Consider the following 56783-nt stretch of genomic DNA (forward strand, 5'->3'; position numbering starts at 1 on the left):
CCGACGTCATCGACCACGGGTTCCTGCGGTCCATCTACTTCAGCGACCCGAACGGGATCGCGATGGAGGCCTCCTGGTGGACCGTCGACCCGACCGGCCGGCCGGTGGACTACTCCGACGAGCGCCTGTTCGCCGACCCCGACCCGGTGCCCGCCGTACGGGAGTTGCGGGAGGAGGGGCGGCTGCGCCGCACGGTCGCCACGCGCCTGGTGGACGGCATCGTCGAGGACCTCCGGCGCGAGGGGATCACGCTGGATCCATGAGCTTCACCAAGGCATCACGTGGGCATCACGTGGGGAAGGTCGACACGTGACCCGCCCCACGTTAGCCTGACCTCAGTTCGCATGTATTGCCACTACATGCGGCGGCCGTTTAGTCGATCATGGCTGTGGTAGCGCCGATCGCTATGACAACGGCAGCAAGTATCACGAGAAACCGTACGGTCCGGGGTGTTGACTTGATCGCATCCCGGACTATGCGTCCGAGCTCTTGCACGATCGTGGTCCCAAAGCCCGATGGATCGCACATCGCAGGTTTCACCTCCTCCCCAAATCGGGCCCCTGACCTGCACCGTCCCTCCTTTCTCAATCTTGGTTCCACGGTGCATGAGGGTCTCTCAATGTGCAAGCAGGCTTCACCTGGTTCTGCGTGAGTGAAAGTAAATTTCAGCCCACGGACGCGACACGACCTGCCGGTCGGAGAACCGGCAGGTCGTGAAGGATTCGGGCCTTTATGCGCAGGTATATCCGGAAGGTGTCTGCGTGTTACCGCTCGGCCGGCTGACCTGGAAGCCGAAGGTCGTGCCGGCGTTCGGGGCCAGGTTGCCGTTGTAGCCGAGGTTCTTGGCGGTGACGGTCTGCCCGCTGACGGTCAGGGTCGCGTTCCACGAGCCGGTCAGCGTGTGCCCGGCGGGCAGGGTGAAGGTGACGGTCCAGCCGGTGATGGCGGAGGTCCCGGTGTTGGTGACGGTCACGGGCTGGACGACGTACCCGGTGGCCCACTGGGTCTGCACGGTCCCGGCGGCCGTGCACCCACCGCCGCCGCCGGGGCCGGCCGTGGTGGTGAAGGTGCCCAGGGCGGAGTTCGCCGAGACGTTCCCGGCTCCGTCACGCGCCCGGACGTACACCTGGTACTGGGTCGAGGGGCTGAGCCCGGTGAGCGAGATCGAGTTGGTCGTGGACTGGCCGAGGAGCTGGTCGGTCGTGCCCTGCTCGCGGTAGACGTCGTACCCGGCCAGCCCGCTCCCGCCGCTGTCGGTGGAGGCGGTCCAGGTGAGCGCGGCCGAGTTCGAGGTGACGTTGCCCGCCGAGGGCGTGCCCGGCGTGGTCGGCGGGGTGGGGTCGGTGGTCGAGCCGCCGGCCAGCGCGTCGTGCACGGCGGTGTACGACGGCTTCTGCTGGTAGCTCTCGTTGTAGATCAGCGCCGCGCCCTGCCCGGAGAAGGTGTCGGGCACCCAGGAGTACTTGTCGGTGAAGCCCCAGATCGTCACGCCGGCGCAGGCGGTCACCGCCAGGCAGGCGTTGACGACGTTGCGGTAGTAGGTGGCCTGCGTGGCGTCCTTGGTGGCGTCTCTCGGCATCACCATGCGCACGTCCAGCTCGGTGATGCGGACCTGGACGCCGAGGGCGGCGAAGCGCTGGAGGTTCTGCTGGAAGTCGCCCGGGAAGCCGTACTGGATCGCGAGGTGCGTCTGGAAGCCCACGCAGTCGACGGGCACGCCCTGCTGGCGCAGCGACGAGACCAGGTTGTAGATCGCGGTGCTCTTGGCGTTGATCCCCTCGGTGTTGTAGTCGTTGATGCACAGCCGCGCGTCGGGGTCGGCGGCGCGGGCGGCCCTGAAGGCGTCGGCGATGTAGCTCTGGCCCAGCGTGTTGTACCAGAACGAGGTACGCAGGTTGCCGCTGTCGTCGAAGACCTCGTTGACCACGTCCCAGGAGACCACGGCCGGGTTGTTCGCGTAGTGGCCGACGACCTGGCTGATGTGGTTCTGCATGGCGCTGCGCATGGCGGTGGCGCTCAGGCCCTGCACCCAGCCCGGGGTCTGGTTGTGCCAGACGAGCGTGTGGCCGTGGACCTGCTGGTTGTTCTGGGTGGCGAAGTTGACGATGGCGTCGGCGCCGGAGAAGTTGAACTGGCCCTGGCTGGGCTCGGTCGAGTCCCACTTCATCGCGTTCTCGGCGGTGACCTGGCTGAACTCGGTGGCGGCGAGGTCGCGGTAGGCGGTCTCGCCGGCGAGCGGGCCGGTGGCGAGCGCCGCCCCGATGAACTTGCCCTTGGCCGCCGCGTGGGTGCGTAACGGCGCGGAGGCGTGGGCCGGGCCGGCCGGCAGGAGGAAGGCTGCGAGCATCCCCACGAGGGCGAGGAGGACTCTGGCGGACGAGGACGAATGCACGGACATCTACCTCCGGAGGCAGGCACTCGATTCCGAAAGCTTTCGATCCCTGACGGATCGCACCGCAGACGGTATTGACATGCGAGATGAGGGTCAATGCCGGCTTGGATCGGGCACTAAACCAGCAGCTAAACGGCAGAAATTATCGGAAGAAAAATGAAACTTTCACGAGCCGGCCACCCCGGCGCCGGGGTCGAATAGGGGCCGTTTCCGCTGCTCTAGCGCAACGTACCTACCGGTCGGTACTGTGATTTATCCAGAATAATCGTCCACCAGCCGGGAGTTCGGCGTATGTCCCCTTCGCATGCCCAGGTCGTGGCCCAGCTCACCGGACCCGGCCAGCTGTTCGAGATCGAGGAGATCGGCGACACCGGGATACGCACCTGGAAACACGCGCCCACCCACTTCCGGGCGTTGCTGGAGATGAGCCGCTACCACGGCGAGAAGGTCTTCCTCGTGTACGAGGACGAGCACATCACGTTCGAGGACCATTTCCGCCGCGCCGCCACCCTCGCCAACCGCCTGGTCGAGGAGTACGGGGTGCGCAAGGGCGACCGGGTGGGCATCGCCATGCGCAACTACCCCGAATGGGTGGTCTCCCTTTCGGCCGCGCTGGCGGCGGGGGCCATCGCCGTGCCGCTCAACGCCTGGTGGACGGAGGCCGAGCTGGCCTACGGCGTGCGGGACTCCGACGCCAAGGTGCTGATCGCGGACGGCGAGCGCGCCGCCCGCCTCGCCTCGACGGGCGTCCCGCTGATCGTCGCCCGGGGCGAGGTCCCCGAGGGCGCGCGCGGCTTCGACGACGTGCTGGGCGAGGTCGCCGCCGACGTCACGCTCCCCGCCGTCGAGCTGGCCCCGGACGATCCCGCCACGATCTTCTACACCTCCGGCACCACCGGCAGCCCGAAGGGGGCGCTGGGCAGCCACCGCAACCTGGGCCAGTCCCCCATGACCGTCGCCTTCGGCCTCATGCGGGCGGTGGCCATGGCGGGCAAGGACGTCGCGGCCGCGGCGGGCACCCGCCGGATCACGCTCCTGACCGTCCCCCTGTTCCACGTCACGGGCTGCTTCTCGGCCCTGACCACCACGATGTTCGCCGGCGGCGGCCTCGTGCTCATGTACAAGTGGGACCCCGAGCAGGCGCTGCGCCTGATCGAGCGGGAGCGCGTGACCGCCATGATCGGGGTGCCCACGAACGCCTGGCAGCTCATGTCCCACCCCGACTTCGGCAAGTACGACCTGTCGTCCCTGACCACCCTCGGGTACGGCGGCGCCCCCGCCCCGCCCAAGCTCCTGGAACGCATCACCCGCAACCTCCCCAACCGCGCCCCCTCCAACGGCTACGGCATGACCGAGACGACGGCCCTGGCCGTCGGCAACGGCGGCGCCGACTACCACGCCAAGCCCGACAGCATCGGCCTGCCCTCGCCCGTCGTGGACGTGCGCGTGGTCGACCCCATGGGCGCCGAGCTGCCGCCCGGCGAGGTGGGCGAGCTGTGCGTACGCGGCCCGAACGTCATCCTGGGCTACTGGAACAAGCCGCAGGCGACGGCGGAGACGTTCGTCAACGGGTGGCTGCACACCGGCGACCTGGCCAAGATCGACGAAGAGGGCTTCGTCTACATCGTGGACCGGGCCAAGGACATGGTGATCAGGGGCGGCGAGAACGTCTACTGCGCGGAGGTCGAGGCGGCCCTGTTCGAGCACCCGGCGGTCGACGACGCGGCGGTGATCGGGGTGCCGCACGACGAGCTCGGGGAGGAGGTCGGCGCGGTCATCCGCCTGGCCCCCGGCACCTCGGTCGCCACCGAGGACCTCCAGTCGTTCCTCAAGGAGCGGATCGCCAAGTTCAAGGTCCCGGCGCACATCTGGTTCCGGGAGGGCGAGCTGCCCCGCAACCCCGGCGGCAAGATCCTCAAGACCCACCTGCGCAGGGAGATCCTGGGCGCGTAACCCCCTTCTTCCCGGCCTCCCCGCGCCCGGCGCCGGGAGGCCTTCGCGTGCCGGGTGACCACCGTCACACAATGAGCATCACCGCAGGTGGAAGCGACTTTCGGCGGTTCCCTTTACGTGCCGGGTAATCGCGGCCCCTACGTCGCGGCTGGCATCTTTCAGGTGTCGAGAAGAAGCCGCCACCAAGGGAGCCCGACAATGAGCACCGCCCTGACCGTCACCGCCGACCGGATGAAGTTCCTGCGCCTCGCGCTGGCCGCCGACGCTGTCGTCACCGGCGGCAACGGGCTGGTCTACCTCGCCTTCGCCGGCCCCGTGAGCGACCTGCTCGGCCCCGGCGCGGGCCTGCTGCGCGGCATCGGCGCCTTCCTGCTGGTGTACGGCGTCGCCGTCGGCCTCCTCGCCGGCCGCCGCGCCGTCAGCCCGGCCGCGACCAGGGCCGTGATCGCCCTGAACATCGTCTGGACCCTCGGCAGCGTCGCCGCCGTCGTCACCGGCGCCGCCGATCTCACCACGATCGGCGCCATCTGGACCATCGCCCAGGCCCTGGTGGTCGGCGTGTTCGCCGAGCTCCAGATCGTCGGCCTCCGCAAGACCCGCAACAACTGACAACCGAAGGAATGACCATGAACCTCATCGAGCGCTACATCGCCGCCTGGAACGAGACCGACGCCGACGCCCGCGCCAAGGCCGTGGCCGAGCTGTGGACCGAGGACGGCACCTACACCGACCCCCTGGCCGACGTGGCGGGCCACGAGGCGATCGCCGCGGTGATCGCGGGCGCCCAGGGCATGTTCGCCGGCCTGGTGTTCACCCCGGGCGAGGTGTACGACGCCCACCACCACATCGCCCGCTTCACCTGGCACCTGGGCCCGGAGGGCGGGGAGCCGGTCGCGATCGGGTTCGACGTGGTGGAGCTGGCAGAAGACGGCCGGATCCGCACGGTCCTCGGCTTCCTGGACAAGGTGCCCGCCGCCTGACCCGCCCCTCGCGCAAGGCCCCTGCCGGTTTCCCGGCGGGGGCCTTCGGCCTGCCGCCACCAGGCGGAAAACGGTTTGCCCCGGTCGTCACCCACAACGGAAAATTGACGCTCGTGCCCACTGGACTGAAGCGCCTCCTGCGTCACATCGCCATCGACGTGAGTCCCCTGCGCGACTCCCGCGACTATCGCCTCCTGTTCGCCTCCGGCGTCATCACGATGTTCGGGACGTTCATCACCATGGTCGCGGTGCCGTACCAGATGAAGGAGCTGACCGACTCCTACCTGGCGGTCGGCCTGGTGAGCCTGGCGGAGTTCGTCCCGATGGTGGTGTGCGGGCTGTGGGGCGGGGCGATCGCCGACGCGCTCGACCGCCGCAAGATCATCGTCCTGAGCGAGCTGGGCCTGCTGGTCACCACGGGCGCGCTCACGGTCAACGCCATGCTCCCCGACCCCCAGATCTGGGTCCTGTACGTGATGGGCGCCGTCTCCACGGGCATCTCCTGCCTGCAGCGGCCCAGCCTGGAGGCCGTGTTCCAGCAGGTGGTCAAGCACGAGCAGCAGGGCGCGGCGGCGGTGCTGTCGAGCATGCGCTGGAACTTCGGCGCCATCGTCGCCCCGGCGCTGGGCGGCCTGCTGGTGACCTCGTTCGGGCCGGCAGCGGCGTACGGCCTCGACACGCTGAGCTTCGTGGTGTCGCTGGTGCTGCTGTGGCGGATCCGGTCGCTGCCGCCGGCCGAGGACGCCGCCCCCGCATCGCTGAAGTCCCTGGTCGAGGGCATGCGGTACGCGATGAGCCGCCCTGACCTGGTGGGCACGTACCTGGTGGACATCGCGGCCATGGTGTTCGCGATGGCCACGTCGCTCTTCCCGTTCCTGGCCGACGAGCTGCGCGCCCCGCAGGCGCTGGGGCTGCTGTACTCGGCGGGGGCGGTGGGCGCGCTGGTCGCCTCGATCACGGGTGGCTGGGCGGCCCGCGTGCAGCGCCAGGGCCTGGGCGTGATCATCGCAGCCACCCTCTGGGGCGTCGCGGTGGCCTCGTCGGCGCTGGCGCCCAACGTCTGGGTGGTGTTCGTCTGCATCGCCTTCGCGGGCGCCGCCGACATGGTCAGCGGCATCTTCCGCATGACGATGTGGAACCAGACGATCCCGCCGGAGCTGCGCGGGCGGCTGGCCGGGATCGAGCTCCTGTCGTACGCGTCCGGCCCGATGCTGGGCAACGCCCGCGCCAGCCTGATGGCCAACTTTGGCGGCACCCGCTATTCCCTCGGGGCGGGCGGCCTGCTGTGCGTGGCCGCCGTGCTCGGCCTGGCCTCCGCACTGCCGAAATTCCGCCGGTACGACGCCAGGACGGACGAGCACGCCCTGGCGGAGAAGGCCCGCAGGGAGGCCACCGCGGTCTAGCTCACCGGTTTTCCGCCTTGGCGAACACCCGCAGCGCCTCGGCGTCGGAGTAGACGTTCGTCACGTAGTCCGCCACCCACTCCTCGATCCCGCCGAACCCGCTCTCCCGCACCAGCCGCTCCCCCACCCGGGCGGCGTCGAGCGGGGTCCTGCGCAGGGTCACGGCCCCGGTGTCACCGTCGAGCAACGCCCAGTCCGCCCCGCTCCGCCCGTACGGCATGCCGACCGACCCCGGGTTCACGACCAGCACCCGGTCGGCCAGCCGCACGAAGGGCATGTGCGTGTTGCCCAGCACCACGGTGGCGGCGTCCTCCCCGGCCAGCACCTCGGCCCACCGCTCCAGCGAGCTGTCCACGAGGATCATCTCCTCGTCGCTGCGCGGCGTCGCGTGCACGAACAACGTGGTCCCCAGCCGCCCCAGCTCGACCACCTGCCGATCGGGCAGCCCGGCCAGCAGCTCGACCTGATCGTCCCGCAACCGCCCGGCCGCCCACTGGGACACGGGATAAGGGCTGGCCTTCCCCCGAACCGCCTCCACCAGCTCCCTGTCGGCGTTCCCGCTGACCCACAGGGCCCGCTCACCGAGCGAGACGAGCACGTCCAGCGTCTGCACCGGCATCGGCCCGGCGGCCATGTCCCCGGTCAACACGATCACCTCGGCCCCGGCCACGCCAGGCTCGGCCAGCACGGCTTCGAGCGCAGGCAACACCCCGTGGATGTCGGACAACACGGCGATACGCATACGCCCACTCTCCCCCACCGAACAGCTCCCCGGGCGCCCGTTCGCGCCCGACGAACGCTCATGCTGCGTATGTGTTCATTCACAGGGCGTGAGCGCATTAGATTGGTAGCGTTGGTCCATGACTGCCGAAGCGGTGATCGTTAAGATGACGCATCCCTCGCTGCCCGACTGGGTGTTTCCTCCGCCTGGAGGGTTCGTCGCCGAGGACCTCGATCACATTCCGGATTTGCCTGCGCACACAGAGTTGATTGATGGAAGCTTGGTCTTCGTGAGCCCTCAGCTTTCCTTCCATGCGCACGTGGTCGATCTCCTCCTCGTCGCCCTACGCCAAGCTGCCCCAGAGGAGCTTCGAGTGCGGCGCGAGATGAGCGTCATCCTCGACCGCAGCCAGCGTCCAGAGCCCGACCTCATGGTCATCAAGGCGGAAGCTGTCGGCACCCTCAAGGACTCTTGCTACAAGGCAGAAGATGTAGTTCTCATCGTCGAGGTCGTCTCTCCCGAGTCCACGGTCCGTGACCGTCACCGAAAGCCGCAGCTCTACGCCGAGGCCGGCATACCTTACTTCTGGCGGATCGAGGAGCACTCCGAGAAAGCCGTCATTTACGTCTATGAGCTGGACCCCGCCACCAGCTCCTACTCCCTCACCGGCATCCACCACGAATGCCTCAAGCTGTCCGTCCCCTTCGACTTGGTCATCGACTTCGCGGAGATCGACCGACTCTGAGCCCGGGCTCAGCCCGCTTCCCACCATCCCCCGTGCCGCTCCACCAGCTCGTCCACCTTGGCCAGCGCGCTCGCGTCCAGCCCCTCGACGACGACCAGCCACTGCGCGTCCGCGGCGTCGTCCTCCCCGGCCAGCGTCTCCCGCACCACCCGCGGCACCCCGAGCGCCGGAAACCACTCCCCGAGGGTCTCCGCGACCCCCTCGGCGTCATCCCGCTCGGCGAACACCAGCAACTGCCTCATGCGACCGCATTCTGCCACCCACGTCATCGAATGCCACACACACGTAAAGTCGCAGGATGATAACTTTGCGTCATGGAAGACGACATCGAAGAGCTACCGTCCTGGGTCAGGCCGCCCCCGGAGGGGTTCGTCGCCGAAGACCTCGACCGCCTGCCCGGGCTGCCCAACCACGCGGAGCTGATCGACGGCAGCCTGGTCTTCTTCGCCTACCAGACCGCCATCCACTCGTGCGCCGTGTATCTCTTCTCGTCCGCTCTCCAGCACTGGGTGCCGGAGGACCTGCGGGTGCGCAGCCGGATGACGATCATCCTGGACGAGGATCAGCGCCCGGAGCCCGACGTCACGATCATCCGTCTCCCCGGCGAAGACGCCCCGGACCGGACCTTCTACTGGGGGAAGGACGTCATCCTCGCCATCGAGGTGGTCTCCCGCGACACCAGGTCCCGTGACAGGAAGCGCAAGCCGCTCCTCTACGCCGAGGCCGGGATCCCGCACTTCTGGCTGGTCGAGACCGAGACCGGCCGGCTGGTCGTCCACGTCCACGAACTGGACCCAGCCGCCGGCGCCTACGTTCTCACCGGTGTCCATCAGGACAGGCTGAAGCTGACCGTCCCCTTCGACCTGGACATCGACCTCACCGACCTAGCATGAAGGGCTGGCACGGTCGCATGCCGTACCAGCCCTGTGAACAGCGGTTCAGGAGCTGCGGAGCTGAGCCCCCACGCGGTCGGTCGCCATCGCCACCGCCGCGTCGCGGGCCGTCGTCGTCTCCTCCACCGTCAGCGTCCGGTCCGCGGCGCGGAAGCGCATCGTGTAGGCGAGCGACTTGTTCCCCTCGCCCACCTGCTCCCCCGCGTACACGTCGAACAGCCGGATCGACTCCAGCAGCTCACCGGCCCCGTCGCGCAGGGCGGCCTCCACGTCGGCCACCGGCGTGAAGTCGGGGACGATCAGCGCGACGTCCTGCGTGGCCACCGGGTAGGCCGACACCGGCGGGGTCTCGACCGGGCCCGGCATGGCGGGCTCCAGGCGCGACAGCTCCAGCTCCATGGCCGCGGTGCGCGGCGGCAGCCCGTACGCCTCGATGACGCGCGGGTGCAGCTCGCCGGCGTGCCCCACCAGCGTGTCGCCCACGTAGAGGGCGGCGCACCGGCCGGGGTGCCAGGGCTCGTGCTGGTCGGCGCTGATGGACAGCTCCAGCCGGGCCTCGGCCGCGACCAGGCGCGCGGCCTGCACCGCGTCGGCCCAGGAGGCGGCTCGACCGCTGCCCCACCAGCCCGACCGCTCGAACTCCCCGGCCAGCACCGCCGCGACCCGCACCGGCTGGTCGGGCAGCGCGGCCTCGATCGAGGCCAGCTCCTCGGCCGTCGGCCGGCGCTCTACGCCGAGCACCGGCGCCACCTCGGGAGCGCCCACGCGCGGCCGGTAGACCGGCCCCATCTCGAACAGCGCCGCGTCCGTGAACCCGCGCCCGGCGTTGCGCACCAGGGTCTTGAGCAGCCCCGGCAGCAGGGTCGTGCGCATCAGCGGCTCGTCCTCCGACAGAGGGTTGGCCAGCCGCATGGCGTTGCGGCGCGCGTCGTCGGCGGGCAGCAGCAGCCGGTCGAAGTCGTCGGCGCTGATGAACGGGTAGCTGAGCACCTCGACGTAGCCGCCCTCGGCCAGCGCCCGGCCGACCCGCCTGCGCAGCCGCTGGCCCTCGGTGAGCCCGGCCCCGGCGGGGGCGGAGGGCAGCTCCGACGGCAGGGTCTCGTAGCCCTCCAGCCGGATGACCTCTTCGGCCAGGTCGTTGGGGTCGGTGAGGTCGGGGCGCCACGACGGCGGCGTCACCGTGATCATGTCGTCGCCGGTGACGGCCAGCCTGGCCGCCAGCGCGCCGCCGGTCACGACCCCGGTCGGGTCGACGCCGCCCTGGCGCACGGCCGGGTCTTCGCCGTCGACCACGACGCAGCCGATCTGCCGCAGCCGGGAGACGACGGTCTCCTTGGAGTAGGTGACACCGGCCACGGTGCTCGGGTAGCCCGACGGGATCGCGATGCGCGCCGGCGACACCTCGACCTCGGCGTGCGTGACCCCGGGCTGGACGGTCGCGCCGCCCAGCTCGGCCAGCAGCTGCACCGCCCGCCACGAGGCGACGAGCGGCAGCTCGCGGTCGACGCCGCGTTCGAACCTCTTGGAGGACTCCGACACCAGCCCGTTCCTGCGCGACTCGCGCGAGATGCCGGTGGCGGAGAAGTGGGCGGCCTCGATGACGATGTCGGTCGAGTCGTCGGAGATCTCGGTCTCCAGCCCGCCCATGGTGCCGGCCATCGAGATCGGCCCCGACTGGTCGGTGATCAGGATGTCGTCGGGGTCGAGCTCGCGTACGACGTGGTCGAGCGTTTCGAGCCGCTCGCCCGAGACGGCGCGGCGCACGACGATCTCGCCGCGCAGCTTGGCGCGGTCGAACGCGTGCAGCGGCTGCCCGAGCTCCAGCATGAGGTAGTTGGTGATGTCGACGGCCAGCGACACGGAGCGCATGCCGGCGCGCGTGAGGCGGATCCGCATCCAGAGCGGGCTCTGGGCGGCGGGGTCGAAGCCGCTGACCTCGCGCAGCACGAACCTGTCGCACGCGGTCGGGTCGCCGATCGACGCCGGCCACGACGGGCTGGTCTCGGCGGGCAGCTCGATGTCGGCCGGGTCGCGGAACTCCACCCCGAACGCGGTCGCCACCTCGCGGGCCACGCCCCTGATCGACAGCGCGTAGCCGATGTCGGGCGTGATCTCCAGCTCGATCACGTCGTCGCGCAGCCCGAGCAGCTCGACCACGTCGGCGCCGATCGGGGTGTCGGGCGGCAGCACCATGATGCCGCCGTGGTCGTCGCTCAGCCCGAGCTCGCGCTCGGAGCAGATCATGCCCTCCGACATGCGTCCGTACGTCTTGCGCGCCCCGACCTCGAACCCGCCGGGCAGCACGCCGCCGGGCAGCACGACGGGGACGCGGTCGCCGACGGCGAAGTTGGTGGCGCCGCAGACGATCTCGCGCGGCGTCGCCTCGCCGGTCTCGACCTTGCAGTGCCGGATCGGCTTCTTGAAGCCGCTCAGCTCCTCGATGGTGAGCACCTCGCCGACGACGACGTTCTTGACGTCGTGGCCGTGCGAGCTGATCGCCTCAAGCTTGAGCCCGGCGGCCGTGAGCTTGTCGGCCACCTCGTGGGCGGTGACCGCCGGGAGATCGACATACTCCCGCAGCCAGGAAAGCGGGACCTTCATCAGATCTCCATTCCGAACGGGAGCGTGAAGCGCACGTCTCCCTCGACCATGTCACGCATGTCCTCGGCGTTGTGGCGGAACATCAGCGTCCGCTCGATGCCCATGCCGAACGCGAACCCGGAGTATCGCGACGGGTCGACGCCGCAGGCGATGAGCACGCGCGGGTTGACCATGCCGCAGCCGCCCCACTCGATCCAGCCCTCCGACTTGCAGGTGCGGCAGGGCGGGTTACCGGGGACGGCCGAGGCGCCGCGACAGACGAAACACTTGAGGTCCATCTCGGCGGACGGCTCGGTGAACGGGAAGTAGTTGGGCCGGAAGCGGGTCGTGATGCCCTTGCCGAACATCACCTCCGCGAACCGGTCGAGCGTGCCCTTGAGGTGGGCCATCGTCAGGCCCTCGTCCACGGCCAGCCCCTCGGTCTGGTGGAAGACCGGGGTGTGGGTGGCGTCGAGCTCGTCGGTGCGGAACGTCTTGCCCGGCGAGATCACGTAGACCGGCAGCTCGCGCTGGAGCAGCGCGCGGACCTGCACCGGCGAGGTCTGCGTGCGCAGCACCATGCCGGAGTCGGTGGACCCGACGAAGAACGTGTCGTGCTCTGAGCGGGCCGGGTGGTCCTTGGCGATGTTGAGCGCGTCGAAGTTGAACCACTCGCCTTCGAGCTCGGGGCCCTCGGCCACTTCGTAGCCCATGGCGATGAACGCGTCGGCGATGCGCTCCTGCAGCGTGGTCAGCGGGTGGCGGGCCCCGCGCGGCCGCCGGTCCCACGGCAGGGTGACGTCGACGCTCTCCTCGACGAGCACCCGCGCGTCGCGTTCGGCCTCGAGCTCGGCCTGGCGGGCGGCGAGCGCTTCGTTGATCGCCTTGCGGGCGGTGCCGACGCGCTTGCCGGCCTCGGCGCGGGCGGCCGGCGGCAGGGCGCCGATCTCGCGGTTGGCCAGGGCGATGGGCGAGCGGTCACCCGCGTGCGCCAGCCTGGCCTGCTTGAGTGCGTCGAGGCCGGTGGCCGCCTTGATCGCCTCGATGGCGTCGGCCTCCATGCGGGACACCTCGTCGGCATGCAACGGTGTCACCTCGACGGGGTCGTAGTCAGACAAGAGTGAGCTCCGTATCCAGGGCTTGAGCGGAAATGAGTCTAGTGGGCCCGCCCACCGGGGCCGACTCGATCGCTAAGGCGTGGCGAAGTCGGGCGTGCCGGTGGGCACGGTAAATCGAAACTCCGCCCCGCCCTCGGGCGCCCGCTGCACGGTGATCGTGCCGCCGTGCGCCTCGACCAGGCCCTTGACGATGAAGAGGCCGAGCCCGGTGCCACCGCGCCTGCGGCTGTTGCCGCCCCGCCAGAACTGCCGGAAGACGCGCGGAGCCAGCTCGGGCTCGATGCCCTCGCCCTCGTCGCGCACCGACACGGCAACTCCCCATCCAACGGACTCGATCTCGATTGTCACAGTGCCGCGCCCGTGGCGCAGCGCGTTTTCCACCAGGTTACCCAGGATCTGGTCGATCTTGTCCTGGTCGAGCCACATCTCCGGCAGGTCGTCGCCGGTGATCAGGCGAAAGCGCTCCTCGGTCTCGCCCGCGGCGACCCGGCCCGCGACGAGCCTGCGCACCCTGGCGGCGACGTCGACGACCTGGCGGCGCACCTCCAGCCGGCCCGACTCGATGCGCGAGACGTCGAGCAGCTCGGTGATGAGCCTGGTGACGCGATCGGCGTCGTTGTTGACCGTCTCGAGCATGACGCGCTTCTGCTCGTCGGTGAAGCGCTCCCATTTGGCCAGCATGGTCGCGGTGAAGCCCTTGACGCTGGTCAGCGGCGAGCGCAGCTCGTGGGCCACGGTCGAGACCAGGTCGGCGCGGCTGCGCTCCAGCCGGGCGCGGGCGCCGCCGTCGCGCAGGGTGATCGTGACGCGGTCGACCTCGCCGCCGCGCTCCGGCTCGCGTACGAACCTGGCCGCGACGTACAGCTCCTGGCCGCCGGGCAGGTGCAGCGGGCGCTCCGGCACCCTGCTCCTGATGCGCAGCCCGCCCTCGGGGTCGAGCGCCTTCCACCAGTCGCGCCCGTCGTGGTCGCGGAACGGGAACACGTCGCTCATGTGCCTGCCGACCGCGCGCTCCATGGGGACCCCGGTGAGCCGGGCGGCCGCCCGGTTGACGGCCAGCACGCAGCCGTCACTGTCGGTCACGATGAGGCCGTCGGGAAGGTCGTCGATGGCTATCGTGCACGCGGCGGCCACTACTCGCCCGTCGGTGTCTGCGCCGTGCACGAACTCGCCTCCTCCGCCTACAACGCCGACAATAGCGGGTTTCCCGCCGCCTAGGGCACTCGCTGAGCCCTAGCCGAGGAGTAAAGGCATACCGCCGCGGCGGTGGCCAGGTTCAGGCTTTCGGCCTGTCCGTAGATAGGCACTCTGACCACATCGTCCGCCTCGGCCAGTACGTCCTCCGGCAGTCCCCAGGCCTCGTTGCCGAAGATCCACGCGGTGGGTCCGGTAAGATCGACATCGTCGAGCGTGTGCTTGCCCGCGCCGTCGGCTGCCAGCACGCGCAGGCCACGCTCCCTGAGTTGACGCACGGCGGCGCTCACCGGTGCACCGATGACGACGGGCAGGTGGAAAAGGCTGCCGGCGCTGGCGCGTACACACTTGCCGTTGTACGGGTCCACGGAGGCGTCGGTGAAGATCACCGCGTCGGCTCCGGCGGCGTCGGCCGCCCGCATGACGGTGCCGGCGTTGCCCGGGTCGCGCACGTGGGCGAGCACGGCGACCAGGCGCGGCTCGGTCAGGGCCGCGTCGAGGGGGACGTGCACGAGCGTGCAGACGGCCACCAGCCCCTGCGGGGTCACCGTCTGTGACAGCTCCGCCATGACCTCGCCGCTGGCCCGGTGCACGGGCACGCCCTTCAGCCGGGCCTCGGTGATCAGCTCGGGGTGGCGCAGCTCGGCCTCGGCGGTGCTGAACAGCTCCAGCGTCACGCCGTCGAGCTTGAGCGCCTCACGGACCGCCTGCGGCCCCTCGGCCAGGAACTTGCGGTCCTGATCCCTGAAGGCCCGCTTGGTGAGCCGCCTGGCCGCCTTCACCCGCGGCGACTTCACGTTGGTCAGCTCGGACCCGGCCATGCTTGTCTCCCTGTCCCCCACGCCCTGTCCGGGACGCCCTGCCTCTGTCTCACAAGCGCTGTCTCACCAGCGCTGTCCCGCTCAACGCCGTCCCGCACAGCAACAAAGGGCCCACCGTCATCGGTGGGCCCCTCGATTAAGACGATCGCCTCAGCTCGCGGTGCTTCAGCTCGCGGCCGGAGCGTTCACGTTCGCCGGCAGCGCCTTCTTGGCAGCCTCGACGAGCGTGGCGAAGGTCTGGCTGTCGTTCACCGCGAGGTCAGCCAGGATCTTGCGGTCGACCTCGACGCCGGCCAGGCGCAGACCCTGGATCAGGCGGTTGTAGGTCATGCCGTTCTGGCGGGCGGCGGCGTTGATCCGCTGGATCCACAGACGGCGGAACGCACCCTTACGGTCCTTGCGGTCCCGGTAGGCGTACGTCATCGAGTGGAGCATCTGCTCCTTGGCCTTGCGGTACAGACGCGACCGCTGGCCACGGTAACCGCTTGCCCTTTCGAGGACGACCCTGCGCTTCTTCTTGGCGTTGAGCGCCCGCTTCACGCGTGCCATGTTTCTTCTCCCCGGGGAATCGCGCTACTTAGCGAGCAGCTTCTTGATCTTCTTGGAATCGGCGTCGGAAAGGACGACCTCGTTCTTGAGACGGCGCGTCAGCGTGGAGGACTTCCACTCGTTGTAGTGCGCGCGGTTGGCACGGCGACGCTTGATCTTGCCGGTGCCGGTGACCCGGAACCGCTTCTTCGCACCGCTGTGCGTCTTCATCTTCGGCATGTCGCCGTCTCTCCTCGTTTCGGTCGTGCCACGGGCCGGGCCGGTGGTGGGCCGACCCGGTCGCGGCGTCTTCGTCTGCTGGTGGTGGCTCAAATCGGGGTGCTCTGTAAGGCTAACCCCAACCGCGGGTCATCCTTCCTGTGGGGAAGTGTCCTCGCTGCCACGCTGCGCCTTGGCTGCGGCCTTTTCGGCCTTGGCCTCGGCCTTCTTCTTGTGCGGACCGATCACCATGATCATGTTACGACCGTCCTGCTTGGCGTGGGACTCCACGAAACCGAGCTCCTGGACGTCGTCCGCGAGCCGCTGCAGGAGCCGGAAACCGAGCTCCGGCCGGGACTGCTCGCGACCACGGAACATGATCGTGACTTTGACCTTGTCTCCCGCCTTGAGGAACCGCACCACGTGACCCTTCTTGGTCTCGTAGTCGTGCGGGTCGATCTTCGGCCGGAGCTTGATCTCCTTGATGATCGTGTGCGCCTGATTCTTGCGCGCTTCGCGCGCCTTCATCGCGGACTCGTACTTGAACTTGCCGTAGTCCATGAGCTTGCACACGGGCGGTCGAGCCGTGGCCGCGACCTCGACGAGGTCGAGGTCGGCCTCCTGGGCGAGCTTCAGGGCGTCGTGAATCGAGACGATGCCTACCTGCTCGCCGTTCGGGCCCACGAGGCGAACCTCGGGAACTCGGATACGCTCGTTGATGCGGGGCTCAGTGCTGATGGGGCCTCCTAGGTTTGCGATCCCTACGTGCTCGTCGTGCCGGGAGCCCCTCGCCCAATGCGAAAAGCCCCGCACGTCGCGCATGCGGGGCCACTGAGCTCTTCGCCTTCGTGGCCTTTGAGCTCCCCGGAGTAGTCCGGCGTGATCCTGGACCCGTCCGCCTTCCGGCGACTCAGGTGGGAGGGAGACCTCCGCTTGCGCGTCCAGCAATGTCATGCCGGACCGATCAGAGAGCTACGTTACCACAACGTCCAGCCTTCCTCGAATCATCCCCGGCGGCCCGGCCCTCCACGCTAGACTTCTGTCCAGACTAGTCAGAAAGGGGTCTTATGACCGCGCTCCAGACAGAAGTGACCAAATGGCAGCTACAGGAGGCCAAGCAGCACTTCAGTGAAGTCGTCAGGAAGGCCCACGACGAGGGGCCGCAGATCGTCACCAAGCACGGCAGGGACGTGGTGGTGATCCTCGACATGGAGGAATACCGCCAGCTCAAGGGCAAGCAACCGGACTTCAAGGAGTTCCTGCTCTCTGGCCCTGACCTGGGCGCGCTCGACCTCACTCGCGACCAGAGCGACGAAACGCGTGACGTCGATCTCGGAGACGGCGCGTGAGCTACATCCTCGACACCAACGTCGTGTCAGAAATGACCAAGCGCACCAGGGACGACAGCGTGCAGGCCTGGCTGGACACCATCACCGGGCCCAGCCTCTACCTGAGCGTCATGGTGTTCGGCGAGATCCGCAAGGGCATCGAGCTCCTACGCCGCCGCGACGCCGTGCAGGCCCACGGCTACGAGGCCTGGCTGGATCGGCTGCAGCACGAGTTCAGGACCAGGGTGCTGCCTGTCACCGCCGCCGTCGCCCAGGAGTGGGGGCGGATGCAAGCCGTGCGTCCGATCCCGATCGTTGACGGCCTCATCGCCGCCACGGCCCGCGCGCATGGCTGCACCCTCGTGACCCGCAACGTCAAGGACTTCGTGGGGCTCGACGTCGAAACGATCAACCCGTTCGACTGGCCGACCGCCTAGCGAGCTCGGCCTCGCCCGCCGTGCGCATGGCCTCCACCGGCACGTCCGTCCGGCCCGTCATCAGCTCCACCTGCCGCACCGCCTGGTGCAGCAGCATCGCGAACCCCCCGACCACGGTGCCGCCCGCAGCCCGGACGGCCGCCGCCGCGCTGGTCGGCCAGGGCGAGTAGACCACGTCGAAGAGCGCGGGCACCCGCGCCAGCCGGTCGGCGAACGCGTCGGCGGCCCCGCCCGGCAGCGCCGAGACCACCAGGTCCACCCGCGTGAAGGCGTCGAGCTTGTCGAACGTCTCCACCGCCAGCGCCACGCCCAGCCGCTCGGCCACCTCCACCGTCTCCCCCGCCCGCGCGGGGTCGCGTACCAGCAGCGTCGCGGAGAACAGCCCGAGGTTGCGCAGCGCCGCCAGCGCCGAGGCCGCCGTGGCGCCACCGCCGAGCACGGTCGCGGAGCGCGGCGCGGGCACCCCGGCCTCGGCCAGCGCCTGCTCGATGCCGTAGACGTCGGTGTTGTGGCCGTGCCGGAGGCCGTCGCGGAACACCACGGTGTTGGCCCCGCCGACCTCGACGGCTGTGTCGGACACGGTGTCGAGCAGGGGCAGCACGGCCCGCTTGAGCGGCATGGTCAGCGACAGCCCCGCCCACGGGTCCGCGTCTTCGGAAACCTGGCCGCGCACGGGCACCAGCTCGCCCAGCAGCCCGGGCAGCCGCGCCTCGTCGCACTCGAACGCCTCGTAGCTCCACCCGTCGAACCCCATCGCCTGGTAGGCGGCCCAATGCAGGTAAGGCGAGAGCGAATGACCGATGGGCGACCCCATCACCGCAGCCCGCATCCACACTCCTTCCGAACATGACGACCTTATCGCCCCGTCGCCCACGCTTCTCCCGCTCGGACGGCCCACGGGGCGCGCGTCACGGCGGGTCGTCCCATCACCTGAGAAGCGTCCCTTGGACGGGGGCGGCGCACGTCGGCGGGAGGTGCCCACCGTGCGCAGCCGTAAAGGATGGGTGTTGCCCGGCTCCCAACGAGACGCCCGCCCACCGTGGGAGGTGGGCGGGCGCGTGGAGCGTCTGAGCGTCGGTCAGCCGCCGTTCCTGCGGTATTCGGCCAGCAGCGCCTGGCGTTCGGCCTCCGTGGTGGCGAACTTGGTGACGTTGCTCTTGGGGTCGGTGGCGACGAAGTAGAGCCAGGGCCCCTTGGCGGGGCTGAGAGCGGCCTCGATCGCGTGGTCCCCGGGGTTCGTGATGGGCCCGGGGGGCAGGCCGAGGTGCAGGTACGTGTTGTACGGGCTCTTGGTCTTCGTCTCCGCGAACGTGGCGGCCGTGCCGTACTTGTTCAGCGCGTACATGACCGTGCTGTCCATCGCCAGCTTCATCTCCGGGTTGTGATCCAGCCGGTTGTAGATGACGCGGGCGATCTTCGGCATGTCCTCCTGCCGACCGGCCTCGGCCTGCACGATGCTCGCGATGACCATGAGCTCGTGCGGCGTGTGGCCGAGCGCCTTGGCGCTGCCCTCGATGTCCAGCTTTTCGGCCGTCTGGTTGTACCGCTTGACCATCGCAGCCAGGATCTGGGTCGCCGTGGTCTTGGGCTGGACCTCGTACGTGGCCGGGAAGGCGTATCCCTCCAGCTTGCCCTTGGCGTAGCCCGGCAGGTCGAGCTGCTCCACGTCCTTGGCCGCGGCGGTGAACTCCTTGAGGGGCTTGCCGGTCTCCTTGGCCAGTGTGTCCAGGGTCTGGGACAGGCGCAGGCCTTCCTTGAGCGTCACCTTGGCGAGCAGCCGGTTGTCCGGGATGAGCCGCGCCACCGCGCTCGCGGCCGACATCTTCTTGCGCAGCTTGTACGAGCCGGGCTGCAGCGAGCCGCTCCTGTTGGCGTTGCCGATGGCGTTGGTGAACGCCCTGGCGCTGGCCACGACCCCCTGCTTCTCCAGCTCCTGCGCCACGTCCGAGGCGCTCTGGCCGTCCTTGATCTCCACGATGACCTCGCCGGTGCCCTGACCGGTGTAGTCGTCGGGGACGAGCGCGTCGCTGAGCCACAGGTAGCCGTAGTAACCGCCACCGCCGATGATGCCCGCCAGCACGACGAAGGCGAGCAGCGGCGCCATGAAGCCGCCGCGGTTGCGGCGTCGGCGCCGGCGGCGCCCGCCGCCGCGTTTGCCGCCGCCGCGGCTGCGCCGGGTGCGACCGCCGTCGTCCTCGGCGCCTAGCAGAGTGTTCAGATCGAGATCGTTCATAGGTGCGCTGGCCAATCTCCCGGTACGACCGGCCGGGCGTCAAGCGAAACCGCCGAACCGGCTTGGGTCACCGAGCGGAACTGGGGGGCCCGCCGGACATGCTCCCACGGCCAGCGGAGATCACTCTGGGTAGCCATGCTAAGGGATGGAAAGAGGGCGCATGACCCGTTTAGGGGCATTTGCGCCGGGACGGAGGGGGTCCCGCCGAACATCAACTCGTCCCGAGGTTCTTATTCAGCTCTTCCCGGTATCTCACGAACTCGCTCTCTTTGTTGGTGAATTTGGTGATTCTATGCGCCGGATCCGTGGTCACAAACCAGTGCCAATCACCTTGGGCTGGGTTCAGGGCCGCCATCAGTGCCTTCTCCCCAGGATTGGCGATGGGCCCGGGGGGCAGCCCCTTGTGCTGGTAGGTGTTGTAGGGAGAGGCGACCTTGGTGTCACGCTCCGTAATCTTCAGACTCCTGCGGTTCTGGGCGTACAGCACGGTGCTGTCGATCTCCAGCGGGGTGCCCTTCTGGAGGCGGTTGTAGATCACCCTGGAGATCTTCGGGTAGTCCGCGTCGACCCCGCCCTCGGCCTGGATCATGCTGGCCACCGTGACCGCCTCCAGCGGCGTCAGGTGCTTACGGGCCGCCTCCTGCTCCAGGCCGACCTGGCGGGCGGCGACCCGGAAGCGTTCGACCATCGCCGCCAGCACGTCCACCGCCGTGTCGCCGGGCTCGACCTCGTACGTGGCCGGGAACAGGAACCCCTCCAGCCCCTCGGCGTACGAGGGCAGCCCGACGAGAGCCTTGTCGACGCCCTGCAACTCCTTGAGCGGCAGCCCGGCCAGCTTGGCGACGCGGGCCAGCACCTCGGACGTCCGCATGCCCTCGGGGACGGTGACGCGCCGCACGACCCTGGACGCCGGCGCCAGCAGCAGGTCGAGCGCCTCTTTCGCGGCCATGCCCTTGCGCAGCCGGTAGTGTCCGGGCCGCAGCCGGTTGGTGACCGCGCGCTCCTCCGTCACCCGCACGAACGACTTCGCGCTCGCCACCACCCCGGCCTCGGCCAGCACCGAGCCGATGGACTGCGCGCTCGAACCCGGCGAGATCCGCACCGTCACGGCGCCGCTGCCGGGCCCTTCGAAGTCGTCGGGGCTCAGGTACGGCTTGAGCACCGCGAACGCGCCCGCTCCCAAGGCCACCACGGCCACGATCAGGCCCGCGGAGAACATCCCGGCCTTGCGCATGGCCCGCTGGCGGCGTTCGGGCGGCGCGACGGCCTCCACCTCCGGGACCCGCTGCTCCGGAGCCGGCTCCCGCCGCTCCGCCTCCGAGTCCCGCCGCTCTGGAGCCGAGTCCCGCCGCTCCGCCTCCGAGTCCCGCTGCTCCGGCGTCGGCTCGCGCTGCTCCGGCTCCTCCTGCGCGGAGTCGTCGGCGGAAAACGGGATCACGTCGCCGAGGTCGCCCTCGTTCTCGTTCTCGTTGCCGGGTGTGCCGTTCACGCGGCCACCCCGCCGTCAGCCGGGCAGTCGGCCGGAGCCCCCACGGCCGTGCCCTGCGCGTATGTGCGTGCCGCCGGCGCGGCCGTGCCCCGCGCGCGGGTGTGCACCATCGGCGCGACCGTGCCTCGTACGTATGTGCGCGCAGCCGGCGCGGGCGCGACCCAGCAGACCTGCAGCCACGTCGTGGTCATGCACCATGCTGTGTACACCGCCTGCGCGGGCGCGTCCCCCGTGACGCGCGCGCTCATGAGGCAGGTCCGTCGGCCGCTGGGGGCGGTGCGACGGGCCTGCCTGGGGGTCTGTCAGTGACGCGCTCGGAGTCGAGCGCGTCCTGAAGCAGCACGACAGCCGCGGCCTGATCCACGACGTCGCGCTGCTTCTTGGCCTTCATGCCGCTCGCCCGCAGCCCGTGCGTCGCGGCGACCGTGGTCAGCCGCTCGTCGAACAGCCGCACGGGCGTCGGCGCGAGCCGGACCGCGAGCTCGGCGGCGAACTGGCGGGCCAGCCCCGCCGCCTGCCCTTCGCGTCCGGACAGCGAGGTGGGCAGCCCCACGATCACCTCGATCGCCTCGTGCTCCGCGACGATCGCGGCGATGCGGTCGAGGTCGCCCTTGCCTCGCTTGACCGTCTCTACCGGCGTGGCCAGCAACCCGGAAGGGTCACTGCGGGCCACGCCGACGCGTACGGATCCGACGTCCACGCCGATCCGCGTGCCGAACCTCATGTCAGCCGAGCTGATCCGCGATAGCCTGCTCGACCAGCTGCAGCGCCTCGCCGATCGCCTCCGGCCGTGTGCCGCCGCCCTGCGCGACGTCGTCCTTGCCGCCACCGCCACCCCCAAGAGCCTTGGCGGCGACGCCGACCAGCTTCCCGGCCTTGAGTCCGCGCTCGCGTCCCGCCTCATTGACCGCGGCAACCACCACAGGTCGGTCGGAGGGGACGCCGGCGATCACGATGACCGCCGGCCGGTCCGCCGGGAACCTGCCACGCACATCCAGCGCGAGCTTACGCAGATCATCCGCACCGGTGCCATCAGGCGCGCGGTGTGTCACAACGGAGACTCCACGCAGGTCGCCCGCCTTGGCGGCGAGATCACCGGCCACCTGGAGCACCTGGGCGGAGCGGATCTTCTCCAGCTCCTTCTCCGCCGTGCGCAGCCGGGTGACGATGCCGTCGATGCGCTCGGGCAGCTCCTCGCGGCGCGCCTTGAGCTGCTCGGTGAGCTGCGCGACCAGCACGCTCTCGCGGGCCAGGAAGCGGAAGGCGTCGATGCCGACGAGCGCCTCGACGCGGCGGACGCCCGCGCCGACCGACTGCTCGCCCAGCACCTTGACCAGGCCGAGCTGGCCGGAGCTGTGGACGTGGGTGCCACCGCACAGCTCGCGCGAGTAGTCGCCGATCTCGACGACGCGGACCTCGTCTCCGTACTTCTCGCCGAACATGGCCAGCGCGCCCATCGCCCTGGCCTCCGCCTGCGAGGTGTAGAAGGCGTTGACCTTGAGGTCGTTGATGAGCACGGCGTTGACCTCGTCCTCGACGTCGCGCAGCACGCTGGGCGGCACCGCGCCCGCCGCGGTGAAGTCGAAGCGGAAGCGGCCGGGCGAGTTCTCCGAGCCGGCCTGGGCCGCCGTCTCGCCGAGCGCGTTCTTGAAGCCGCGGTGGACGAGGTGGGTGGCGCTGTGGCTGCGCGAGATCGCGCGGCGGCGCTCGAGGTCGATCTCCGCCTGCGCGTCGTCGCCGACCTTGAGCTCGCCGCTGCGGATCTTGCCCCGGTGCACGACCAGGCCCGCGAGCGGCGTCTGCACGTCGACGATCTCGACCTCGGCGCCGCTGGTGCGGATCACGCCCTGGTCGGCGAGCTGGCCGCCGCCCTCGGCGTAGAACGGGGTGCGCCCGAGCACGACCTCCACGGTCGCGCCCGCGCCCGCCGCCGGGACGGACACGCCGTCGACGAGGATGCCGACCACGCTGGTGTCGGCCTCGGTCTGGTCATAGCCGAGGAACTCGACCTTGCCCGCCTTCTCCAGCAGCTGCCCGAAGACGGAGATGTCGGCGTTGCCGGTCTTCTTCGCCGCGGCGTCGGCCTTCGCCCGCTCCCGCTGCTCCTTCATGAGCCTGCGGAAGCCCTCCTCGTCGACCTTGAGCCCGTGCTCGCCCGCCATCTCCAGCGTCAGGTCGATCGGGAAGCCGTAGGTGTCGTGGAGCTGGAACGCCTGGTCGCCGGAGAGCGTGGTGCCGGACTTGCGCTTGGTCTCCTCGACCGCCACGTCGAAGATCGCCGTGCCGGTGCGGAGCGTGCCCAGGAACGACGTCTCCTCGGCGTCGATGACCGCGTGGATCTGCGGCGCGTCGACCTTGAGCTCGGCGTACTGCTCGCCCATGACGTTGATCGCGACGTCGGTCAGCTCGTGCATGTAGCGCTCGTCGCCGGAGCCGAGCAGGCGCAGGTTGCGTACGCTCCTGCGCAGGATGCGGCGCAGCACGTAGCCCCGGCCCTCGTTGCTCGGCAGCACGCCGTCGGCCACCAGCATGGTGCCGGTGCGGACGTGGTCGGCGATCACGCGCAGGCTGACGTCAGCGCGGTGGTCGCGCCCGTAGCGGGTCTTGGTGAGCTCGGCCGCCTTGTCGAGGATCTTGTACGTGGTGTCGATCTCGTAGATGTTGTCGACGCCCTGCAGGATCGCCGCCATGCGCTCCAGGCCCATGCCGGTGTCGATGTTCTTCGCCGGCAGCTCGCCCGCCACGTCGAAGTCGATCTTGGAGCGGACCTGGCTGAGCTGGTACTGCATGAAGACGAGGTTCCACACCTCGAGGTAGCGGTCCTCGTCGGCGACGGGCCCGCCCTCCTTGCCGTACTCGGCGCCGCGGTCGTAGTAGATCTCCGAGCAGGGGCCGCCGGGGCCGGGCACGCCCATGTGCCAGTAGTTGTCCTCCAGGCCGCGCCGCTGGATGCGGTGCTCGGGCAGGCCGACGCGGTTGTGCCAGATGTCGAAGGCCTCGTCGTCGTCCTGGTAGACGGTCGCCCACAGCTTGTCCTCGGGGAAGCCGAAGCCGCCGTCGGACTCGGAGCGGGTGAGCAGCTCCCACGCGAACGGGATCACTTCGGACTTGAAGTAGTCGCCGATGGAGAAGTTGCCCAGCATCTGGAAGAACGTCGCGTGCCGCGTGGTCTTGCCGACCTCGTCGATGTCGGGGGTGCGCACGCACTTCTGCGCGGTAGCCAGCCGTGACGCCGGAGGCTTGCGCTGCCCCAGGAAGTACGGCTTGAACGGCACCATACCGGCATTAACCAGGAGTAGCGTGGGGTCCTCAGCGATCAGGCTGGCCGAGGGCACTACCTTGTGCCCACGCTCCTCGAAGAAGCGCAGGAAGCGGCGGGCGATCTCTGCCGACTCCATGTTGGCCATCCTTTGCGTTAGTTGTTGTCTTCAGCCTTGTCGAGTCCGAAGCGTGCTCGCAACTCGGTTTCGCGCTCCGCGGCCTCGCCGAGCGCGTCGGAAGTAAAGTCTCTCACCTGCCGGAGCATCCCCGCGGCGCCGTTGGCCGTCCTGCGGGCGACGTGGTCGGGGTGGAGCGCCTGCAGCCTGCGCATCACCCAGAAGGTGAGCAACGCGCCCAGCGACAGGTAGAACAACCGCCTGATCATCGCGCCGCCTGCCTCTGCCGCGGCCTCGGGACGACCTTGCGGGGCCTGCGGGCCTCGATGGCGCGCCGGACGCCGTACGCGAGCGAGGACACCTTGATCAGCGGCCCCGTGAAGATGGTCTGCGTCACCGCGCTGAGCTTGGCCGCGTGGCCGCTGACCTGCTTGACGTCCTTGGCGATGGCCTCGACGGCGATCAGCTGCCTGTTGGTCTCGTTGACCGTGACGCTCATGTCGTCGAGCAGCGGCGTCAGGCGGTCGTTCAGGTCGGAGACCGCCTTGGTGGCCTCGGTGAGCAGCCTGGCCAGCTTGATGAGCACCATGGCGAGCACGCAGACCAGGACTATCCAGCCCGTGGCCGCGATCAGGCCGGCGACCTCTCCAGCGGTAAGCATGCGCTCATCTCCCTCGTACGCTGGGCTGGAACGGCAAGACCTTATCGCGTTCGAGTGACAACCTTGGTGAGGACGCCGACCTCGAATCGCGTCGGCGATGCCGCTGACCTCGATCGCGCCTCAGCGATGCCACTGACCTCGAATCGTGCCTTGACGAGGACACCGGCCCTGCTCGTGCCGCCGCGTCGGCGCCCGGCGCTTCCCCGGCCGCCCGCGTGCCGCCCCGGCCTCGTACGCCGCCTGCCGTCTCCGGCCTGGCCGCGTCCCGACACCCGCGAACCCCCACAAACCTACGCCATCCTCCGCCCTGCCCCACACGTCCACCCCTGGGACCACACCTGCCGCACACCCGCCGCGCCGACCGCCTTGCGCCGAACACCACCGCACGACGGCCCGCCATGTGCCCGGGGCGCCGGGGGTCAGGTGCCGCGGAGGAAGTCGCGGATCTTGGCCCAGCGGTCCGCTATCGGGGCCTCCGCGCCGTGCCGGGTCGGCTCGTAGTAGCGGCGCTCGCGCACCTGCTCGGGCGCGTACTCCTGCCGCACCAGCCCGTGGTCGAAGTCGTGCGGGTACTTGTAGCCGTCCCCGTGGCCGAGCTTGGCCGCTCCCGGGTAGTGGGCGTCGCGGAGGTGGCCGGGCACCTGGCCGATGAGGCCGCGCCGGACGTCGCCGATGGCGGCCCCGATGGCCTTGACCACGGCGTTGGACTTGGGGGCCGTCGCGCAGTGGATGACCGCGTGCGCCAGGTTGATCTGCCCCTCCGGCAGCCCGATGAGCTGCACCGCCTGGGCCGCGGCGACCGCGGTCTGCAGGCAGGTCGGGTCGGCCAGGCCGACGTCCTCGGAGGCGAAGATGACGATGCGGCGGGCGATGAAGCGGGGGTCCTCCCCGGCCTCGATCATGCGGGCCAGGTAGTGGAGGGCGGCGTCGGCATCGGAGCCGCGCATCGACTTGATGAACGCGCTGATCACGTCGTAGTGCTGGTCGCCCTGCCGGTCATAGCGTACGGCGGCCTTGTCGACGGCCTTCTCCACCACCTCCACGGTGATGTCGTCGGCCAGCAGCGCGGCCGCCTCCAGGTAGGTCAGCGACCTGCGCGCGTCGCCGCCCGCCAGGCGTACGAGATGCTCCAGGGCCTGGGGCGCGAGCGTGGCGCGCCCGCCGAGGCCGCGCGGGTCGGAGACGGCCCGCTCCAGCACGGCGCGGATGTCGTCCTCGGACAGGGACTCCAGGGTGAGCAGCAGCGAGCGTGACAGCAGCGGCGAGATGACCGAGAAGAACGGGTTTTCGGTGGTCGCGCCGATGAAGGTGACCCAGCGGTTCTCCACGGCGGGCAGCAGCGCGTCCTGCTGGGCCTTGTTGAAGCGGTGCACCTCGTCCACGAACAGCACCGTCTGCCGCCCGCTCATGCCGAGCTCGCGCCGCGCGTTGTCGATGGCGGCGCGCACGTCCTTGACGCCCGCCGACACGGCGGAGACCTCGACGAAGCGGCGCTTGGTGACGTTGGAGACGACGTAGGCGAGCGTGGTCTTGCCGGTGCCCGGCGGCCCCCACAGGAACAGCGACATGGGAGCCTCGCTCTCGACCAGGCGCCGCAGCGGGGTGCCAGGGCCGAGCAGGTGCCGCTGGCCGATCACCTCGTCGAGCGAGCGCGGTCGCATCCGCACCGCGAGGGGCTGCGGGGTGGCCTCCTCGGCCGCCGAATCGAACAGGCTATCCACATCGCGAGATTACACGGGGTACGGCGGGCTACGCGCCCCAGACGGCTCGGGCGCCCGAGTCCCCGGCGCGGAAGACGTAGTAGCCGGCCACCGCGGCCAGCACCAGCGTCAGCGCCGACAGGGTCAGCGTCGCGGCCCGGCCGAACCGGTCGCGGCCGATCGAGTCGCGCGCCGGGCTGGTGGCGTACACGAGCAGCAGGGCCGCCACGGCCAGCCCCAGCACCGACAGCAGCAGCGGGTTGGCGAAGCTCTGGTGCGTGGACAGGCGGGACCCCAGCTCACCGTCCGCCGTGGCGAAGCGGGCCGCCTTGAGGCTCTCGCCGCTCTCCTTGGCCGCGAAGACCGCGGCCGGGGCCGCCAGCGAGAGCAGGACCACCGCCCACGCCACGTACGTGCGCCAGCGCGGGACGAGCGCGTAGGCGCCCGCCGCCACCACCAGCAGCGGGGTCAGCACGACGGCGAAGTGAATGATCAGTGGGTGCGCCGGGAGGCCGAGGATCTGGTCGAACATGAGGGGCTCCTTAGTTCTCATTTCAACTACGAATGTGAGCACCATATGGTTCGCGACCTCACATATCGTCCTCTGCCGCTTTCGCCACTTACGTCCGGCACATATCGAAGGCCGGTAGCATGCGCGGAGTTGTTTGGTCATGTACGGGCAAAGATGAGAGGACATAGCGGTGAGCGGCGACGACCGCCAGAACGAGGACGACCGCCAGAGCGAGCTGGCGCGGGAGCACAAGGAACGGCAGGCGAAGCGCGCCGCCGACCAGACCGCCAAGGCAAGGCGGAACACCTTCATCGGCGCGGGCGTGGCCGTCGTCGTGGTCGCGGGCGGCGTCTTCGCCGCGACCACGCTGGTCAACAGGGAACCCGAAAAGGTCTCGGCGGAGAGCACCCCTTCCGCCTCGGCCTCGGCTTCCGCCTCCACGGAACCGTCGGTCACGCCGTCGGCCAAGACGGGCCCGGTCACCTGCACCTACAAGCGGGAGACGTCGGTGCCGAACAAGTTCGTCGGCCTGCCGGGCAAGAAGCCCAACATGAAGCTGAAGAAGATGACGATCGCCCTCAACCGCGGCAACGTCGTCATCGACCTCATGACCGACGCCGCGCCGTGCTCGGTCAACTCGCTCAGCTTCCTGGCGAAGAAGAAGTTCTACGACAACATGAAGTGCCACCGCCTGGTCACGCCCGACGTGTCCGGCGTGCACCTGCTGCAGTGCGGCGACCCGCAGGCCAAGGCCGACGGCAAGAACCCGACCGACGGCCAGGGCACCGCGGGGTACGTCTACGGCGACGAGAACGCCGAGATCCCCCTGGTCAAGGGCGTGGTGTTCATGACCCAGGCGGGTGACGCGGTGGGCCAGAACAACAGTCAGTTCGCCATCTCGCTGTCGGACGAGAACACCCAGCTCGACGTCGGCTACAACGTCGTCGGCATGGTCAGCGAGGGCATGGACATCCTGCTGGGGCTGGCCGCCAGCGGCAAGGACCTGATCGTCAACGACGCCGACATCACCGGCGACGGCGGCACCACGGCGCCCAAGAACCCGGTGATCATCAAGAGCATCACGTTCAAGTAGAGGGCACGCGAACGGCGGGCACCGGAGCCGGTGCCCGCCGTTTTCGTATGCCTAGACCTCGGCCTTGGGCTGGGCGTCGACGCCCGCCTCCTTGCGCTGCTCGGCCGTGATCGCCGTGGGCGCGCCCGTGAGCGGGTCGAAGCCGGAGGCCGTCTTCGGGAACGCGATCACGTCGCGGATCGAGTCACCGCCGGACAGCAGCATGCAGATGCGGTCCCAGCCGTAGGCGATGCCGCCGTGCGGCGGGGGCCCGTACTTGAACGCCTCCAGCAGGAAGCCGAACTTGCTCTCCGCCTCCTCCTTGGAGATGCCCAGCACGTCGAACACGCGCTGCTGCATCTCGGCCCGGTGGATACGGATCGAGCCGCCGCCGATCTCCATGCCGTTGCAGACCATGTCGTACGCGTACGCCAGCGCCTCGCCCGGGTGGTCCTGGAAGTTGTCGGCCCACTCCGGCTTCGGCCCGGTGAACGGGTGGTGCACGGCGGTCCAGCCGATCTCGCGGCCCACCTCGTCGTACACGGGCTCGAACATGGGGGCGTCGACGATCCACAGGAACGCCCACGCCGACTCGTCGATCAGGCCGCAGCGGCGGCCGATCTCCAGGCGGGCCGCGCCCAGCAGGTCGCGCGAGGAGTGCCTCGGGCCGGCCGCGAAGAAGATCGCGTCGCCCGGCTCGGCGCCCACCTTGGCGGCGAGCCCGGACAGCTCCTCCTCGGTGAGGTTCTTGGCGACGGGGCCGCCCAGCGTGCCGTCCTCCTGGACGAGCACGTACGCCAGGCCCTTGGCGCCGCGGCTGCGCGCCCACTCCTGCCAGCCGTCGAGCTCCTTGCGCGTCTGGGAGGCCCCGCCCGGCATGACCACGGCGCCGACGTACTCGGCCTGGAAGACGCGGAAGGGGGTGCCGGCGAAGTAGCCGGTCATCTCGACCAGCTCCTGGCCGAAGCGCAGGTCCGGCTTGTCGGAGCCGTAGCGGGCCATCGCGTCGGCGTACGTCATGCGCGGCAGCGGCAGCGGCAGCTCGTAGCCGGCGAGCTCCTTCCACAGCCGGCCGATCAGCTTCTCGCCGACCTCGATGACGTCCTCCTGGTCCACGAAGGACATCTCGACGTCGATCTGCGTGAACTCCGGCTGCCGGTCGGCCCGCAGGTCCTCGTCGCGGTAGCACTTGGCGAGCTGGTAGTAGCGCTCGAGGCCGGCGACCTGGAGGAGCTGCTTGAACAGCTGGGGCGACTGGGGCAGGGCGTACCAGTTTCCGGGCTGCAGGCGCACCGGGACCAGGAAGTCGCGCGCGCCCTCGGGCGTGGAGCGGGTCAGGGTCGGCGTCTCGACGTAGACGAAGCCCAGCTCGTGCATCACCTCGTTGGCGAGGTAGGTGGCCTTGGAGCGGGTGCGCATGGCGTTGGCCACCTGCTGGCGGCGGATGTCGAGGTAGCGGTACTTGAGCCGGGCCTCCTCAGAGACCCCCACGTTGCCCTCGATGGGGAAGGGCAGCGGCGCGGACTCGCTCAGCACCTCGACCTGCTCGGCCACGACCTCGATCGCACCGGTGGGCAGGTCGGGGTTCTCGTTGCCCTCGGGGCGGACCCGGACCTGGCCGACGACCTTCACGCAGTATTCGGCGCGCAGGTCGTGGGCGTGGTCCTCCTCGCGGAAGACCACCTGCGCCGAGCCGGAGGCGTCGCGCAGGTCGATGAAGACCACGCCGCCGTGATCACGGCGGCGGGCCACCCATCCTGCGAGCGTCACCTGCTGCCCGGCGTGCTCCTCGCGGAGCGACCCGGCCTTGTGCGTGCGGATCACTGCAGTTTCCCTTTCAGAACGTCGACGACCTCGGCCAAGGGCACCTCGGTCTGCTCAGCGGTGGTCAGGTCCTTCACCTGCACGGCCTCGGCCGCCAGGTCGCGCTCACCCAGGATCAGGGCGAAGCGGGCGCCGGAACGATCGGCCCCCTTCATCGCGCCCTTGAGCCCCTTGCCGCCGAAGGACATGTCGGCGGCGACACCGGCCGCGCGCAGCCCGCTCACGAGCTTGAACATGGCCCGCGCCGCCTCGTCGCCCAGCGCCACACCGTACACCTCGCAGCGGGCCGGGGTGTCGAGCACGACGCCCTCCCGCTCCAAGGCGATGACGGTGCGGTCGAGGCCGAGCCCGAAGCCGATGCCGGGCAGCGGCGGCCCGCCGATGGCCTCGGAGAGCCCGTCGTAGCGCCCGCCGCCGCCGATGCCGGACTGCGCGCCCAGCAGCGGGTGGTCGAACTCGAAGGTGGTACGGGTGTAGTAGTCGAGCCCGCGCACCAGCCTGGGCGCGTCCTCCCACGTGATGCCGAGGTCGGCCAGGAGCTGCTTGACGCGGTCGTGGTAGGCCTTGCAGTCGGCGCAGAGGTGGTCGCCGATGAGCGGCGCGCCCTCGAGCTGCGCCCGCACCTCCGGACGCCGGTCGTCGAGCACGCGCAACGGGTTGATCTCGATCCGGGCCCTGGTGGCCTCGTCGAGGTCGAGCGCGCGCAGGAACTCCTGCAGCCGGGCCCGGTAGATCGGGCGGCACTCCTTGCAGCCCAGCGAGTTGAGCAGCAGCCGCACCCGGGTGAGGCCCAGCGCGGCGTACCACTGCGCGGCCAGCGCGATCGTCTCAGCGTCGACGGCCGGGTCCTCGCTGCCGATCGCCTCCAGGTCGAGCTGGTAGAACTGCCGGTAGCGGCCCTCCTGGGGCGCCTCCGCGCGGAACACCGGGCCGTCGGTCCAGACCTTGACCGGGAGCTGGCCGCGGTGCAGGCCGTACTCCAGGACCGCGCGCAGCACGCCGGCGGTGAACTCCGGGCGCAGCGTCAGCGACCGGCCGCCGCGGTCGGTGAAGGTGTACATCTCCTTGCTCACGACGTCGGTGGACTCGCCGACGCCACGCGCGAACAGCTGGGTGTCCTCGAAGACCGCGGTCTCCAGGTACGAGTAGCCGGCCCGCCTGGCGGTCTCGGCGAACGCTCCGCGAATGGCATAGAACGTCGAGGCCTGCGGTGGAACGTACTCTTTGACACCTTTAGGTGCTTGGAAGCTCATTAGATCCCTCGTGTGGGACCGGACTGCGGCGCCGCTTCCTTCAAGTACGGGTTGGTAGCGCGCTCGCGGCCGATCGAAGTCTGTGGTCCGTGGCCCGGCAGGACGACCGTATCGTCAGGCAGCGTCAGACACTTGGCAGCCAGGCTGCGCAGGATGGTCGCGTAGTCGCCGCCGGGCAGGTCGGTGCGGCCGATGGAGCCGGCGAACAGCAGGTCGCCCGAGAACATGACCTCGTCATCGGGCAGCCGGAAGCTCACCGACCCCCTGGTATGGCCGGGCGTGTGGTCGACCACGAGCTCCAGGCCCGCCAATTCCAGCACGGCCCCGTCGGACAGCTCGCGCACGTCGTCGGGCTCGCTCAGCGTCAGCCCGCCGAACAGCGAGGCGCTCGTGCCCGACCACCCGGCGGCGGGGTCGCTCAGCAGGTGGCGGTCGTCAGGGTGGATCCACGCGGGGACGTCGCGCGCGCCGCAGACCGGGGCGACCGACCAGACGTGGTCGAGGTGGCCGTGGGTGAGCAGGACGGCGACCGGCTTGAGCCGGTGCTCGCGCAGCAGCTCGTCGACGCCCTCGGTCGCGTCCTGACCTGGATCGACGATCACGCATTCCTCGCCGGCCGCGGGCGCGACAACGTAACAATTGGTCTGGAAGGCCCCTGCGGGGAAGCCTGCGATGAGCATCTGCCTCAGGTGATCTCGTCGAAAAGCCAATGGGAATGTAACCGAAGGGTACCGGTGCGGGTCGCCGGGCTGCGAATCATTACCCGTTGGCCGATACGATTCGCCCACCTCAGTTGATTGACTATGGGAGGCAAAGCGGTGGCCACGGGGAAGGACCGGCAGAGGCAGCTGGCTCGGGAGCACTACGAGCGGCAGATGCAGCGCCGGGTCGAACGCGAGCAGAAGGCCAAGCGCACGGCGATCATCGGCTCCTCGGTGGGCGTCGTGATCGTGATCGGCGGCATCGTTGCCGCGGTCGCGCTGCTGGGCGGCAACGACGCAGGGACCGACGCGGCCTCCTCGCCCACGGCGTCCGCCGCGGACACCGCCGCGCCCTCGGCTTCGGCCTCGGCCCCGGCGGGGCCCAAGCCGTACGACGCGGCGACCGGCACCTGCGACTACGTCAAGGACGCCGGAGGCGGGCAGGTCAAGGATGTCGGCATGCCGCCGGCCAAGGTCAAGACCACTCCGGCGACGAAGACGATGACGTTCAAGACCAATCTGGGCGACATCGTGGTCGAGCTGAACAACGCCAAGGCGCCCTGCACGACCAACTCGCTGGAGTTCCTGGCGAAGAAGAAGTACTACGACGGCAGCAAGTGCCACCGGCTCGGCAGCGGCCAGTTCCCGATGCTGCAGTGCGGCGACCCGTCGGCCAAGGCCGACGGCAAGAGCCAGGACGGCACCGGCGGCCCCGGCTACGTCATGGCCGAGGAGAACCTCCAGGGCGCCCAGTACAAGCGCGGCGTGATGGCCATGGCCAAAACGCAGGCGCCGGGGAGCACGGGAAGCCAGTTCTTCCTCGTATTCGGGGACATCGGGCTCACCCCGGATTACACGCCGGTGGGTACGATCACCAAGGGGCTCGACATCCTGGACAAGGTGAACAAAGCAGGCGTCATCGGGGACGCTGGTGACGGGACGGGGGCGCCGAAGCAATCCGTCGAAATCAAAGACGTGACAATCGCCAGCAAGAGCTGACGTAATACAAACTAGGGACGAAGTAGTCCCGAAGGGTCTGATGGAAAGTGCGGGAGGACACGGTGAGCACCGACCCGTGGGGCCGGGTAGACGACGACGGCACCGTCTACGTGCGTACGGCTGAGGGAGAGCGGGCCGTCGGCTCCTGGCAGGCCGGTGAACCCGAAGAGGCACTGGCCTACTTCCATCGCAAGTACGACGAGCTGGCCGGTCAGGTACAGCTGCTGGAACAGCGCGTCAAGGGCACCGACCTGGCTCCGGCCCAGGCCGAGGCCAGCATCGTCAAGCTGCGGGAGGCCGTCGCCGACGCCCACGCCGTCGGCGACCTCGGCGCGCTGACGGCCCGGCTCGACGGCCTGACGGAGCTGGTCGCCCAGCGCCGCGAGGAGGTCAAGGCGGCCCGCGAGCACGCGCGCGCCGAGGCCAGGTCGGTCAAGGAGCGCATCGTCGCCGAGGCCGAGCGCATCGCGGACGAGACCACCCACTGGAAGTCGGGCGGCGAGCGACTGCGCCAGCTCGTCGAGGAGTGGAAGGCCGCCGACCGCATCGACCGGGTCACCGAGGCCGCGCTGTGGAAGCGGCTGTCGGCGGCCCGCACGGCGTTCGCCAAGCGGCGCAAGGTGTACTTCGCGGGGCTCGACGAGCAGCGCGAGGGCGTGCGGGCGGCCAAGGAGCGCATCGTCGCCGAGGCCGAGGCGCTGGCCGACTCGACCGACTGGGGCCAGACCGCGGCGATCTACCGCGAGCTGATGCAGCAGTGGAAGAACGCGGGGCGGGCCTCGCGCGAGGCCGAGGACGAGCTGTGGGCCCGCTTCAAGGGCGCGCAGGACCAGTTCTTCCAGGCCCGTTCGGCCGTCTTCGCCGAGCGCGACGCCTCGCTGGCCGCCAACGCGGAGGTCAAGGAGGTGCTGCTGACCGAGGCCGAGAAGATCCTCCCGGTCACGGACGTGCGCACGGCCCGCTCGGCGCTGCGGAGCATCCTGGAGCGCTGGGAGGCCGCCGGCCCGGTGCCGCGCGAGCAGCGCGACCGGCTCGAAGGCGGGCTGCGCAAGGTCGACGAGGCCGTGCGCAAGGCCGAGGACGCCGAGTGGAAGCGGTCCAACCCCGAGGCCAGGGCCCGCGCGCAGAGCACCGTCGACCAGCTGCGCACCTCGATCGAGCAGCTCGAGACCCGGCTGTCCAAGGCGCAGGCCGCCGGTCGCGCCAAGGACATCAAGGAGACCGAGGAGGCGCTGATCGCCCGGCGCTCGTGGCTGGAGGAGGCCGAGCGCACGCTCGCCGAGTTCAGCTGATCCCAGCGGAGAAGCCCGTGGAGGCCCCGTCCGGCCTCCACCGGGCCACGCGGCCCTCCGCGATCAGGCGGTGGCGGTGCGTGAAATGGGGCGGCGGCGCAAGGGGCTGAGACCTAGGCTGGCGGCATGGATCCCGTCAGCGCCGCACGTGCCCTCGTCGAGGAGATGTTCCCGGGGGCCCTGTACGCCTTCGTCGGCGGCAGCGCCCTCACCGAGCGCCGCACCAGTACCTCCGACCTCGACGTCGTCGTGGTGCTCGACGGCCTGCCCACCCCCTACCGCGAGTCGCTGCGGTGGCGGGAGTGGCCCGTGGAGCTGTTCGTGCACAGCGAGACCAGCCTGCGCGCCTACCTCGACAAGGACTTCGACCGGCGCCAGCCGAGCCTGGCCCGCATGTGCGCCGACGGCGCGGTGCTGACCGACCGGACGAGCGGCCGGGCCAGCGACCTCCAGGCGGCCCTGAGCGAGCGCCTGACGGCCGGACCGGGCGGCATGACCAGCTCGCAGGCCGAACGGGCCCGATACGCCCTGTCCGACCTCCTGGACGACCTCTCGGGGGCCACCGACGCGGGCGAGCGGACGTTCATCCGGTGGCAGGTGGCGCAGGAGACGGCCAGGATGGCGCTCGGGCTGGGGCGCAGATGGCAGGGGAGCGGCAAGTGGCTGCTGCGCGAGCTGCGCGCCCACGACCCGGTGCTCGCCGAGGCGCTGCTCGGCGCCCTCGACGACTCGGCGCGGCTGGCCGCCGTCGCCTCGGACGTCCTGGAACGCGCTGGAGGGCGTCTCTGGGAGGGTTACAGGGCCGAGGGTGACCCGTTCCACCAGCCGCTGCGTCACGTGCCCTCAGGAGAGCTCTCGGGCGATACGGCGCAGAGCTCCGGCATGCGCAGGCTGGCCGCGATCAGCGGCGACACGGCCGGGTCGTCCCGCCTGTGGATGGGGCAGACCCACGTCGCGCCCGCCACGCGCTCGTCCGACCACCACCACGGGGCCTCGGAGACGGCCATCTACGTGGTCAGCGGCACGCCGTCGTTCGTGTTCCTGGAGGACGGGCGGGAGGTGCGGCTGGACACCAAACCAGGCGACTACATCTTCGTGCCCCCGTACGTGCCCCACCGGGAGGAGAATCCGGACCCGTCGCAGGAGGCCGTGGTCGTCATCGCCCGCAGCACCCAGGAGGCCATCGTGGTGAACCTCCCCGACCTCCGCCCCCGCTGACCCGCCGGCGCCCGGGAGCCCGGTCAGCTGCCGGCGCCGCTGACGCGGTAGACGTCGAACACGCCCTGGATGCTGCGCACGGCCCTCAGCACGTGCCCCAGGTGCTTGGGGTCGCCCATCTCGAAGGTGAACTTGCTGACCGCCACCCGGTCCCGGGACGTCGTGACGGACGCGCTCAGGATGTTGACGTGCTGGTCGGAGAGCGTACGCGTGACGTCGGACAGCAGGCGCGGCCGGTCCAGCGCCTCCACCTGGATCGCGACCAGGAACACGCTGTCGTCGCCCGGCGACCAGCTGACCTCGACGAGCCGGTCGGGCTGCTCCTTGAGCTGCTGCACGTTGGTGCAGTCGCCGCGGTGGACCGACACCCCGTGCCCCCGCGTGACGAACCCGACGATCTCGTCGCCGGGCACCGGGGTGCAGCACTTCGACAGGCGTACCCACACGTCGGCGTCGCCCGCCACGACCACGCCCGCGCCGCCACCGCCGCGGGGGCGGCCGCGCAGCCGGGTGGGCAGCGAGGTCTCGGCGATGTCCTCCTCGGCGCTGTCGACGCCGCCGATCGAGGCCACCAGCTTCTGCACGACGGCCTGCGCCGCGATGTGCCCCTCCCCCACGGCCGCGTAGAGGGCGGACACGTCGGGGTAGCGCAGGTCGCGGGCCAGCGCCAGCAGCGCCTCGCCGGACATCAGCCGCTGCAGCGGCAGGCCCTGCTTGCGCATGGCCCGCCCGATGGCCTCCTTGCCCGCCTCGATCGCGGTCTCGCGGCGCTCCTTGGAGAACCACTGCCGGATCTTGTTGCGGGCCCGGCCCGACTTGACGAACTTGAGCCAGTCGCGCGACGGCCCGGCGTCGGGCGACTTGGAGGTGAAGATCTCGACCGTGTCGCCGTTGCCGAGCCGCGACTCCAGCGGCACCAGCCGCCCGTTGACCCGGGCGCCGATGCAGCGATGGCCCACCTCGGTGTGCACGGCGTAGGCGAAGTCGACCGGCGTGGCCCCCTCGGGCAGCGCGATGACCTGCCCCTTCGGGGTGAACACGTAGACCTCGGACACCGACAGGTCGAACCGCAGCGACTCCAGGAACTCGCCCGGGTCGGAGGTCTCCTTCTGCCAGTCGAGGAGCTGGCGCAGCCAGGCCATGTCGCTGCCCGGCTTGACCTTGCCCGTGGGGCCGGGCGCGCCGACCTCCTCCTTGTACTTCCAGTGGGCGGCCACGCCGTACTCGGCCCTGTGGTGCATCGCGTGGGTGCGGATCTGCAGCTCCACCGGCTTGCCCTCGGGACCGATCACCGTCGTGTGCAGCGACTGGTACATGTTGAACTTGGGCATCGCTATGTAGTCCTTGAACCGCCCCGGCACCGGGTTCCACCGGGCGTGGATGGTGCCCAGCGCGGCGTAGCAGTCGCGCACGCTGTCGACGAGGACGCGGATGCCCACCAGGTCGTAGATGTCGTCGAAGGCCACGTCGCGGGCGATCATCTTCTGGTAGACCGAGTAGTAGTGCTTCGGCCGGCCCTTGACGACGGCGCGGATCTTGGCCTCGCGCAGGTCGCCGGAGACCTTCTCGATGACCTCCTGCAGGAACAGGTCGCGGCGCGGGGCCCGCTCCGACACCATGCGCGCGATCTCGTCGTAGCGCTTGGGGTAGAGCATGGCGAAGGCCAGGTCCTCGAGCTCCCACTTGATCGTGTTCATGCCCAGGCGGTGAGCCAGCGGGGCGAAGATCTCGAGCGTCTCGCGCGACTTCTGGTGGCGCTTGTGCTCGGGGAGGTAGCGCATGGTGCGCATGTTGTGGAGCCGGTCGGCGAGCTTGATGATCAGCACCCGGATGTCGCGCGACATGGCGACGACCATCTTGCGCACGGTCTCGGCCTGGGCGGCGTCGCCGAACTTCACCTTGTCCAGCTTGGTCACGCCGTCGACCAGGGACCCGATGGTGTCGCCGAAGTCGCCGCGGAGCTCTTCGAGGCCGTAGGCGGTGTCCTCCACCGTGTCGTGGAGCAGCGCGGCGCACAGCGTCTCGTCGTCGGTGCCGAGCTCGGCCAGGATCGTCGCCACGGCCAGCGGGTGCGTGATGTACGGGTCGCCGGACTTCCGCTTCTGGTCGCGGTGGTGGTAGGCGGCGACGTCGTACGCACGCTCGATCAGGCGCAGGTCGGCCTTGGGGTGGGTGGCGCGGACCGTGCGGAACAACGGCTCCAGCACCGGATTCATGGCCCCACCCCCAAACCGCCTTCGACGCACCGCTGGAACGCCGGACGCCTCGGCGTTGCCGGAGTCGGTTACGTCGGGCACGACCACATCACGGGGCACACAGACTCCTCACGCAATGGCTCCTCACGTTCGAGTCCAGATCCCCCAGTGTATCCAGGTGGCGAACCTGGGCCGTCGGGGGCCGGGTTCAGACGATCACGAGGGAGTGCAGGTCCACTCCCGTCAGCCGTTCACGTCCCTTGAGAAAGGCCAGCTCCATCAGCACGGCGATGCCGACGACCTCGGCGCCGGCCCTCTGCACCAGCTCCACGGTCGCCTTCGCGGTGCCGCCCGTGGCCAGCACGTCGTCGACCACGAGAACGCGGTCGCCGGGCGTGAAGGCGTCACGGTGGACCTCGATGGTCGCGGAGCCGTACTCCAGATCGTAGGACTCTTCGAGGGTTTCGGCGGGCAGTTTCCCCTTCTTCCGTACCGGTACGAAACCCGCCCCCGCCCGGTACGCCACCGGCGCCGCGAGGATGAACCCGCGCGCCTCGATGCCCACGATCTTGTCCACCTGGTAGAGCCCGGCCAGCTCGTCCACCACGGCCGCCATGGTGACCGGGTCGGCCAGCAGCGGGGTGATGTCCTTGAACAGCACGCCCGGCTTGGGGTAGTCGGGCACGTCCCTGATCCTGTCGAGGATCATCGCGCTCAGCTCGGTCATAGGGGTTCCTCGCAATTCTCCACCGGCGGTGTGCCGGGCTTCATGATGGTGCATCCGGCTCGCACACGACGACGCCCCCGACCCCTGTACGGGGCGAGGGCGTCGGGTACGCGTACTTGCTATCCCTTGGCTACGGCCGCGCTTTTGGAGCCCTTCGGCCCCTTGCCGCTTCCCGTCGAGGCCAGCCTCCTGGCGATGGCCTGGTACTTCGGCTCGCGCTCCTTCAGCGTCACCAGCAGCGGGGTGGCGACGCACAGCGACGAGTACGTACCGACGATCATGCCGACGAACAAGGCCAGCGACAGGTCCTTCAGCGTGCCCGCGCCGAGCAGCGTGGTGCCGATGAACAGGATCGCCGCGACCGGCAGGATCGCGACCAGCGAGGTGTTCAGCGACCGGATCAGCGTATGGTTGAGCGCGTTGTTGGCCGCCATCGAGTACGTCATCTTCGACGTGTGCCCCAGCTTGGCCGTGACCTCCTTGATCATGTCGAACACCACGACCGCGTCGTAGAGCGAATAACCGAGGATGGTCAGGAAGCCCAGCAGCGTGGCCGGCGTGACCTCGAAGCCCGACCAGGCGTAGATGCCGGCCGTGATGACGAGGTCGTGGATGAGCGCGACGATGGCCGACAACGCCATCTTCGGCTCGAACGCCATCGACAGATACAGGATGATCGCCAGCATGAACACGCCCAGGCCGATCCAGGCCTTCTGGGAGACCTCACCGCCCCAGGACGGGCCGATGGCCTGGACGCTGACCTGACCGACCGGGGTGTTGAAGTCCTTGGCGATCTGGGACTGCACCTGCTCCCTGGTGTTCTCAGGCAGGCTCTCGGTCGTCACCCGCCAGCCGCCGGTGCCGGCCGACTGGACGATCGCCTGGTGCGCGCCCTCATTGAGGACGGCCTCGCGGACCGTTTGGACGGTGGCCTGCTCGGACTTGAACGAGAAGACCGTACCGCCTCTGAACTCCACGCCCAGGTTGAGCCCGTTGATCAGCAGACCCGCGAGCGAGATGAGCAGCAGAATGCCCGACAGGCTGTACCAGAGCCTCCACTGGCCGACGAAGTCGACATTGATCTCGCCGCGGTAGAGGCGACGCGCCAGTCCCATCTCAGGCCTCCTGCGGGGTGGTCGGGCGGCCGGACGAGCCGACCTCGCTCATGCGCTCGGCGTCGAGGCCGGACAGCGGGTGCCCCTTGGCGAAGAACTTCAGCCTCGCCAGCAGGGCGATGAACGGCTTCGTGAACAGGAAGACCACCACGATGTCGATCAACGTGGTCAGGCCCATCGCGAACGCGAACCCGGCCACACCGCCCACCGCCAGGAAGTACAGCACGATCGCGGCGATGAACATGACGGCGTCGGCGATCAGGATCGTGCGCCGGGCACGGACCCAGGCCACCTCGACGGCCGCGCGGAGCGTCCGGTGGCCCTCCTTCATCTCGTCACGTATGCGTTCGAAGTAGACGATGAAGGAGTCGGCGGTGATGCCGATCGAGACCACGAGGCCGATGATGTGCGGCAACGAGAGCCGGAAGTTGGCGTTGTGGCCGAGCACGACCACCGCCGTGTACGTCAGGATCGTGGCGACCACGAGGCTCAGCACCGCCACGAGGCCGAGGCCGCGGTAGTAGAGCATCGAGTAGACCACGACGAGCGCGAGGCCGATGAGGCCCGCGATCAGACCGCCCTGCAGCTGGTCCTGGCCCAGCGTCGAGGAGACCGTGTCGACCGAGCTGCGGTTGAACTTCAGCGGCAGCGCGCCGTACTTGAGCTGGTCGGCCAGCTGGGTGGCGCTGAGCTGGTCGAACCCGCCGGTGATCTCGGCCCGGCCGCCGGGGATCGGGCTGATGATGTTGGGGGCGGTGATGACGACGCCGTCGAGCACGACCGCGACCTTGTTACGCGGCTCCTGGGAGTTGTAGGCGGCCGTGGTGAGCTTGCTCCACTCGGCCGCGCCCTTGCTCTTGAAGTCGAGCTGGACGACCCACTCCACGGTGCCCTGGCGGACGCCCGCCGAAGCCGTGTCGATGTCGGTGCCGACGACCTTGGCCACGTCGAGGACGTACTTGTAGCTGCCGTCCGTCTCGCAGCCGGCGAACTGCTTCTTCGGGTCGTCCTGGACGCCCTGGCCGCGGTTGGCCGGGTTGGCGCAGTCGAGCTTGTTGAACTGGGCCAGCACCGCCGGGTCGATGCCCTGGGTGTTGACGCCGGCGTTCTGGTCCTGCGCGGGCGGCGTGCTGGGCTGGCCGGACGGCGCCGCCGTCGGGGTGGCCTTGCCGTCCTGGCCCTTCTTCTCCTGCTTCTGCGGGTTCTCCGTGGCCGGCGGCTGCGTCGCCACCGACGTGGCGGGCGTCGGCGCGGTCAGCGCGGACGACAGCGCCTTGCCCGTCGGGGACGTGCTGGGCTGGGGAGTGGAAGCCGCGGGAGAGCCGGACTTGCTGGACTTGGGGGTGGCGGACTGGCTCGCCGAAGCCGACGGGCTCGGCGTCGGCGCGTTGGTGGTCAGGTTCTGGGGAACCTGCGTGGCCTCCATGGCCAGCACCTGGCGGAAGCGCAGCTCCGCGGTGGTGGCGACCAGCTTGATGGCCTCGCTCTGTCCGACGCCCGGGATCGAGATGATGATGTTGCTGCCGGACTTGGCGACCTCCGCATCGGAGATGCCGGTGCCGTTGACTCGCTCGCGGATGATGTTGACCGCGCGATCGAGGATCTCATCCGGCGGTGCCGCGTTGTTCTGCGTCACCGGGGATAGAGTCACCGTCGTGCCGCCGGCGAGGTCGAGACCCAGCTTGGGCGTGAACGCCTTCTGCAGGAACATCGTCCCGCCCAGGGCGAGGATGAGCGCCAGCAGCACCAGGAGCGTTCGCCCCGGTCGGCTGTGGCGGCTGGTCGGTCGGGCCACTGGTCGTCAGTTCTTTCAGATAGAGGTTTGTCGCAGAGCTTAGTCAGGACTGCTTGGTGCTGGAGTCCTGGTCATCGTTGCGATCCACGGTGGCCTCGGACTCCTTCTTACCCTCCTCGCCAGATGTGGCCTCGTCATCGGAGGTCTCGTCCGCCGCGGGAGCGTCCCCCGGCGTGACGACACGGCCGATCGCGGCCTTCACCCAGCGCGTCTCGATCCCCGGAGCGATCTCGAGGACCACGTCCTCATTGTCCACCGCCACCACGGTGCCGAACAGTCCGGTCGTGGTCATGACCCGGGCGCCGGGAGCCAGGGAGTTCTGCATTTGGAGCGCCTCTTGCTGACGCTTGCGCTGAGGGCGGATCAGCAGGAAGTAGAACACCACCACCAGCAGAATCAGCGGCAAGATGCTACCGAGTTGTCCCATGTCCATAAGGGGCGACCTTCCATTGTCGTACAAGAAGTTGACACCGGCCTCGCGCCGGAAATTCCGTGCGTTGCGTCGGGCCGCGCCGCTCAGCCCGTCAGCCTACACAGCTAGCCAAGCCACGGAGTGTAGGCCGTTGTTGCGAAACGCGGCAACGAGGCAGCGTTTCGGCGCGCGGGGAAGTTCCCATTTTGAAACGGTTGCAACCGTTCTGTGATCAGCCGTCTGAGTCGAATACCGCGGCTCCGAACGCGTCGGGGGGTGGGGTCATGCCGAGGTGGCTCCAGGCGGCCGCCGTCGCGACCCGGCCGCGCGGGGTTCTGGCCAGCAGGCCCTGGCGTACGAGGAACGGCTCGGCCACCACCTCGACGGTCTCCGGCTCCTCCCCCACGGCCACGGCCAGCGTGGACAGCCCGACCGGGCCGCCGCCGAACTTCTTCAGCAGCACGCCGAGCACCGCCCTGTCGAGCCGGTCGAGCCCTTCGGGGTCGACTTCGTACAGATTGAGCGCCGCCGCGGCAATATCCCGATTTATCACTCCATCGGCCCTTACGTCCGCAAAATCCCGTACCCGCCTGAGCAGCCGGTTCGCGATGCGGGGCGTCCCCCTGGACCGCCTGGCGATCTCGTGCGCCCCGTCGCCGGGCAGCGCGACGCCGAGCAGCTTGGCCGAGCGGTAGAGCACCTGCTCCAGCTCGCCGACCTCGTAGAAGTCCATGTGCGCGGTGAACCCGAACCGGTCGCGCAGCGGCGCGGGCAGCAACCCGGCCCTGGTGGTGGCGCCGACGAGCGTGAAGGGGGCGATGTCGAGCGGAATGGCCGTGGCTCCCGGGCCCTTGCCGACGACGATGTCGACCCGGAAGTCCTCCATGGCGAGATAGAGCATCTCCTCGGCGGGCCTGGCCATCCGGTGGATCTCGTCGATGAACAGCACCTCGCCCTCGGCGAGCGTGGACAGGATGGCGGCGAGGTCGCCCGCCCGCTCCAGCGCGGGCCCGGAGGTGATCCGCAGCGGCGCGTTGAGCTCGGCGGCGACGATCATGGCCAGCGTGGTCTTGCCGAGCCCCGGCGACCCGCTCATCAGCACGTGGTCGGGCGGCCGCTGCCTGCGCAGGGCGCTTTCGAGCACGAGGGAGAGCTGCTCGCGCACCCGGCCCTGGCCGATGAACTCGCCGAGCCGCTTCGGCCGCAGCGCCGCCTCGATCTGCAACTCGTCGCCACCGGCGTCGGGCGACACCAACTCCCGCTCAAACCCCACACCCACACCCCCTCACAGCAGCTCGATCACCGACACCCCGCCACACCCTCACACCGACACCCGACCGGCATGCCCTCACCGGCCGAGCAACTGAGCGACCCAACCCCACCACGCCGACCCCGGCACCACGCAACGCCGCCGAGCCAACACCCAGCCGCCGCAACGTCGTCAAGGGTGCATCCAGACGGCGCGAAGCCGCCACGACGGTCGCTCCCCGCGCACGGCGGAAGCCCATCGCGCCGCGTCGGCGGGACGTGGTGCGGCGAGGCCCGGCGCAATGCGGGCGGCGCCCGGCCGGGCCACGGTGCCAGGCCCACGTCTCGCTCGTCACGGCGAGCAGCCCGTGAGCCTTCACGACCGGCCATGACGGGCGGAAACCAGCGTCGGCGCGTGCGGTCGCCCTGGCCCCGCCGTAAAAGCCAGAAAAGGCGCGCGGGCGGGCAGGGCGGCGGCGGGTCATCGGACGCTCAGGGATCGGAGTGCGGCCTTCAGAAGCGCGGCCACCTGCGGCTGGCGTCCGGCGAGGAGGTCGGCGTCGGCGACGGGCTCCACGGCGGCGACGGCCTCGTCGGCGTCCTTGCCGGAGTAGCCCAGCCCCACCAGCCCCGAATGAACCTGATCCCGCCAGGCCGCCACGCGCCGCTCCCCGTTGAGCGCGGCGTTGACCGCCTCCTCGGGCGTGCCGAGCCGGTCCTTCAGCTCCAGCACGATCCGCTGCGCCCCCTTCTGCCCGATCCCCGGCACCTGCGTGAGCGCCTTGAGGTCGGCGCTTGCCACGGCGACGCGCAGCGCGTTGGGCGTGTGGACGGCGAGCATCGCCAGCGCCAGCTTGGGGCCGACGCCGCTGGCCGTCTGCAGCAGCTCGAACACGGCACGCTCGTCGTCCGTGGCGAACCCGTACAGGGTGAGCGACTCCTCCCGCACCACCAGCGACGTGGCCAGGCGGGCGTCCTCCCCGATCCGCAGCGTGGCGAGCGTGCCCGGAGTGCAGTGGGTGAGGATGCCGACGCCACCGACCTCGATCACGGCTCCGTCGGGAGCGATCGCGGTCACCTTGCCCGACACCGACGCGATCACAGCCCACCATCCTTCCACGCCGCCGGAGCCCGCACGCCAACGGCGAGGGTCACAGCGCGACATCCTCCCGCATGAGCGCGCACGACACGCCGCGAGGGCGCACCGCGACGGCACATCACCGCCCCGGCCGCGGCAGCCGGGTCGCGGGAGGTCACGGCCTGGGGTCCTTGCGGGTGGCCTTGGCCAGGGCCGCGGCGAGGCGGTGCTGGGCGCCGCCGCGCCACACGTGGCAGATCGCCAGGGCCAGCGCGTCGGCGGCGTCGGCGGGCTTGGGCATCTCGCTCAGCCGCAGCAGCCGGGTGACCATGGCGCCGATCTGCTTCTTGTCGGCGGTGCCGCTGCCGGTGATGGCCGCCTTGACCTCGGACGGCGTGTGCAGCGCCACGGGAAGCCCGCGCCGGGCCGCGCACAGCACGGCGATCCCGGCCGCCTGGGCCGTGCCCATGACGGTGCGTACGTTGTGCTGGCTGAAGACGCGCTCGACCGCCACCGCGTCGGGCCGCACGTCGTCGAGCCACTGCTCGATGCCGGCCTCGATGCCCACGAGCCGCGCGCCGAGCTCCTCGTCGGCCCCGGTGCGCACCACCCCGACGGCCACGAGCGTCAGCGGCGCGCCCGGCCGCCCCTCGACAGCGCCCAGGCCGCACCGGGTCAGCCCCGGATCGACGCCCATCACCCGCACCGGCCCGCCCTCTCGTCGCCGAACACCTGTTCGGCAAGAGACTTTACCCCGGCCGGGGCGCCCACGCATCGGGAATCGCCCGCCGGCCGGGGCAAGGAGCTCCAGGCACGTCCCGGATCAGAAGTAGTCCAGCATGTACGGCTTGGCGGCGAAGGCCGTGTCGAGCGCCTCGTCGTACCGGTCGTCACCCGACATCAGCCCGCTCAACCGCAACGTGGCCGTCGGAACCCCCGCGTACAGCGCCGAGAACCCGTTCACGGAGAGCACGGCCCCGGGCTCCTCCACCGGCGTGACCGCACCGGCCCCGCCCGCGACCTCCAGCCGCCACGAACCCCCGCCTCTCAGCGGGTCGTCAACCGTGACGACGGCATCGCAGGTCACGTACGCCGGATAGCCCCGCCGTTCGACCGCGGCGGCCACGTCCAGCACCCGGAACATCCACCGCGCCTGCCGGTCCTCCTCGTTGGACCGCTCCCGCACCAGCCACAACACCGGATCGTCCGGAGCCACGGCGGCCACGACGTTGCGCGCGATCGACGAGGCGGTGCCCACCAGCGACCACAACGCCCTGGCGGTCTCCTCCGACCCGGCGACCAGGTTCTCCACCTGCATGTCGTCGCCACGCCACCGGTAGATGACGTAGCCGTCCTCGGCCAGGTAGAGGAAGTCGTCCGGGTTTCCCAGCCACAGGCTCCAGGTGTCCTCGTCCCAGGAGACGGGCCCGCTGGCGCGGGCGGCGGCGTGCACGCGGTGCAGGACGGAGACGAGCTCGGCCGCGTCGGCCGGGCCCATCCTGCGCAGCTTGACCTGCCCGGACGGCCGGATCTGGCGCAACGACTCGGCCGGCAGCCGCACCTTGTGCTGGGCCCCGGCGTGCTCGTAGCCGATCGAGCGGTAGATCGGCGTGGTGGCCGGATACAGGGCGGAGACCGCGTCGCCGAGCGTAGCGGCCCGGTCGACGACGGCCCTCATGAGCAGGGTGCCGACGCCCCGGCCACGGTCCTCGGGGTTGACGGTGACTCCCGCGACACCCGCCATCGGCTGCGGCTTGCCGTGCCACCACTGCGTGAACCGGCGCAGCCGCGCGGCGCCGGCGATCCTGGAGCCGTCGAACACCCCCAGGTAGCGGCCCTCATCGAGCGCCGGGAGCACAGCCAGGCGCCACCTGTCGGTGTCGCCGGGGGAAAGCGGCCCGAACGAGCGCCTGCGCACGTCGAGGACGTCATCAAGGTCTTCAGGGGTCAGGTTGCGAATTTCCACGACCATCCAACCTATGGCGGGCCGCGCCGGCGGTCCACCTGATAACGCCGGTGCCGCGCCTACGCGGCGGCGAGGCGCGGGCGCGAGCCGTTCGTCGTGATGGCGAGTCTGTCGAGGTAGAGCAGCTGGGCGGCCACGACGGCGACCAGCGCGACGGCGACGACGAGCAAGGGGGTCGAGGCGCCGACGTCCGGCGTGGCCACGGAGAAGGACCCGAGCTGGGCCATCTGCGCCACCGGGGCGGTGAACAACGTGGGCTTCTGCGCGACCAGCAGCGGCCAGATGAGGCCCTGGGCGTTCAGCAGGGCGACGGCCCCGGCGAGGATGCCCGCCATGGGGAGCGACGGCAGGAAGACGCCGCCGAAGAAGTCCTTGTCGGTGCGCTGGGCCAGCCCCTTGCACAGGAGCGTGAGGACGAACAGGGCCGGGACGCTGACCAGGAGGGGCGGAAAAAGCGCCAGGAAGGAGTCGATGAGGCCCATGTTGCGCATGTTCTGCCAGTTCGCGACGCCGAGGGGCCCCGGGCCGACGAACAACCACGGCGCGAAGGCCACCAGCAGCCACTCGCTCCCGCGCCCCAGCGGTCGCAGGCCGCCGATCCCGAGCGCCGCCAGGTAGGCGACGCCCACCGAGACGACCGCTCCGCCGATGGCCGGGATCCAGGTGTTCACCTGGGCGCGCAGGGAGCCCGCCTCGGTGCCGGGCGAGGCGAGCACGCCGTCGATCCACGGCCAGGCGCACACGAGCGCGACGGCGACGAAGACCACCAGCGCCACGATCCCGACGGCCATGCCGACGGGTGAGGCGCCCCGCCCGGCACCCCCGCCCGGCGCGGTCGGTGCCCCCGGAGAGGCCGCGGGCGCGGTGCGGGGGGTCAGCGTGATGCTCAGCCGGGAGGTCGCCGCCACGATCGTCGCGACGATGCCCAGTACGCCGAGGATCATCCCCGTGAGGGTCGCAACGGCCGCGCCAGGGCCGAACTCGGCCATCCGGAAGGCGGAGTCGTACTGGAGCCCCGCGAGCGTCTCTGTGGAGCGCTCAGGGCCTCCCCGGGTGAGCACGAGGCCGATGGAGAACGTCTGGAGCCCGACCGCGACCGTCGCGATCGCGACGACCACACCCACCACGAGCATCGCCGGCGCCACACCACCACCCGACGCCCCGGAAGAGCCGGGCCCACCGAAGGAGCCGGGCCCACCAGGGAGGCCGGGTCCACCAGGGAGGCCGGGCGCACCGGAGAAGCCCTGTGGGACGGAGCCGGCGCGCAGGGCGGGCAGGAACGCCATGACCGCCAGCGCGCACACCACCCCGAAAGTTCCGGCCGCGATGATCAACCGGAGCGTTCCAGGCGCGCTCGCGGGGTCGCGCAACCCCTCGGCCAGCCCCGCCAGGCCCGGCGCGTCCGGCGCCAGCCCGCGCATCCAGGCCGCCGCCACCCCCACCGGCGAGAACGTGACGACCGCCAGCGACAACGCGATCCGCCCGGCCCGCCGCGGCCACGTGCCCGCCCGGTCGAGCGCCAGCGCCAGCAGCGGCGCCACCACCACGGCGACCAGCAACGGCACCGCGACCAGCGTCAGCGTGAACCACGCCGCCCGCCAGAACGTCCCGTCGCCCAGCAGCCTGCCGTAGTTGGCGAACCCCACGTACGTGCTCTCACTCAGGACGCCGCCGCGCTGCAGGCTGAGCCACATCGTCTGGGCCGTGGGCAGCACCAGCGAGATCAGGGTGCCGAGCAGCGCGGGCACGGCCAGCAGCCAGCCGAGCGCCGGAGAGGGTGCCTGTGGAGGGGTGGGGGAAGTCACGTCGCCCGACCCTACGCTGCCCCGCCCTCTCTCGCACCCGAAGAAAGCCCCGGAACGGGAAACGCTTGTCGAACAAGAGCACACACGAACAAGGGCCCGGCCGCGCCGAGCCCTCAGCCGTCCGGCCGCTAGTCCAGCGCCGCCAGCACGTCGTCCGGCACGTCGAAGTTGGCGAAGACGTTCTGCACGTCGTCGCTGTCCTCCAGCGCGTCGATGAGGCGGAACACCTTCTTGGCGCCATCCTCGTCCAGCGGCACGCTCATCGTCGGCAGGAAGCTCGACTCGGCCGAGTCGTAGTCGATCCCGGCGTCCTGCAGCGCCTTGCGGACCGGCACCAGGTCACCGGCCTCGGAGACGACCTCGAACGACTCGCCCAGGTCGTTGACCTCCTCGGCGCCCACCTCGAGGACGGCCATGAGCACGGTGTCCTCGTCGAGCCCGTTCTGCTTGGGCACGATGACGACGCCCTTGCGGTTGAACATGTAGGAGACCGACCCGGGGTCGGCCAGCGAGCCGCCGTTGCGGGTCAGCGCGACGCGGACCTCGGAGGCCGCGCGGTTGCGGTTGTCGGTGAGGCACTCGATGAGCACCGCGACGCCGCCGGGCGCGTAGCCCTCGTACATGATGGTCTGCCAGTCGGCGCCACCGGCTTCGAGGCCGCCGCCGCGCTTGCGGGCGCGCTCGATGTTGTCGTTGGGCACGGAGTTCTTCTTCGCCTTGAAGATGGCGTCGAAGAGGGTGGGGTTGGCGTCCGGGTCGGGGCCGCCGGTCCGTGCCGCCACCTCGATGTTCTTGATGAGCTTCGCGAACAGCTTGCCGCGCTTGGCGTCGAGCGCGGCCTTCTTGTGCTTCGTCGTCGCCCATTTGGAGTGGCCGGACATTACCTAGAGCTCCCTCACCATGTCTACGAAGTAACGGTGCACGCGAGTGTCCCCGGTCAGCTCGGGGTGGAACGACGTCGCGAGCAACGGCCCTTGACGGACCGCGACGATCCTATCCCCAGGCTCGCACCTGCCCAGCACTTCGACGTCGCCGCCGAGGGATTCGACCCAGGGCGCGCGGATGAAGAGCGCGTGCACCCGCTCCCCCGCGAAGTCCAGGTCGGACTCGAAGGAGTCGACCTGGCGGCCGAACGCGTTGCGCCTGACCACCATGTCGATGCCGCCGATCGTCTGCTGGCCGGCGACGCCGTCCTCGATCCTGTCGGCCAGCATGATCATGCCGGCGCAGGAGCCGTAGGCGGGCATGCCTTCCTTGACCCGCAGCCGCAGCGGCTCCAGCATGTCGAAGGTCTCGGCGAGCTTCCACATGGTGGTCGACTCCCCACCGGGGATGACCAGGCCGTCGACCGCGTCCAGCTCGGCCGGTCGGCGCACGGCTGTGGCCGACGCTCCTGCCTCCTGAAGCATGCGCGCATGCTCGCGCACATCTCCCTGGAGAGCGAGTACACCGATCGTGGGCACAGTCGATCCTTCCGTCTGGGTGCGGGTTCAGACAATTCAACACCAGGATGGGCCTGGATCTTCCTACCGGGCCCTTTTCGCCTCGCCCGCCCGCGTCGCGCGCGGGCGGGCGGGGCGTGCCGGGGTGCGGTCGCGGGACGGGAAATCAGGCCCCGTGGGCGGCGGGAGCCACAGCGTCCTGGAGCGTGTGGTCGGCGTCCACCCGGCTCAGGACGCGCAGGTGGTGGCGCCGCAGGTAAAGGACGGCCATGCCGGCCAGGCAGCACGCGGCGCCGAGCGCGTACGGGACGGCGACGCCGATCTCCTCGCCCAGCTTGGTGGCGATGAACGGGGCCAGCGCGCCGCCCATCCAGCGCACGAAGTTGTAGCCCGCGGAGGCGACGGGCCTGGGCGCGTCGGAGACCACCATGGCCGACTCGGTGAAGACGGTGTTGTTCAGGCCGATGGGGATGCCGGACAGCACCGTGAACAGGATGATCCCGGCGTGTCCGGACAATGCGATGCCGATCTGGAACACGGCCAGCAGCGCCAGCGACAGGTGCAGCACGTTCACCGAGCCGATCTTGCGTTGCAGCGGCGGCGCGCCGAACACCGAGGCCAGCGCCACGCAGACGCCCCACCCGAAGAAGACCGCGCCGATGCCGTAGGGGGACATGTGCAGGATGAACGGGGTGAAGGCCAGCACGGTGAAGAACGCGAAGTTGTAGAAGAGCGCGGTGAAGGCCGTGGTGGACAGGCCGCCGTGGGCGAGGGCCTTGATGGGGGCGGCGAGGCTGGTCTTGGCCGCGGGCTTCGGCGTGGCTCTGAGCAGGGTGACGATCAGCACCAGGCCGACGGCCATCAGGGTCGCGGTGCCGAAGAACGGGGCCCGCCAGTTCCAGTCGCCGAGCAGGGCGCCCACCAGGGGGCCGGCGGAGATGCCCAGGCCGAGGGCGGCCTCGTACAGGATGATCGCCGACTCCGCGCCGCCGCTGGCCGCGCCCACGATGACGGCCAGCGCGGTGGCCACGAACAGCGCGTTGCCCAGGCCCCAGCCCGCGCGGAAGCCGACGAGCTCGCCGACGCTGGTGGAGGTGCCGGCGAGCGCGGCGAACACGATGACCAGCGCCAGCCCGGCCAGCAGCGTCCGCTTGCCGCCGATGCGGCTGGAGACCCAGCCGGTGATCAGCATCGCCACCGCCGTCACGAGGAAGTAGCTGGTGAACAGCAGCGAAACCTGGCTGGGCGTGGCCTTCAGACCTTGGGCGATGGAGGGGAGGATGGGGTCGACGAGGCCGATGCCCATGAAGGCCACGACCGCGGCGAACGCGGTGGCCCAGACGGACATGGGCTGGCGAAGGATTCCGCCGCCGGATTGCATGGTGCTCCTTTACCTGGGGTCGCGGCCGGCCCACCGGGGGATGCCGACCTGCCGGGGGGTTGCCGGCCTACCTGGGGTTGCGGCCGAGCTTGGCCAGGACGGGCAGCGCGGCCGCGAGCGTGGCGCGCTCGTCGTCGGTGAGCGCGGCCAGCTCCTGGCTGAGGTGGGCGATCCTGGCCCGCCGCACGGCGAGCAGCCGCGCGCGGCCCTCGCCGGTCAGCTCGACCGTCCTGACGCGGGCATCGGCCGGATCGGAGCCGCGCGCCACCAGGCCGGCGTCCTCCAGGCGGTTGATCTGCACGGTCATGGTGGGCAGCTGTACGGCGTGCTCCTCGGCCAGCTCGGTCATGCGGCGCGGGCCGGGTTCGAGCGAGCCGAGCACGGCGTACTGCTGGCTGGTGACGGGTTGGCCGGCGACGGTGCGCCTGAGCAGGAGGACCAGGTGGCGCAGCACCGTGGAGACCTGCTCGGCCAGGCGGGTGGGGTCGTCCCTCATGCTTAGCCCAACTAACTTAGCCTGGCTAATATTCCGGTCAAGAAAAAAGCGGCACCCCGGAAACCGGGGTGCCGCTCGTCGGACCGTCCGTCAGGGACGCTCGGTCTCCAGGCGGACCGTCTCCTCCACGGTCAGCTGCTGCTGGGCGCGCAGCGTCGGGTCGAGCGGCCGCAGGTAGGTCTGCTGCACCCCCGGCACCCGGTCCTCCACCACGAACGTGGCCCGCGTGTAGACGTCGGCACCCGGCGTCTGCACCTTCGGCACGACCTTGAAGTCCGCGGTCAGCTGGTCCCGCTCGATCTTCGTCAGCACGTAACCGCGCTGGTTGTTGTAGAACTTCAGGTGCGGGTTGATCGTCAGGAACGGGTGCGTGGCCGGGTCGGAGTCCGCCCCGTCGCCGCCGGTCGAGATCGAGCTGGCCACCAGCTCGGAGCCCACCGACGGCCCGGTCGGGTCGTCGTAGTTCAGCTTGAGGTCGCTGGCCCAGTGCGCGTGCACGTCGCCGGTCAGCACGACGGGGTTGCGCACCTTGGCGTCCACCCAGCCCTGGGTGATGCGCTGCCGGGAGGCGACGTAGCCGTCCCAGGCGTCCTGGCTGGTGATCTTGGCGGGGCCGGCGTTGTTGTCGCGCTGGGCGAAGAAGACCTGCTGCCCGATGATGTCCCACTGCGCGCGGGAGTTGTGGAAGCCGTCCAGCAGCCAGGACTCCTGCTCGGCCCCGGTGAGCGAGCGCGCCGGGTCCACGGCGGCCGGGCAGTCGCGGTAGCCGTCGCCGCAGCCCTGGTCGTCGCGGTACTGGCGGGTGTCGAGCATGTGGAACATGGCCATCCGGCCCCACCGGATCCGCCGGTAGAGCTGCATGTCGATGCCGCGCGGGATGGAGGTGCGGCGCAGCGGCATGTTCTCGTAGTAGGCCCGGAAGGCGGCCTCGCGCCTGGCCAGGAAGTTCGGCTGGGGGACCTCGGGCTTCTCGGGGATCTCGTCGGCCCAGTTGTTGTCGACCTCGTGGTCGTCCCACACCACCAGCCACGGCGCGGACGCGTGCGCCGCCTGCAGGTCGGGGTCGGCCTTGTACTGGGCGTGGCGCTGGCGGTAGTTGGCCAGGCTCTCGGTCTCGGGGCCCTCGTGGTCGCGGACGTTGCCGCCGGGGATGGTGTAGGTGTCCTTGGTGTACTCGTACTGGTAGTCGCCCAGGTGCAGGATGAGATCCGCGTTCTCCTCGGCCAGCCTGCGGTACGACGTGAAGTAGCCGTGCTCGTACTGGGCGCACGAGACGAACGCCATCGCCAGCGAGGTGCCGTACGACAGCGGGTGCGGCGCGGTGCGGGCGCGCCCGACCGGCGAGACGTACTTGCCGACGCGGAAGCGGTACCAGTACTCGCGATCCGAGCTCAGCCGGTCGACCTCGACGTGCACGCTGTGGCCCCACTCGGGCGTGGCCACGCTCACGCCGGAGCGGACGACGCGGCGGCACCGCTCGTCGGCGTACACCTGCCACTGGACCGGGAACGGCCGCTGCGGCATGCCGCCGAACCCGTCCTCGGCCAGCGGCTCCTGGGCGAGCCTGGTCCACAGGACGAAGCCCTCGTGGTCGGGGTCACCGGAGGCGACGCCGAGCGTGAAGGGGTCGGTGCGCAGGTCACGCGAAGCCAGCTCGACGGCGGGGTCGGGATCGGCGAAGGCGGCGGTCGCCGGGATGGTCGCGGCGGCGCCCGCCGCTAACCCTGTGACGAGGAAGTGCCGGCGGTTCAGCTTGGACACGTGTCGCTCCTGTGACGATCAAGGGTGAGGGGGACGCCAGGTAGCTTTACTGAAGATCATGACTACTTGGTGAACGCCACACAACACAGAAAAGGCGGCAACCTTCGCGGATGCCACCTTTTCTGGCGATTTTCATCGTCACACTGTGGTGCGCCCCGGCTGCCGTACGTGATCATGCCACATGGGCAGGCCGGGCGACCTGCAGCGACGCGCCGCCTACCAGCCGCGCTCGGCCAGGCGGTGCGGCTGGGGGATCTCGTCGACGTTGATGCCGACCATGGCCTCGCCCAGGCCGCGCGAGACCTTGGCGATGACGTCGGGGTCGTCGTAGAAGGTCGTGGCCTTGACGATGGCCGCGGCGCGCTTGGCCGGGTCGCCCGACTTGAAGATGCCCGAGCCCACGAACACGCCCTCGGCCCCGAGCTGCATCATCATCGCGGCGTCGGCCGGGGTGGCGATGCCGCCCGCGGTGAACAGCACGACCGGCAGCTTGCCCGTCTTGGCCACCTCGACGACCAGCTCGTACGGGGCCTGCAGCTCCTTGGCCGCGACGTACAGCTCGTCCTCGGGCAGCGAGGTGAGGCGCTTGATCTCGGCGCGGATCGTGCGCATGTGGGTGACGGCGTTGGAGACGTCGCCGGTGCCGGCCTCGCCCTTGGAGCGGATCATGGCCGCGCCCTCGGTGATGCGGCGCAGGGCCTCGCCCAGGTTGGTGGCCCCGCACACGAACGGCACGGTGAACTGCCACTTGTCGATGTGGTTGGCGTAGTCGGCCGGGGTCAGCACCTCCGACTCGTCCACGTAGTCGACGCCGAGCGCCTGCAGGACCCTGGCCTCGACGAAGTGGCCGATGCGGGCCTTGGCCATCACGGGGATCGACACGGCGGCGATGATGCCGTCGATCATGTCCGGGTCGCTCATCCGGGAGACCCCGCCCTGGGCGCGGATGTCGGCGGGCACACGCTCGAGGGCCATGACGGCCACCGCGCCGGCGTCTTCGGCGATCTTGGCCTGCTCGGGGGTGACGACGTCCATGATGACGCCGCCCTTGAGCATCTCGGCCATGCCACGCTTGACACGGGCGGTTCCGGTGACGGGGGTGCTTTCAGGCGTGCTGGTCGACACGGTCATCCTCACGGCTCTCACGGCTTCGGTAAGTTATCAACCCCATGGTAGGTCCTGAAGGACCCCTCCCCCGACATGCCAAGATGTCAGGATTTATCGCCATAGTTAGACACGTAGGCGTCTAGGGGATGACGGGTTTGCGGCTGGCGAGCGCCACCCAGACCTGGCCGGGCGCGAAGTTCATCGGCTCGCCGCTCTCCGTGGTGAACGTCGTACCGGTGTCCTCGGATTCCCGCTCCCAGTTCGCCTGGTACGCCTTGCCGTCGCGCAGCACGATCGCCTTGCCCTTGCCCGTGGTGTGCACGAGCGGCGTGTAGCTCTGGTTCTTGTCGTGGAACTGCGAGCGCTCGGTCTTGGTGTACTGGACGACGATCGTGGGCGCGCCGAGCTGGCCGCCCTCCGCCGCCATGTCCTTCTTGCCGTCCTGCCAGATCAGCCACTGCTTCTTCTCCTCCGACCAGGCGAAGGTGAAGCGCGCCGCGGGCCACTTGACCGTGTACGACTTCTTGTCCACACCGCCCTCGGCCGGGGCGTCGCCGAAGGTGAAGCCGATGTCCTTGGCCTTGCTCGCCTTGGGGGCCTTGGAGAAGAGGTCCTTGGTGTTGGCGAAGAGGTTGTAGGGGGCGAAGCGGCCCGGCTGGCGGAAGTAGGCGCCCGGGTTGCGCGTGTCGCCGACGTCGAACAGCGACGCCTTGGCCACGAACGGCAGCATCAGCGTCTGCACGCCCGAGTAGGCGAAGGCCGGCTTGCCGAACTGCGGCGTGATGTGCAGGTCGGAGATGCGGGCGCTGCGGACGGGGCCGACCTTGGGCGGGACCTTGGAGGAGAAGACCGCCATGAGCCGGGTCAGGCCCGCCTCGACCTGCTCGACGTAGACGATGTCCGCGCTCTTGAGACCGAGCTGCGGCTTGCCCGCCGCGGTGTTCTCGATCTTCACCGCGAGCACGGGCTTCAGCTCGTCGTACGGCTTGCCGGTGAACGGGTGCCCCTCGGGCGCCTCGGTCGGCTGCTCGCTGGGCGCGGCCGTGGCGGCCTGGGGCGCCTTCCCGGGGGCGGGCTCCTCCTGGGAGGAGCAGGACACGACGGGCAGCAGCACCGCCGCACCGGCCAATGTGACCGTGATCATCCGGGGTAGCCGCACGTGAACACTCCTCGCTTCAGCCCGAAAAACGGGATGAAGCTTACTGGCTTCCCCAAATCAGGTCATTCAGTTGCCATAGCCGCTGGCGGATTGTCATCAATCTCGAAGAATTGCGGGTATTCGGTATGCCCGGCCAGGCGGAGGGTTCTGGCCAGCCAGCGCCGCTGCGCGGTCCTCGTGACCGCAACCGCATTGTTGTAGAAGCGGCGCGAGTAAACGACCTTGGCCACCGCCGTGTCGAGCTCGTCCAGCAGGTCACCGCCGCCGCGCGACTCCGACAGCTTCTCCCTGAACCGCTCCTGGTCCACGGCCGCCCGCAGGGCGCGCGACAGGTCGCTCTCGGCGTGCTCGCGCTCCTCCGGGCCCGCCGTCCTGGCCTCGTGCGCGGCGGCGGCCAGCACCAGGGAGGTGGCGGGGTCGAGCAGGCGCGACCCGGCCAGCTCCAGCACCACCGCCCTGCGCCGCATCAGCGCGGCGTCCAGCGACTCCTGGGCCAGTTCGAGCCGGATGTGCAGGCGGTCGAGCCGGCCCGCGCGCCAGGAGACGTAGACGGCCAGGAGCACGACGACGATGCCGGCGATCAGCACGACGATGGTGGGTGTCACAGGTCTTCCTCCACGCGCCCCGCCCCGCTGGTGGTGACGGTCTCGTAGACGCGTACGACGTCCCGCGCCACCGTCGACCAGTCGTACTTCCGCACCGCCACCAGCGCCTCGGCGGCCAGCTTGGCCCGCCGCTCGGGCGCGTCGAGCAGCGCGGTGGCCTCGCGCGCCAGCGAGTCCGCGTCGCCGTTGGCGAACAGGGCGCCCGCCTGCCCCTCGCCCAGCACCCTGCGGAAGGCCGGGATGTCGCTGGCCAGCACCGTCGCCCCGGACGCCATGGCCTCGGCCAGCACGATGCCGAAGCTTTCGCCGCGCGTGTTGGGCGCGCAGAACACGTCCACCGAGTGGTAGGCGCGGATCTTGTCGGCCTCGCTCACCATGCCCAGCACGGTCACCCGGTCGTGGAACTCCTTCGGCACCCGCTCGTACACGTCCTTGGCGTCGCCGGGCCCGGCGAGCAGCAGCTTCAGGCCGGGCCGACGGGCCGCGAGCGTCCTGAACGCGTCGAGCAGGATCGGCAGCCCCTTGCGCTCCTCGTCCATCCGGCCCAGGAAGCCGATCGTGGCGCCGTCGGGGCCCCAGCCGTCGAGCGGCTCGGCCTCGGTGTAGCGGGAGACGGTGACGCCGTTGGGGATCAGCACGGCGTCGCCGCCGAACTGCTCGACCAGGCTCTTGCGGGCCGCGTCGGAGACCGCGATGCGGCCCGTCAGCTTCTCCAGCGCGCTGCGCAGTAACGGCTCGGCCACCGCGATGGCCCGCGAGCGCGTGAACGACGCGTGGAACGTGGCCACGATCGGCCCCTTGGCCGCCCAGCAGGCCAGCACGCCCAGGCTCGGGATCAGCGGCTCGTGG

55 protein-coding genes (2 of these 55 only partly in view) are annotated in these 56783 nt (G+C 70.1%); 13 read left to right on the forward strand and 42 right to left on the reverse strand.

Annotation, left to right across the window (positions count from 1 at the left end):
- Window positions 1–263 carry the 3' end of a VOC family protein gene (locus tag ABZS69_RS24340; protein WP_355376499.1) on the forward strand. 343 nt of this gene lie to the left of the window's left edge, so 263 of the gene's 606 nt are visible here — the last part of the coding sequence; its start codon lies off the left edge, out of view; its stop codon occupies window positions 261–263.
- A gap of 467 nt (window positions 264–730) precedes the next feature.
- Here ABZS69_RS24340 and ABZS69_RS24345 read toward each other — a convergent pair whose 3' ends face one another.
- On the reverse strand, window positions 731–2398 hold the full coding sequence (locus ABZS69_RS24345) for an endo-1,4-beta-xylanase (RefSeq protein WP_355376501.1): 1668 nt from the start codon (window positions 2396–2398) through the stop codon (window positions 731–733).
- 285 nt (window positions 2399–2683) lie between these two features.
- Here ABZS69_RS24345 and ABZS69_RS24350 point away from each other — a divergent pair, with 285 nt between their 5' ends.
- The 4 genes from ABZS69_RS24350 to ABZS69_RS24365 all read left to right on the forward strand — a co-directional run bounded on the left by ABZS69_RS24350 (window position 2684) and on the right by ABZS69_RS24365 (window position 6728).
- Window positions 2684–4345, forward strand: coding sequence for a class I adenylate-forming enzyme family protein (locus tag ABZS69_RS24350; RefSeq protein WP_355376502.1), 1662 nt, complete (start codon window positions 2684–2686; stop codon window positions 4343–4345).
- Between the two features lie 198 nt (window positions 4346–4543).
- The gene (locus ABZS69_RS24355; RefSeq protein WP_355376504.1) at window positions 4544–4954 is read left to right on the forward strand and encodes a hypothetical protein; all 411 of its coding nucleotides are present in this window, start codon (window positions 4544–4546) and stop codon (window positions 4952–4954) included.
- A 17-nt stretch (window positions 4955–4971) separates the two neighbouring features.
- Window positions 4972–5325 (forward strand): nuclear transport factor 2 family protein, encoded by a 354-nt coding sequence (locus ABZS69_RS24360; protein WP_355376506.1) that lies wholly within the window; start codon window positions 4972–4974, stop codon window positions 5323–5325.
- 113 nt (window positions 5326–5438) lie between these two features.
- A complete protein-coding gene (locus ABZS69_RS24365; RefSeq protein WP_355376508.1) occupies window positions 5439–6728 on the forward strand; it encodes an MFS transporter in 1290 nt (429 codons plus the stop codon).
- A gap of 1 nt (window position 6729) precedes the next feature.
- On the opposite strand, the gene ABZS69_RS24370 is transcribed toward ABZS69_RS24365, so the two are convergent.
- Window positions 6730–7470: a metallophosphoesterase family protein gene (locus tag ABZS69_RS24370; RefSeq protein ID WP_355376510.1), complete on the reverse strand. Its 741-nt coding sequence runs from the start codon at window positions 7468–7470 to the stop codon at window positions 6730–6732.
- A 118-nt stretch (window positions 7471–7588) separates the two neighbouring features.
- On the opposite strand from ABZS69_RS24370, the gene ABZS69_RS24375 reads away from it, so the two are divergent.
- Window positions 7589–8194: a Uma2 family endonuclease gene (locus ABZS69_RS24375; protein WP_355376512.1), complete on the forward strand. Its 606-nt coding sequence runs from the start codon at window positions 7589–7591 to the stop codon at window positions 8192–8194.
- Window positions 8195–8202: 8 nt separating this feature from the next.
- On the opposite strand, the gene ABZS69_RS24380 is transcribed toward ABZS69_RS24375, so the two are convergent.
- Window positions 8203–8436, reverse strand: coding sequence for a hypothetical protein (locus tag ABZS69_RS24380; protein WP_355376514.1), 234 nt, complete (start codon window positions 8434–8436; stop codon window positions 8203–8205).
- A gap of 72 nt (window positions 8437–8508) precedes the next feature.
- Here ABZS69_RS24380 and ABZS69_RS24385 point away from each other — a divergent pair, with 72 nt between their 5' ends.
- Complete coding sequence (locus tag ABZS69_RS24385; RefSeq protein WP_355376515.1) at window positions 8509–9087, forward strand: Uma2 family endonuclease; 579 nt, start codon at window positions 8509–8511, stop codon at window positions 9085–9087.
- Window positions 9088–9132: 45 nt separating this feature from the next.
- On the opposite strand, the gene ABZS69_RS24390 is transcribed toward ABZS69_RS24385, so the two are convergent.
- From ABZS69_RS24390 to infC, 7 genes are all read right to left on the reverse strand, one after another.
- On the reverse strand, window positions 9133–11688 hold the full coding sequence (locus ABZS69_RS24390; RefSeq protein ID WP_355376517.1) for a phenylalanine--tRNA ligase subunit beta: 2556 nt from the start codon (window positions 11686–11688) through the stop codon (window positions 9133–9135).
- Entirely contained in the window at window positions 11688–12728 is a 1041-nt protein-coding gene (gene pheS, locus ABZS69_RS24395; protein ID WP_355376876.1) for a phenylalanine--tRNA ligase subunit alpha, read from the reverse strand. Before pheS ends, ABZS69_RS24390 begins: the two co-directional genes overlap by 1 nt.
- 129 nt (window positions 12729–12857) lie before the next feature.
- Window positions 12858–13949: an ATP-binding protein gene (locus tag ABZS69_RS24400; protein WP_355376519.1), complete on the reverse strand. Its 1092-nt coding sequence runs from the start codon at window positions 13947–13949 to the stop codon at window positions 12858–12860.
- A gap of 50 nt (window positions 13950–13999) precedes the next feature.
- Entirely contained in the window at window positions 14000–14800 is an 801-nt protein-coding gene (locus ABZS69_RS24405) for an RNA methyltransferase (RefSeq protein WP_355376521.1), read from the reverse strand.
- A gap of 165 nt (window positions 14801–14965) precedes the next feature.
- Window positions 14966–15349 carry a 50S ribosomal protein L20 gene (gene rplT, locus ABZS69_RS24410; protein WP_355376522.1) on the reverse strand — a complete coding sequence of 128 codons (384 nt, stop codon included), beginning with the start codon at window positions 15347–15349 and terminating at the stop codon, window positions 14966–14968.
- A 24-nt stretch (window positions 15350–15373) separates the two neighbouring features.
- Window positions 15374–15568, reverse strand: coding sequence for a 50S ribosomal protein L35 (gene rpmI, locus ABZS69_RS24415; RefSeq protein WP_090761693.1), 195 nt, complete (start codon window positions 15566–15568; stop codon window positions 15374–15376).
- A 129-nt stretch (window positions 15569–15697) separates the two neighbouring features.
- On the reverse strand, window positions 15698–16285 hold the full coding sequence (gene infC / locus ABZS69_RS24420; RefSeq protein ID WP_090945400.1) for a translation initiation factor IF-3: 588 nt from the start codon (window positions 16283–16285) through the stop codon (window positions 15698–15700).
- A gap of 329 nt (window positions 16286–16614) precedes the next feature.
- On the opposite strand from infC, the gene ABZS69_RS24425 reads away from it, so the two are divergent.
- Both ABZS69_RS24425 and ABZS69_RS24430 read left to right on the forward strand, forming a co-directional pair.
- Complete coding sequence (locus ABZS69_RS24425; RefSeq protein WP_355376524.1) at window positions 16615–16896, forward strand: type II toxin-antitoxin system Phd/YefM family antitoxin; 282 nt, start codon at window positions 16615–16617, stop codon at window positions 16894–16896.
- Window positions 16893–17312 (forward strand): type II toxin-antitoxin system VapC family toxin, encoded by a 420-nt coding sequence (locus ABZS69_RS24430; protein ID WP_355376525.1) that lies wholly within the window; start codon window positions 16893–16895, stop codon window positions 17310–17312. The genes ABZS69_RS24425 and ABZS69_RS24430 overlap by 4 nt, the downstream gene beginning before the upstream one ends.
- Here ABZS69_RS24430 and ABZS69_RS24435 read toward each other — a convergent pair.
- The 10 genes from ABZS69_RS24435 to ABZS69_RS24480 all read right to left on the reverse strand — a co-directional run bounded on the left by ABZS69_RS24435 (window position 17284) and on the right by ABZS69_RS24480 (window position 27304).
- Window positions 17284–18141 carry a shikimate dehydrogenase gene (locus tag ABZS69_RS24435; RefSeq protein WP_355376526.1) on the reverse strand — a complete coding sequence of 286 codons (858 nt, stop codon included), beginning with the start codon at window positions 18139–18141 and terminating at the stop codon, window positions 17284–17286. The two genes, ABZS69_RS24430 and ABZS69_RS24435, sit on opposite strands and share 29 nt — an antisense overlap.
- 249 nt (window positions 18142–18390) lie before the next feature.
- Window positions 18391–19545, reverse strand: a complete 1155-nt coding sequence (gene mltG / locus ABZS69_RS24440; RefSeq protein ID WP_355376528.1) for an endolytic transglycosylase MltG — start codon at window positions 19543–19545, stop codon at window positions 18391–18393.
- Window positions 19546–19756: 211 nt separating this feature from the next.
- Entirely contained in the window at window positions 19757–21034 is a 1278-nt protein-coding gene (gene mltG, locus ABZS69_RS24445; RefSeq protein WP_355376530.1) for an endolytic transglycosylase MltG, read from the reverse strand.
- A complete protein-coding gene (locus ABZS69_RS24450; protein ID WP_355376531.1) occupies window positions 21031–21282 on the reverse strand; it encodes a hypothetical protein in 252 nt (83 codons plus the stop codon). Before ABZS69_RS24450 ends, mltG (ABZS69_RS24445) begins: the two co-directional genes overlap by 4 nt.
- Window positions 21279–21758, reverse strand: coding sequence for a Holliday junction resolvase RuvX (gene ruvX / locus ABZS69_RS24455; protein ID WP_355376533.1), 480 nt, complete (start codon window positions 21756–21758; stop codon window positions 21279–21281). Before ruvX ends, ABZS69_RS24450 begins: the two co-directional genes overlap by 4 nt.
- A 1-nt stretch (window position 21759) precedes the next feature.
- Window positions 21760–24432 (reverse strand): alanine--tRNA ligase, encoded by a 2673-nt coding sequence (gene alaS / locus ABZS69_RS24460; RefSeq protein WP_355376535.1) that lies wholly within the window; start codon window positions 24430–24432, stop codon window positions 21760–21762.
- 17 nt (window positions 24433–24449) lie between these two features.
- Window positions 24450–24680 (reverse strand): hypothetical protein, encoded by a 231-nt coding sequence (locus tag ABZS69_RS24465; RefSeq protein WP_355376537.1) that lies wholly within the window; start codon window positions 24678–24680, stop codon window positions 24450–24452.
- On the reverse strand, window positions 24677–25072 hold the full coding sequence (locus ABZS69_RS24470) for a DUF948 domain-containing protein (protein ID WP_355376538.1): 396 nt from the start codon (window positions 25070–25072) through the stop codon (window positions 24677–24679). The genes ABZS69_RS24465 and ABZS69_RS24470 overlap by 4 nt, the downstream gene beginning before the upstream one ends.
- Window positions 25073–25491: 419 nt before the next feature.
- Window positions 25492–26733 (reverse strand): replication-associated recombination protein A, encoded by a 1242-nt coding sequence (locus tag ABZS69_RS24475; RefSeq protein ID WP_355376878.1) that lies wholly within the window; start codon window positions 26731–26733, stop codon window positions 25492–25494.
- Between the two features lie 88 nt (window positions 26734–26821).
- Window positions 26822–27304: a DUF2231 domain-containing protein gene (locus ABZS69_RS24480; RefSeq protein WP_355376540.1), complete on the reverse strand. Its 483-nt coding sequence runs from the start codon at window positions 27302–27304 to the stop codon at window positions 26822–26824.
- 169 nt (window positions 27305–27473) lie between these two features.
- Here ABZS69_RS24480 and ABZS69_RS24485 point away from each other — a divergent pair, with 169 nt between their 5' ends.
- Window positions 27474–28376: a peptidylprolyl isomerase gene (locus ABZS69_RS24485; RefSeq protein WP_355376541.1), complete on the forward strand. Its 903-nt coding sequence runs from the start codon at window positions 27474–27476 to the stop codon at window positions 28374–28376.
- Between the two features lie 51 nt (window positions 28377–28427).
- Here the strand turns inward: ABZS69_RS24485 and aspS are convergent, their stop codons facing one another.
- The 3 genes from aspS to ABZS69_RS24500 are packed head-to-tail and all read right to left on the reverse strand — an operon-like array spanning window position 28428 to window position 32112.
- Window positions 28428–30179, reverse strand: a complete 1752-nt coding sequence (gene aspS, locus ABZS69_RS24490) for an aspartate--tRNA ligase (RefSeq protein ID WP_355376543.1) — start codon at window positions 30177–30179, stop codon at window positions 28428–28430.
- Complete coding sequence (hisS, locus tag ABZS69_RS24495) at window positions 30176–31432, reverse strand: histidine--tRNA ligase (RefSeq protein WP_355376545.1); 1257 nt, start codon at window positions 31430–31432, stop codon at window positions 30176–30178. The genes aspS and hisS overlap by 4 nt, the downstream gene beginning before the upstream one ends.
- Complete coding sequence (locus tag ABZS69_RS24500; protein WP_355376547.1) at window positions 31432–32112, reverse strand: MBL fold metallo-hydrolase; 681 nt, start codon at window positions 32110–32112, stop codon at window positions 31432–31434. The genes hisS and ABZS69_RS24500 overlap by 1 nt, the downstream gene beginning before the upstream one ends.
- Window positions 32113–32250: 138 nt before the next feature.
- On the opposite strand from ABZS69_RS24500, the gene ABZS69_RS24505 reads away from it, so the two are divergent.
- The 3 genes from ABZS69_RS24505 to ABZS69_RS24515 all read left to right on the forward strand — a co-directional run bounded on the left by ABZS69_RS24505 (window position 32251) and on the right by ABZS69_RS24515 (window position 35642).
- A complete protein-coding gene (locus ABZS69_RS24505) occupies window positions 32251–33132 on the forward strand; it encodes a peptidylprolyl isomerase (protein WP_355376549.1) in 882 nt (293 codons plus the stop codon).
- A 62-nt stretch (window positions 33133–33194) separates the two neighbouring features.
- Window positions 33195–34424 carry a DUF349 domain-containing protein gene (locus ABZS69_RS24510; protein ID WP_355376551.1) on the forward strand — a complete coding sequence of 410 codons (1230 nt, stop codon included), beginning with the start codon at window positions 33195–33197 and terminating at the stop codon, window positions 34422–34424.
- A gap of 126 nt (window positions 34425–34550) precedes the next feature.
- A complete protein-coding gene (locus tag ABZS69_RS24515; protein ID WP_355376553.1) occupies window positions 34551–35642 on the forward strand; it encodes a cupin domain-containing protein in 1092 nt (363 codons plus the stop codon).
- A gap of 23 nt (window positions 35643–35665) precedes the next feature.
- Here ABZS69_RS24515 and ABZS69_RS24520 read toward each other — a convergent pair whose 3' ends face one another.
- The 19 genes from ABZS69_RS24520 to ABZS69_RS24610 form a co-directional block, all read right to left on the reverse strand.
- On the reverse strand, window positions 35666–37858 hold the full coding sequence (locus tag ABZS69_RS24520) for a bifunctional (p)ppGpp synthetase/guanosine-3',5'-bis(diphosphate) 3'-pyrophosphohydrolase (RefSeq protein ID WP_355376554.1): 2193 nt from the start codon (window positions 37856–37858) through the stop codon (window positions 35666–35668).
- A gap of 187 nt (window positions 37859–38045) precedes the next feature.
- A complete protein-coding gene (locus tag ABZS69_RS24525) occupies window positions 38046–38564 on the reverse strand; it encodes an adenine phosphoribosyltransferase (protein ID WP_355376556.1) in 519 nt (172 codons plus the stop codon).
- 119 nt (window positions 38565–38683) lie between these two features.
- Entirely contained in the window at window positions 38684–39679 is a 996-nt protein-coding gene (gene secF / locus ABZS69_RS24530; RefSeq protein ID WP_355376557.1) for a protein translocase subunit SecF, read from the reverse strand.
- Window position 39680: 1 nt separating this feature from the next.
- The gene (gene secD / locus ABZS69_RS24535; protein ID WP_355376559.1) at window positions 39681–41474 is read right to left on the reverse strand and encodes a protein translocase subunit SecD; all 1794 of its coding nucleotides are present in this window, start codon (window positions 41472–41474) and stop codon (window positions 39681–39683) included.
- Between the two features lie 43 nt (window positions 41475–41517).
- Window positions 41518–41880 (reverse strand): preprotein translocase subunit YajC, encoded by a 363-nt coding sequence (gene yajC, locus ABZS69_RS24540; protein WP_355376561.1) that lies wholly within the window; start codon window positions 41878–41880, stop codon window positions 41518–41520.
- A gap of 238 nt (window positions 41881–42118) precedes the next feature.
- A complete protein-coding gene (gene ruvB / locus ABZS69_RS24545) occupies window positions 42119–43159 on the reverse strand; it encodes a Holliday junction branch migration DNA helicase RuvB (RefSeq protein ID WP_355376563.1) in 1041 nt (346 codons plus the stop codon).
- 456 nt (window positions 43160–43615) lie between these two features.
- A complete protein-coding gene (gene ruvA, locus ABZS69_RS24550; protein WP_355376565.1) occupies window positions 43616–44236 on the reverse strand; it encodes a Holliday junction branch migration protein RuvA in 621 nt (206 codons plus the stop codon).
- 151 nt (window positions 44237–44387) lie between these two features.
- The gene (ruvC, locus tag ABZS69_RS24555) at window positions 44388–44918 is read right to left on the reverse strand and encodes a crossover junction endodeoxyribonuclease RuvC (protein ID WP_355376566.1); all 531 of its coding nucleotides are present in this window, start codon (window positions 44916–44918) and stop codon (window positions 44388–44390) included.
- A 117-nt stretch (window positions 44919–45035) separates the two neighbouring features.
- Window positions 45036–46178 carry a GNAT family N-acetyltransferase gene (locus ABZS69_RS24560; protein ID WP_355376568.1) on the reverse strand — a complete coding sequence of 381 codons (1143 nt, stop codon included), beginning with the start codon at window positions 46176–46178 and terminating at the stop codon, window positions 45036–45038.
- Between the two features lie 59 nt (window positions 46179–46237).
- Window positions 46238–47983: a hypothetical protein gene (locus ABZS69_RS24565; protein ID WP_355376570.1), complete on the reverse strand. Its 1746-nt coding sequence runs from the start codon at window positions 47981–47983 to the stop codon at window positions 46238–46240.
- A 128-nt stretch (window positions 47984–48111) separates the two neighbouring features.
- Window positions 48112–48864 carry a YebC/PmpR family DNA-binding transcriptional regulator gene (locus tag ABZS69_RS24570; RefSeq protein WP_355376572.1) on the reverse strand — a complete coding sequence of 251 codons (753 nt, stop codon included), beginning with the start codon at window positions 48862–48864 and terminating at the stop codon, window positions 48112–48114.
- 3 nt (window positions 48865–48867) lie between these two features.
- Window positions 48868–49446: a pyridoxal 5'-phosphate synthase glutaminase subunit PdxT gene (pdxT, locus tag ABZS69_RS24575; protein ID WP_355376574.1), complete on the reverse strand. Its 579-nt coding sequence runs from the start codon at window positions 49444–49446 to the stop codon at window positions 48868–48870.
- Between the two features lie 145 nt (window positions 49447–49591).
- Window positions 49592–50773, reverse strand: a complete 1182-nt coding sequence (locus ABZS69_RS24580; protein ID WP_355376575.1) for an MFS transporter — start codon at window positions 50771–50773, stop codon at window positions 49592–49594.
- Window positions 50774–50873: 100 nt separating this feature from the next.
- A complete protein-coding gene (locus ABZS69_RS24585; RefSeq protein WP_355376577.1) occupies window positions 50874–51302 on the reverse strand; it encodes a MarR family transcriptional regulator in 429 nt (142 codons plus the stop codon).
- A 90-nt stretch (window positions 51303–51392) separates the two neighbouring features.
- Window positions 51393–53063: an alkaline phosphatase D family protein gene (locus tag ABZS69_RS24590; RefSeq protein ID WP_355376579.1), complete on the reverse strand. Its 1671-nt coding sequence runs from the start codon at window positions 53061–53063 to the stop codon at window positions 51393–51395.
- 216 nt (window positions 53064–53279) lie between these two features.
- Window positions 53280–54194, reverse strand: coding sequence for a pyridoxal 5'-phosphate synthase lyase subunit PdxS (pdxS, locus tag ABZS69_RS24595; RefSeq protein WP_355376581.1), 915 nt, complete (start codon window positions 54192–54194; stop codon window positions 53280–53282).
- A 115-nt stretch (window positions 54195–54309) separates the two neighbouring features.
- Window positions 54310–55329 carry a DUF3048 domain-containing protein gene (locus ABZS69_RS24600; RefSeq protein WP_355376582.1) on the reverse strand — a complete coding sequence of 340 codons (1020 nt, stop codon included), beginning with the start codon at window positions 55327–55329 and terminating at the stop codon, window positions 54310–54312.
- 62 nt (window positions 55330–55391) lie between these two features.
- Window positions 55392–55934, reverse strand: coding sequence for a hypothetical protein (locus tag ABZS69_RS24605; protein ID WP_355376583.1), 543 nt, complete (start codon window positions 55932–55934; stop codon window positions 55392–55394).
- Window positions 55931–56783 carry the 3' portion of a glycosyltransferase family 4 protein gene (locus ABZS69_RS24610; protein ID WP_355376584.1) on the reverse strand. The gene runs 278 nt beyond the window's last position, so 853 of the gene's 1131 nt are visible here — the last part of the coding sequence; its start codon lies beyond the right edge, outside the window; its stop codon occupies window positions 55931–55933. Before ABZS69_RS24610 ends, ABZS69_RS24605 begins: the two co-directional genes overlap by 4 nt.

This window comes from Nonomuraea sp. NPDC005650 (assembly GCF_040605375.1).
Classification (GTDB): Bacteria; Actinomycetota; Actinomycetes; order Streptosporangiales; family Streptosporangiaceae; genus Nonomuraea.

Coding starts and splice junctions, on each gene's coding strand:
- ABZS69_RS24345 (WP_355376501.1), bottom strand. CDS start 2,398: ATGTCCGTGCATTCGTCCTCGTCCGCCAGAGTCCTCCTCGCCCTCGTG.
- ABZS69_RS24350 (WP_355376502.1), top strand. CDS start 2,684: ATGTCCCCTTCGCATGCCCAGGTCGTGGCCCAGCTCACCGGACCCGGC.
- ABZS69_RS24355 (WP_355376504.1), top strand. CDS start 4,544: ATGAGCACCGCCCTGACCGTCACCGCCGACCGGATGAAGTTCCTGCGC.
- ABZS69_RS24360 (WP_355376506.1), top strand. CDS start 4,972: ATGAACCTCATCGAGCGCTACATCGCCGCCTGGAACGAGACCGACGCC.
- ABZS69_RS24370 (WP_355376510.1), bottom strand. CDS start 7,470: ATGCGTATCGCCGTGTTGTCCGACATCCACGGGGTGTTGCCTGCGCTC.
- ABZS69_RS24375 (WP_355376512.1), top strand. CDS start 7,589: ATGACTGCCGAAGCGGTGATCGTTAAGATGACGCATCCCTCGCTGCCC.
- ABZS69_RS24380 (WP_355376514.1), bottom strand. CDS start 8,436: ATGAGGCAGTTGCTGGTGTTCGCCGAGCGGGATGACGCCGAGGGGGTC.
- ABZS69_RS24385 (WP_355376515.1), top strand. CDS start 8,509: ATGGAAGACGACATCGAAGAGCTACCGTCCTGGGTCAGGCCGCCCCCG.
- ABZS69_RS24390 (WP_355376517.1), bottom strand. CDS start 11,688: ATGAAGGTCCCGCTTTCCTGGCTGCGGGAGTATGTCGATCTCCCGGCG.
- pheS (WP_355376876.1), bottom strand. CDS start 12,728: ATGGAGGCCGACGCCATCGAGGCGATCAAGGCGGCCACCGGCCTCGAC.
- ABZS69_RS24405 (WP_355376521.1), bottom strand. CDS start 14,800: ATGGCCGGGTCCGAGCTGACCAACGTGAAGTCGCCGCGGGTGAAGGCG.
- rplT (WP_355376522.1), bottom strand. CDS start 15,349: ATGGCACGCGTGAAGCGGGCGCTCAACGCCAAGAAGAAGCGCAGGGTC.
- rpmI (WP_090761693.1), bottom strand. CDS start 15,568: ATGCCGAAGATGAAGACGCACAGCGGTGCGAAGAAGCGGTTCCGGGTC.
- ABZS69_RS24425 (WP_355376524.1), top strand. CDS start 16,615: ATGACCGCGCTCCAGACAGAAGTGACCAAATGGCAGCTACAGGAGGCC.
- ABZS69_RS24435 (WP_355376526.1), bottom strand. CDS start 18,141: ATGCGGGCTGCGGTGATGGGGTCGCCCATCGGTCATTCGCTCTCGCCT.
- mltG (WP_355376528.1), bottom strand. CDS start 19,545: ATGAACGATCTCGATCTGAACACTCTGCTAGGCGCCGAGGACGACGGC.
- ABZS69_RS24450 (WP_355376531.1), bottom strand. CDS start 21,282: ATGAGCGCGCGCGTCACGGGGGACGCGCCCGCGCAGGCGGTGTACACA.
- ruvX (WP_355376533.1), bottom strand. CDS start 21,758: ATGAGGTTCGGCACGCGGATCGGCGTGGACGTCGGATCCGTACGCGTC.
- alaS (WP_355376535.1), bottom strand. CDS start 24,432: ATGGAGTCGGCAGAGATCGCCCGCCGCTTCCTGCGCTTCTTCGAGGAG.
- ABZS69_RS24465 (WP_355376537.1), bottom strand. CDS start 24,680: ATGATCAGGCGGTTGTTCTACCTGTCGCTGGGCGCGTTGCTCACCTTC.
- ABZS69_RS24470 (WP_355376538.1), bottom strand. CDS start 25,072: ATGCTTACCGCTGGAGAGGTCGCCGGCCTGATCGCGGCCACGGGCTGG.
- ABZS69_RS24475 (WP_355376878.1), bottom strand. CDS start 26,733: ATGCGACCGCGCTCGCTCGACGAGGTGATCGGCCAGCGGCACCTGCTC.
- ABZS69_RS24480 (WP_355376540.1), bottom strand. CDS start 27,304: ATGTTCGACCAGATCCTCGGCCTCCCGGCGCACCCACTGATCATTCAC.
- hisS (WP_355376545.1), bottom strand. CDS start 31,432: ATGAGCTTCCAAGCACCTAAAGGTGTCAAAGAGTACGTTCCACCGCAG.
- ABZS69_RS24500 (WP_355376547.1), bottom strand. CDS start 32,112: ATGCTCATCGCAGGCTTCCCCGCAGGGGCCTTCCAGACCAATTGTTAC.
- ABZS69_RS24515 (WP_355376553.1), top strand. CDS start 34,551: ATGGATCCCGTCAGCGCCGCACGTGCCCTCGTCGAGGAGATGTTCCCG.
- ABZS69_RS24520 (WP_355376554.1), bottom strand. CDS start 37,858: ATGAATCCGGTGCTGGAGCCGTTGTTCCGCACGGTCCGCGCCACCCAC.
- ABZS69_RS24525 (WP_355376556.1), bottom strand. CDS start 38,564: ATGACCGAGCTGAGCGCGATGATCCTCGACAGGATCAGGGACGTGCCC.
- secF (WP_355376557.1), bottom strand. CDS start 39,679: ATGGGACTGGCGCGTCGCCTCTACCGCGGCGAGATCAATGTCGACTTC.
- ABZS69_RS24570 (WP_355376572.1), bottom strand. CDS start 48,864: ATGTCCGGCCACTCCAAATGGGCGACGACGAAGCACAAGAAGGCCGCG.
- ABZS69_RS24580 (WP_355376575.1), bottom strand. CDS start 50,773: ATGTCCGTCTGGGCCACCGCGTTCGCCGCGGTCGTGGCCTTCATGGGC.
- ABZS69_RS24585 (WP_355376577.1), bottom strand. CDS start 51,302: ATGAGGGACGACCCCACCCGCCTGGCCGAGCAGGTCTCCACGGTGCTG.
- pdxS (WP_355376581.1), bottom strand. CDS start 54,194: ATGACCGTGTCGACCAGCACGCCTGAAAGCACCCCCGTCACCGGAACC.